At 73.0% G+C, this 57,671-nt stretch carries 46 protein-coding genes and 1 tRNA gene (2 of these 47 cut by a window edge); 20 read left to right on the top strand and 27 right to left on the bottom strand.

The annotated features are described in order from the left end of the window. From IO30_RS0135015 to IO30_RS0135005, 3 genes are all read right to left on the bottom strand, one after another. Positions 1–519, bottom strand: the 5' portion of a protein-coding gene (locus IO30_RS0135015) for a class I SAM-dependent methyltransferase (RefSeq protein WP_051902790.1). Its footprint begins 354 nt before the window's first position; 519 of the gene's 873 nt are visible here — the first part of the coding sequence; it begins with the start codon at positions 517–519; its stop codon lies beyond the left edge, outside the window. A gap of 105 nt (positions 520–624) precedes the next feature. After that, positions 625–1,905, bottom strand: a complete 1,281-nt coding sequence (locus IO30_RS0135010) for an aminotransferase class V-fold PLP-dependent enzyme (RefSeq protein ID WP_031149904.1) — start codon at positions 1,903–1,905, stop codon at positions 625–627. Further along, entirely contained in the window at positions 1,905–2,660 is a 756-nt protein-coding gene (locus IO30_RS0135005) for a hypothetical protein (RefSeq protein WP_051859790.1), read from the bottom strand. The genes IO30_RS0135010 and IO30_RS0135005 overlap by 1 nt, the downstream gene beginning before the upstream one ends. Before the next feature lie 361 nt (positions 2,661–3,021). On the opposite strand from IO30_RS0135005, the gene IO30_RS41395 reads away from it, so the two are divergent. Further along, positions 3,022–4,473 (top strand): MFS transporter, encoded by a 1,452-nt coding sequence (locus IO30_RS41395; protein WP_324617566.1) that lies wholly within the window; start codon positions 3,022–3,024, stop codon positions 4,471–4,473. Between the two features lie 67 nt (positions 4,474–4,540). Then, positions 4,541–5,812: an adenosylhomocysteinase gene (locus IO30_RS0134995; protein ID WP_031149898.1), complete on the top strand. Its 1,272-nt coding sequence runs from the start codon at positions 4,541–4,543 to the stop codon at positions 5,810–5,812. Positions 5,813–5,948: 136 nt separating this feature from the next. Here IO30_RS0134995 and IO30_RS0134990 read toward each other — a convergent pair whose 3' ends face one another. The 3 genes from IO30_RS0134990 to IO30_RS0134980 form a co-directional block, all read right to left on the bottom strand. Then, positions 5,949–6,635, bottom strand: coding sequence for a 4'-phosphopantetheinyl transferase family protein (locus tag IO30_RS0134990; RefSeq protein ID WP_031149896.1), 687 nt, complete (start codon positions 6,633–6,635; stop codon positions 5,949–5,951). Further along, entirely contained in the window at positions 6,632–7,486 is an 855-nt protein-coding gene (locus IO30_RS0134985; protein ID WP_031149894.1) for a metallophosphoesterase family protein, read from the bottom strand. The genes IO30_RS0134990 and IO30_RS0134985 overlap by 4 nt, the downstream gene beginning before the upstream one ends. Positions 7,487–7,690: 204 nt before the next feature. Beyond that, positions 7,691–7,763: transfer RNA gene (locus IO30_RS0134980), tRNA-Arg, on the bottom strand. A gap of 333 nt (positions 7,764–8,096) precedes the next feature. Between IO30_RS0134980 and IO30_RS0134975 the strand changes: the two genes are divergently transcribed. From IO30_RS0134975 to IO30_RS0134950, 6 genes are all read left to right on the top strand, one after another. Continuing rightward, positions 8,097–9,728, top strand: a complete 1,632-nt coding sequence (locus IO30_RS0134975; protein WP_031149892.1) for a dynamin family protein — start codon at positions 8,097–8,099, stop codon at positions 9,726–9,728. A 4-nt stretch (positions 9,729–9,732) separates the two neighbouring features. Beyond that, complete coding sequence (locus tag IO30_RS0134970; protein ID WP_031149890.1) at positions 9,733–11,577, top strand: GTPase; 1,845 nt, start codon at positions 9,733–9,735, stop codon at positions 11,575–11,577. 98 nt (positions 11,578–11,675) lie between these two features. Then, positions 11,676–12,083 carry a single-stranded DNA-binding protein gene (locus tag IO30_RS0134965; RefSeq protein ID WP_031149888.1) on the top strand — a complete coding sequence of 136 codons (408 nt, stop codon included), beginning with the start codon at positions 11,676–11,678 and terminating at the stop codon, positions 12,081–12,083. 365 nt (positions 12,084–12,448) lie between these two features. Beyond that, complete coding sequence (locus IO30_RS0134960) at positions 12,449–13,543, top strand: thioester domain-containing protein (RefSeq protein WP_234321913.1); 1,095 nt, start codon at positions 12,449–12,451, stop codon at positions 13,541–13,543. 124 nt (positions 13,544–13,667) lie between these two features. Next, on the top strand, positions 13,668–15,149 hold the full coding sequence (locus IO30_RS0134955) for a bifunctional phosphatase PAP2/diacylglycerol kinase family protein (RefSeq protein ID WP_031149884.1): 1,482 nt from the start codon (positions 13,668–13,670) through the stop codon (positions 15,147–15,149). 101 nt (positions 15,150–15,250) lie between these two features. Then, positions 15,251–16,519, top strand: coding sequence for an ALF repeat-containing protein (locus IO30_RS0134950; RefSeq protein ID WP_031149882.1), 1,269 nt, complete (start codon positions 15,251–15,253; stop codon positions 16,517–16,519). Positions 16,520–16,589: 70 nt separating this feature from the next. Here IO30_RS0134950 and IO30_RS0134945 read toward each other — a convergent pair whose 3' ends face one another. Then, positions 16,590–17,159: a hypothetical protein gene (locus IO30_RS0134945; RefSeq protein ID WP_031149880.1), complete on the bottom strand. Its 570-nt coding sequence runs from the start codon at positions 17,157–17,159 to the stop codon at positions 16,590–16,592. Between the two features lie 56 nt (positions 17,160–17,215). Then, the gene (locus tag IO30_RS42450; RefSeq protein ID WP_157853441.1) at positions 17,216–17,803 is read right to left on the bottom strand and encodes a hypothetical protein; all 588 of its coding nucleotides are present in this window, start codon (positions 17,801–17,803) and stop codon (positions 17,216–17,218) included. Positions 17,804–18,090: 287 nt separating this feature from the next. Here IO30_RS42450 and ettA point away from each other — a divergent pair, with 287 nt between their 5' ends. The 3 genes from ettA to IO30_RS0134925 are packed head-to-tail and all read left to right on the top strand — an operon-like array spanning position 18,091 to position 20,964. Further along, entirely contained in the window at positions 18,091–19,755 is a 1,665-nt protein-coding gene (gene ettA / locus IO30_RS0134935) for an energy-dependent translational throttle protein EttA (RefSeq protein ID WP_031149876.1), read from the top strand. 10 nt (positions 19,756–19,765) lie between these two features. Continuing rightward, positions 19,766–20,230: an acyl-CoA thioesterase gene (locus tag IO30_RS0134930; RefSeq protein ID WP_031149874.1), complete on the top strand. Its 465-nt coding sequence runs from the start codon at positions 19,766–19,768 to the stop codon at positions 20,228–20,230. Next, positions 20,227–20,964: a DUF8010 domain-containing protein gene (locus IO30_RS0134925; protein ID WP_031149872.1), complete on the top strand. Its 738-nt coding sequence runs from the start codon at positions 20,227–20,229 to the stop codon at positions 20,962–20,964. The genes IO30_RS0134930 and IO30_RS0134925 overlap by 4 nt, the downstream gene beginning before the upstream one ends. A 25-nt stretch (positions 20,965–20,989) precedes the next feature. On the opposite strand, the gene IO30_RS0134920 is transcribed toward IO30_RS0134925, so the two are convergent. Beyond that, positions 20,990–21,394, bottom strand: a complete 405-nt coding sequence (locus IO30_RS0134920; protein WP_031149870.1) for a globin — start codon at positions 21,392–21,394, stop codon at positions 20,990–20,992. Between the two features lie 91 nt (positions 21,395–21,485). On the opposite strand from IO30_RS0134920, the gene IO30_RS0134915 reads away from it, so the two are divergent. After that, positions 21,486–22,475 (top strand): methyltransferase domain-containing protein, encoded by a 990-nt coding sequence (locus IO30_RS0134915; protein WP_031149868.1) that lies wholly within the window; start codon positions 21,486–21,488, stop codon positions 22,473–22,475. Between the two features lies 1 nt (position 22,476). Here the strand turns inward: IO30_RS0134915 and IO30_RS0134910 are convergent, their stop codons facing one another. The 14 genes from IO30_RS0134910 to IO30_RS0134845 form a co-directional block, all read right to left on the bottom strand. Then, positions 22,477–23,442, bottom strand: coding sequence for an FHA domain-containing protein (locus IO30_RS0134910; RefSeq protein ID WP_031149866.1), 966 nt, complete (start codon positions 23,440–23,442; stop codon positions 22,477–22,479). A gap of 55 nt (positions 23,443–23,497) precedes the next feature. After that, positions 23,498–24,823 (bottom strand): VWA domain-containing protein, encoded by a 1,326-nt coding sequence (locus tag IO30_RS0134905; protein WP_031149865.1) that lies wholly within the window; start codon positions 24,821–24,823, stop codon positions 23,498–23,500. 113 nt (positions 24,824–24,936) lie between these two features. After that, the gene (locus IO30_RS0134900) at positions 24,937–26,484 is read right to left on the bottom strand and encodes a PP2C family protein-serine/threonine phosphatase (RefSeq protein ID WP_051902807.1); all 1,548 of its coding nucleotides are present in this window, start codon (positions 26,482–26,484) and stop codon (positions 24,937–24,939) included. 3 nt (positions 26,485–26,487) lie between these two features. Continuing rightward, positions 26,488–29,394 (bottom strand): serine/threonine-protein kinase, encoded by a 2,907-nt coding sequence (locus tag IO30_RS0134895; RefSeq protein ID WP_031149861.1) that lies wholly within the window; start codon positions 29,392–29,394, stop codon positions 26,488–26,490. A gap of 5 nt (positions 29,395–29,399) precedes the next feature. Beyond that, complete coding sequence (locus IO30_RS0134890) at positions 29,400–30,647, bottom strand: coiled-coil domain-containing protein (protein WP_031149859.1); 1,248 nt, start codon at positions 30,645–30,647, stop codon at positions 29,400–29,402. Positions 30,648–30,751: 104 nt separating this feature from the next. Next, entirely contained in the window at positions 30,752–31,693 is a 942-nt protein-coding gene (locus tag IO30_RS0134885) for a glutamate ABC transporter substrate-binding protein (protein WP_078904911.1), read from the bottom strand. 257 nt (positions 31,694–31,950) lie between these two features. Then, the gene (locus IO30_RS0134880; protein ID WP_373316500.1) at positions 31,951–33,360 is read right to left on the bottom strand and encodes a calponin homology domain-containing protein; all 1,410 of its coding nucleotides are present in this window, start codon (positions 33,358–33,360) and stop codon (positions 31,951–31,953) included. A 205-nt stretch (positions 33,361–33,565) separates the two neighbouring features. Further along, the gene (locus IO30_RS0134875; RefSeq protein ID WP_051859786.1) at positions 33,566–34,585 is read right to left on the bottom strand and encodes an N-acetylglucosamine kinase; all 1,020 of its coding nucleotides are present in this window, start codon (positions 34,583–34,585) and stop codon (positions 33,566–33,568) included. Further along, positions 34,576–35,850, bottom strand: a complete 1,275-nt coding sequence (locus tag IO30_RS0134870) for a 6-phospho-beta-glucosidase (protein ID WP_031149852.1) — start codon at positions 35,848–35,850, stop codon at positions 34,576–34,578. The genes IO30_RS0134875 and IO30_RS0134870 overlap by 10 nt, the downstream gene beginning before the upstream one ends. Positions 35,851–35,855: 5 nt before the next feature. Then, a complete protein-coding gene (locus IO30_RS0134865; protein WP_031149850.1) occupies positions 35,856–36,689 on the bottom strand; it encodes a carbohydrate ABC transporter permease in 834 nt (277 codons plus the stop codon). Between the two features lie 2 nt (positions 36,690–36,691). Then, positions 36,692–37,573 carry a carbohydrate ABC transporter permease gene (locus IO30_RS0134860; protein WP_051859816.1) on the bottom strand — a complete coding sequence of 294 codons (882 nt, stop codon included), beginning with the start codon at positions 37,571–37,573 and terminating at the stop codon, positions 36,692–36,694. A gap of 128 nt (positions 37,574–37,701) precedes the next feature. Beyond that, positions 37,702–39,036, bottom strand: a complete 1,335-nt coding sequence (locus tag IO30_RS0134855; RefSeq protein WP_031149847.1) for an ABC transporter substrate-binding protein — start codon at positions 39,034–39,036, stop codon at positions 37,702–37,704. Between the two features lie 119 nt (positions 39,037–39,155). Next, complete coding sequence (locus IO30_RS0134850; protein WP_031149846.1) at positions 39,156–40,436, bottom strand: ROK family transcriptional regulator; 1,281 nt, start codon at positions 40,434–40,436, stop codon at positions 39,156–39,158. Between the two features lie 160 nt (positions 40,437–40,596). Beyond that, entirely contained in the window at positions 40,597–41,685 is a 1,089-nt protein-coding gene (locus IO30_RS0134845; RefSeq protein WP_037896051.1) for a mechanosensitive ion channel family protein, read from the bottom strand. A gap of 299 nt (positions 41,686–41,984) precedes the next feature. Between IO30_RS0134845 and IO30_RS0134840 the strand changes: the two genes are divergently transcribed. Then, positions 41,985–42,521, top strand: a complete 537-nt coding sequence (locus IO30_RS0134840) for an HNH endonuclease (protein ID WP_030710765.1) — start codon at positions 41,985–41,987, stop codon at positions 42,519–42,521. 80 nt (positions 42,522–42,601) lie between these two features. On the opposite strand, the gene IO30_RS0134835 is transcribed toward IO30_RS0134840, so the two are convergent. Then, entirely contained in the window at positions 42,602–45,592 is a 2,991-nt protein-coding gene (locus IO30_RS0134835) for a glycoside hydrolase family 84 protein (protein WP_031149844.1), read from the bottom strand. Positions 45,593–45,845: 253 nt separating this feature from the next. On the opposite strand from IO30_RS0134835, the gene IO30_RS0134830 reads away from it, so the two are divergent. Together IO30_RS0134830 and IO30_RS0134825 are read left to right on the top strand one after the other, a co-directional pair. Further along, complete coding sequence (locus IO30_RS0134830; protein WP_031149843.1) at positions 45,846–47,867, top strand: 4-alpha-glucanotransferase; 2,022 nt, start codon at positions 45,846–45,848, stop codon at positions 47,865–47,867. Between the two features lie 20 nt (positions 47,868–47,887). Beyond that, entirely contained in the window at positions 47,888–48,127 is a 240-nt protein-coding gene (locus tag IO30_RS0134825; RefSeq protein ID WP_031149842.1) for a hypothetical protein, read from the top strand. A gap of 145 nt (positions 48,128–48,272) precedes the next feature. Here IO30_RS0134825 and IO30_RS0134820 read toward each other — a convergent pair whose 3' ends face one another. Then, complete coding sequence (locus IO30_RS0134820; protein ID WP_078904909.1) at positions 48,273–48,824, bottom strand: MarR family winged helix-turn-helix transcriptional regulator; 552 nt, start codon at positions 48,822–48,824, stop codon at positions 48,273–48,275. 166 nt (positions 48,825–48,990) lie between these two features. On the opposite strand from IO30_RS0134820, the gene IO30_RS0134815 reads away from it, so the two are divergent. Genes IO30_RS0134815 through IO30_RS0134805 form a run of 3 tightly spaced genes read left to right on the top strand, consistent with a single transcriptional unit; the run spans position 48,991 to position 51,824 of the window. Next, positions 48,991–49,932, top strand: coding sequence for an EamA family transporter (locus tag IO30_RS0134815; protein ID WP_031149840.1), 942 nt, complete (start codon positions 48,991–48,993; stop codon positions 49,930–49,932). A 49-nt stretch (positions 49,933–49,981) separates the two neighbouring features. Next, positions 49,982–50,902, top strand: coding sequence for a DMT family transporter (locus tag IO30_RS0134810; RefSeq protein WP_051902806.1), 921 nt, complete (start codon positions 49,982–49,984; stop codon positions 50,900–50,902). 10 nt (positions 50,903–50,912) lie between these two features. After that, positions 50,913–51,824, top strand: coding sequence for a LysR family transcriptional regulator (locus tag IO30_RS0134805; protein WP_031149838.1), 912 nt, complete (start codon positions 50,913–50,915; stop codon positions 51,822–51,824). A 109-nt stretch (positions 51,825–51,933) separates the two neighbouring features. Here IO30_RS0134805 and pepN read toward each other — a convergent pair whose 3' ends face one another. After that, entirely contained in the window at positions 51,934–54,519 is a 2,586-nt protein-coding gene (pepN, locus tag IO30_RS0134800; RefSeq protein ID WP_031149836.1) for an aminopeptidase N, read from the bottom strand. 214 nt (positions 54,520–54,733) lie between these two features. Further along, a complete protein-coding gene (locus IO30_RS0134795; RefSeq protein ID WP_051859785.1) occupies positions 54,734–55,363 on the bottom strand; it encodes an LmbU family transcriptional regulator in 630 nt (209 codons plus the stop codon). Positions 55,364–56,798: 1,435 nt separating this feature from the next. On the opposite strand from IO30_RS0134795, the gene IO30_RS0134790 reads away from it, so the two are divergent. Further along, a complete protein-coding gene (locus IO30_RS0134790; protein WP_031149833.1) occupies positions 56,799–57,515 on the top strand; it encodes a thioesterase II family protein in 717 nt (238 codons plus the stop codon). A 1-nt stretch (position 57,516) separates the two neighbouring features. Next, positions 57,517–57,671: the start of a mycofactocin-coupled SDR family oxidoreductase gene (locus IO30_RS0134785; RefSeq protein WP_031149831.1), read on the top strand. The gene runs 670 nt beyond the window's last position; 155 of the gene's 825 nt are visible here — the first part of the coding sequence; the start codon lies at positions 57,517–57,519; its stop codon lies off the right edge, out of view.

The following is a 57,671-nucleotide window of genomic DNA, read 5'->3' as shown; positions in this document are numbered from 1 at the left end:
CCCGAAGGCCAGGCTCAGCAGCGGCACCTGGGGTGCGCCGGCCCAGACGGCCGCGGTCAGCACCCCGCCGGGGCGCAGCAGCCGGTGGGCCGTGCGCAGCACCGCGTCGGCGTCGGGCAGGAACATCAGGCTGAAACGGCTGGTGACGGCGTCGAAGGAGGCGTCCTCGAAGTCGAGCTGCTCGGCGTCCACCTCAAGGAACTGCGTGTTGTCCAGGCCGAGCTCGCCGGCCCGGCGGCGGGCCGCGCCGAGCATGTCCCCGGCCTGGTCGGTGCCGACGACGGAGCCCTTCGCGCCGACGAGCAGGGCCGCGTCGAGGGCGGGCTGCCCGGTGCCGCTGCCGAGGTCGAGGACCCGGGACCCTTCGACGAGGGCGGCCCGGTCCAGCAGCCTGTGGGTGACGGGCGCCGCTCCCGACTCGAAGAGGCCGTACCAACGGTCCCAGCCGGAACTGAGGTTGTTCCAGTTGTCCTTCTGCTGCGCCTTGAAGACGACCGGGTCAAATCCTGCGGTGGTCACTTCCACACCCCTCGTTCTTGTTTGTCTGTACGTGCGCGGCCCGCCGGGCGCGGCGCGGCGCGTTGCGCCCGGCAGGGCCGGTGTGGCGGCCGGGCCGCCGGACCGTCAGCTGGCCAGGAAGCGGTCGTTGGGGTGCTCGTTCGACCAGAAGCCCTTCTCGACGGACTTCAGGGACTCGACCAGCAGGTCCACCTCGTCGCGGGTGTTGTAGACCCCGAAGGACGCACGGACGGTGCCCACGACGCCGAGGCCGTCGATGAAGGGGACCGCGCAGTGCACACCGGTGCGGGTGGCGATCCCGAAGCTGTTGAGGTGGTTGCCCACGTCGTACGGGTGGAGGCCGTCGACCGAGAAGGAGACGATGCCGCCCTGGGGCGCCTGGGCGCCGTAGACGGTGACGCCGTCCAGTGCCCGCATGCCCTCGGCGGCGCGGCCCGCGAGCTCCGCGTCGTGGGCGGCGATCCGGTCGAGGCCGATTTCCTCGATGTAGTCCATCGCGGCGGCCAGGCCCACGGCTCCGGCGATGTTCGGGGTGCCCGACTCGAAGAGGTGCGGCGTGGGGAAGACGGTCAGCGGGCCGTCGTACGTCACGTTGCGGACCATGCCGCCGCCGAGCAGCAGGGGCTGCATGCGGCTCAGGTGCTCGGCCTTGCCGTACAGCACCCCGATGCCGAGCGGCCCGTACATCTTGTGGGCCGAGAAGCAGTAGAAGTCGGCGTCCATCGCGGTCACGTCGACCGTGCGGTGGGCGACGGCCTGGGCGCCGTCGACGACCACGACGATGCCGCGTTCGTGGCAGAGGGAGATGATCTCCGCGACGGGGGTGAGGGTGCCCTGGACGTTGGACACGTGGGCCACGGAGACCAGCTTGGTGCGGTCGGTCAGCTGGGCGCGGAAGGCGTCGAGGGACACCTCGCCGTGCGCGTCGACCGCCGCGATCTTCAAGGTGGCGCCGGTCTGCTCGCACAGGTGGCGCCAGGGCAGCAGGTTGGAGTGGTGCTCCAGGCCGCTGATCAGCACCTCGTCGCCGGCGGAGACGATCTGCGGGCCGAAGCCCTGGGCCACGAGGTTCACCGATTCCGTGGTGCCCTTGGTGAAGACGATCTCTTCGCTGTCGCCGGCGTTGATGAACCGCTGCACGCGCTCGCGGGACTTCTGGTAGCGGCTGGTGGCGCGCATGCTCAGGGTGTGCACGCTGCGGCCCACGTTGCTGTTCTCGTGACAGTAGAAATGGTGCATCGCGTCGAGCACCTGAAGGGGCTTCTGCGTCGTGGCCGCATTGTCGAGGTAGACCGGCCGGATTCCGTCGAGATCGGCCTCCAGGATGGGGAAGTCTGCGCGGACGTCCCGGCTGAAGTCAATGGGGGAGTGAGTGGTGTCGGCCATCAGTTCACCTGCTTGAAGAGAGAGAAGAACCCGTCCATCAGCTCATGTGGCAGTGGCGTGGTCTTCTGTGGCGAGTAAGGCCGGTCCCGAGGCGGAACGTAATCCTCTGAACCGGGTGAAGGAATCCGTCCGCGGGAATCCCTGAGGTGCGGCCCGTAGTAGAACCAGCAGATTTGACTGACGGTCTCCGAGAGAAGAACCGGATGGCAGTCCGCCGGATACATGTGACTGTGGTCCCAGGCTGCCAAGTGTTCGCCATGTGCGGTGAAGGGGTTGCCTCGCGCAATGTGGCCGAAGAAGTCGTGCACGGCACGGAAGACGTCGTTGTGGGCGAACCGGACTCCGTCGATGACGTATTCGGAGGGTTCGACCATCGGATGGGTCACGGCGTCGGGAGTCGAACCGCTCTCCCCGTGACCCAGGCTGGTCAAGTACACATAGAGAGTGCCTGAGTTGACCACTTCGCGCCATAAATGCGCCGAACTTTTGTACGGCTGCCCGCCCTCTAACCACGGGCGGACGTGGACCCCTGCCCGGCGCATCGCCTCGAACTGCTGCCCCGTCTCCAGCTTGAGGATCTCGTACTGGCGCCGTGTCTCCGGGTCCTCGGCGGAGTCGGGGGCGCTCGCGTACCAGTCGGCAATGGTGAGGCAGAGGCTCTCGTCGAGTTCGAGCTCGACCAGAGTGGGGAGTCGATGTCCTGGAGCTCGGAATTCCACATATCGCCGGGCTATGGACATCGCGTCGACCCTCATCCTGTCCGCCTTCCCGGCGACAGGGTCCGCTTAGTCGAGCGGTGGAGCTGAGGATCCGCGGTCGGATCCGAGAGGAAGATCGTTAAAGGTAAATCGCAGCTGGAGGGCGCCTTAACGGCGCACCTACATCGCCCCCGTGCCTCACTCATAATCAAACCCCCTTTCGGCGCTAGAACTTAACGTTCGAAGTCCACCACCACAAGAGCTTTCGGCCAAGTCGATCAGTCGATGACCGGAGGTTCGTTCGATGTCTGAAAATCGACGGTCTGCACACCGGGCGCTCCCACTCCTGCACACGGCATGCATCTCGCCCCTACACTCACCGAATTGTGTGATCAATTCACCGAGGAGGTGACGACGCGTGAACCCCCGACCTGGCGTGACGACCGCGGCCGCCGGCGGAACAGCCACCCCATCCCCCTCTGCGGGACCATGGAGACTGGTCCTGCTCTGCGGTGTCCAACTGCTCATGCTGCTCGACTTCTCGATCGTCAACGTGGCCCTGCCTCGGATCGAGACCTCGTTAGGCTTCTCCCACAACGGCGTCCAGTGGGTCGTCAGTGCGTACGCGCTGACCTACGGCGGCCTGCTGCTCCTGGGCGGACGGCTCAGTGACCAGCTCGGCCGCCGCCGGATGCTGGTCCCCGGCCTCGCCCTCTTCGGCCTGGCCTCCCTGATCGGAGGCCTCGCCACCAGCCCCGGCCTGCTCGTGGCCATGCGCGCGCTCCAGGGCGTCGGGGCCGCCTTCATCGGGCCCGCCGTGCTGTCCCTGATCACCACCGGCACCGCCCCCGGGCCGGAGCGGAACAAGGCGCTGGGCTGGTTCAGCGCCGCCTCGGCCAGCGGTTTCGCCATCGGCGTCCTGGCGGGCGGGGTCCTCACCCAGCTCACCGGCTGGCGCTGGGTGTTCTTCGTCAACGTGCCGCTGACAGCCCTCGCGATCCTCGCCGCCTACCGGCTCATCCCGGCCGACGGCAGCCGGTCCGGCGAGAACCGCTACGACGTGCCGGGGGCGATCCTGTCCACCCTGGGCGTCAGCGGCGTCATCTACGGACTCACCACCCTCGGCGGGGACCGGGCCACCGGCCTCGCGGCCATCGCCGCCGGCCTCGTGATGCTGATCTGCTTCGTCGTCGTCGAGAGCCGGTCCTCGAACCCGCTGGTGCCGCTGAGCATCTTCCGTACGCGCAGCGTCTCGGTCGCCAACCTCGCCGCGCTCCTGGTCCCGGGCGTGATGGGGGCCGTGGCCCTGGCCCTGTCGCTCTTCCTCCAGCAGGTCCAGCAACGGGACGCCCTGGAGACCGGACTGGTCTTCCTGACCCTGGGCGTGGCCGTCGTCTTCGCCGGTCCCATCGCGGCCATGCTGGTGACCAAGATCGGCCCCAAGGCAGTGTGCGCGGGCGGCTCCGTGATCGTCGCCGCGGGCGTGTTCGTCCTCAGCCGCATCACCCCGGACTCCTCCTACGCCGCCGTCCTGCTGCCGGGTCTGGTGCTGACAGGCATCGGTTTCTCGTCCTTCTTCGCGGCCTCCACCATCACGGCCACGATGGACGTCCCCGCCGAGCAACAGGGCCTGGCGGGCGGCCTGCTGAACGCATCCGTGCAGTTCGGAACGGCCCTGTGCGTCGCGCTGCTGATGGCCGTCGCCGAGGGCGGTGCGGATGCGGACGACGTGGTCTCCGCCGCGACAAGGGCCGAAAACTACGGGAACGCCTTCGCCATCGGAGCGGCCGTCGCACTCGCGACCGCCGTACTCGTCCTGGTGGCGCTCCCGGGCCGGTCCCGCGCCGGTGCGAAGCAGCAAGAGAGCTGAACCCGGGCCGTCGCACCCAGTGCGCCGAGCCTGGTCAACTACCCATATATCTGCCTAGGGTTGAGACATGACTGATCTTCCTCAGCACGACATCGCCGACCCGTCGCTCAGGGCTCAGGGAGTCGCCCGCATCGAATGGGCGGAGCGCTCCATGCCCGTTCTGCGGCAAATCCGGGAGCGCTTCGCCAAGGAACGGCCCTTCGAAGGCCAACGGTTCGCGGCGTGTATGCACATGACCACGGAGACCGCCGTCCTGCTGCGGACGCTGAAGGCGGGCGGCGCGGAGCTCGCCGCCTGCGCCAGCAACCCGCTGTCCACGCAGGACGACACCATGGCGGCCCTGGTCCACGAGTACGGCATCAGCGTCTTCGCCCGCAACGGCGTCGACCGCGACGCGTACTACGCGCACATCAACGCGGCGCTCGACATCCGTCCCGACTTCGTCTTCGACGACGGCTGCGACCTGGTCAACACCCTCCACACCACCCGCAAGGAGCTGCTCGAAGCCATCAAGGCGGGCTGCGAGGAGACCACCACCGGTGTCGTGCGGCTGCGCCAGATGGCAGCGGACGACGCGCTGCGCTTCCCGGTGGTCGCGGTGAACGACACGGACACCAAGCACATGTTCGACAACCGCTACGGCACGGGACAGTCCTCCCTGGACGCGATCATGCGCGCCACGAATCTGCTGTTCGCGGGCAAGACCGTGGTCATCGGCGGGTTCGGCTACTGCGGCAAGGGCCTGGCCGAGCGGGCCGCGGGCCTGGGCGCGCACGTCGTCGTCACCGAGATCGACCCCACCAAGGCGCTCGACGCGACCATGCAGGGCTACCGGGTCATGCCGATGCTCGAAGCGGCCCGGATCGGCGACGTGTTCATCACGGTCACCAGCAACCGCGGTGCGCTGCGCCCCGAGCACTTCGAGGTCATGAAGGACGGGGCGATCCTCGCCAACGCCGGTCACTTCGACATCGAGGTGGACGTGGCCGGGCTGGGCGAGATGGCGGTGGAGAAGCGTTCGCGCATCCGCCACCAGACCGACGAGTACATCCTGGCCGACGGCCGCCGCCTGCTGCTGGTGGCGGAGGGCCGGCTGGTCAACCTCGGTGCGGCCGAGGGCCACCCCGCCTCGGTGATGGACATGTCCTTCGCCGACCAGGCCCTGACGGCGGAGTGGCTCACCAAGACGTACGCGTCGCTGGAGCCCGGTGTGGTCGACGTGCCGACCGAGATCGACAAGCACGTGGCCCGGGTGAAGCTGGAGACGATGGGCATCCAGATCGACACCCTGACCAGTGACCAGGAGACGTACATGAACTCCTGGGAGTTCGGGTCCTAGTCGCAGGACCTGCCGCAGGTGAGGTCCGCCGGGCCGGGAGTGCGCTCCCGGCCCGGCGGGCCGGTCCGTCCCGGGCCGGTCCGTCCCGGGCCGGTCCGTCCCGGGCCGGTCCGTCCTCCAGCGGCCGCCGGGTCCTTCAGCGGCCGGTCGGCGCCGCGACGGTCACCGCGGTCATGACCAGGCCGTCGCGGGCCAGCCAGCGGCCGGTGAACACCTCGATCCGCCGCCCGCCGACCACCGGTCCGGGGCGCAACAGGCGTGCCGAGAAGTCCCCCGTGGCCCCGTCGATCTCGATGTCAGCCTCCTCGAAGGCCAGTTCCTGCTCCGTGAGCGGGTACCAGGCCTTGAACACGCTCTCCTTCGCGCTGAAGAGGATCCGGTCCCACGGGATCGCGGGGGAGCGGTCCGTCAGCGCGCGCACCGACCGCTGTTCGCGGGGCAGCGCGATCGTGTCCAGGACGCCGGCGGGCAGCGGACGATGCGGTTCGGCGTCGATGCCGATCGCCGCGGCGTCCGCGGAGCGGGCCACGGCCGCCGCCCGGTAGCCCGCGCAGTGCGTCATGCTGCCGACCACGCCGGAGGGCCACTGGGGCGCCCCGCGCCGGTTGGTGACCAGGGCCACGGGAGGCTGCCCGAGCCGGCCCAGCGCGCGGCGCGCGCAGATCCGTACGGTGGTGAACTCGCGCTGCCGCGAGGGCACCGCCTTCGCGATGAGCGGTGCTTCCTCCGGGAGGATGCCTTCGCCGGGCTCCAGCAGGGCGCCGGTCAGGTCGCCCCGCGCCTCCACCGACACCACGCCGGTGGGCAGGATCTCCTGGATCACTGGGTGTCGCCCTCCGCCCGGGGCGGCAACGGCAGGATCTGGCGCAGGGGTTCGCGCGGGGGCCGCGGGCGCCACTCGCGCGGGTAGCCGAGGGAGACCTCCTCGAAGCGGACCCCGTCGCGCCAGATGACGCGGGGGATGTGCAGGTGTCCGTAGACGACGGAGACGGCGCGGAAACGCTTGTGCCAGTCGGCGGTGAGTTCGGTGCCGCACCACTGGGCGAAGTCGGGGTAGCGCAGGATCTGCGTCGGTTCGCGCGTCAGGGGGAAGTGGTTGACGAGGACGGTCCGTTGCCCCGGGTCGAGCGCGGACAGCCGCCGTTCGGTTTCGGCCACCCGGGCGCGGCACCAGTCGTCCGCGGCGGGGTAGGGGTCGGGGTGCAGCAGGTACTCGTCGGTGCAGACGACCCCGGCCGCGTGGGCCCGGCGCAGCGACTCCTCCTTGGTGTCGGCGCCGGGCACCCGGAACGAGTAGTCGTAGAGCACGAAGAGCGGGGCGACGGCGACGGGTCCGTCCGCCCCCTCCCACACCGGGTACGGGTCCTCGGGGCTGGCGATGCCCAGGCTGCGGCAGAGCTCGACGAGGTGCAGGTACCGCTTCTCGCCGCGCAGGTCGACCGGATCGTCCGGGTGCGTCCACAGCTCGTGGTTGCCGGGCGCCCAGATGACCTTCGCGAAGCGGTCGGCGAGCAGCTTCAGCGCCCATTCGACCTTGGCGTACTCCTCGGCGACGTCACCGGCGACGATCAGCCAGTCCTCGTCCGAACCGGGCCGCAAGGACTCGGTGACGGCGCGGTTCTCCTTGTGGACGATGTGCAGATCACTGACGGCGAGCAGCCTGCCGTTCCCCACGGTTCCCCCCTTTTCCGGTGCCGTCTCCGGCAGCCGTTCCGCACGGGTGCCCGATTTTAGGCGAAGGACCCCGGCGGGCCGGGGAAATGGCTGCGGTCCGGCGCGGAAGGTGTTTTGCGCCGCCGCTGCGAGGGGGCCGCAATTGTGCCGCTGACCTGCATGAAAGCCCTCCGCTGGGGAGGGCTTGAGGGTGTGAGGAAAGAGTGCCCCCGGCAGGACTCGAACCTGCGGCCAAGTGCTTAGAAGGCACCTGCTCTATCCACTGAGCTACGGGGGCCGGAAGGTGGCCGTGGTGGCCTGGAGCCCCTTTGGTGGGGGTGGGACTGGGGTCCGTGCCGGGTCAAGGATAGGGCTCCGGTTGCCTTGTCCCGGTTGCTTCACTCGCGTGCCACGATGTGGAGGTTCGGTGAAGCGGTCCCGATAATCGCAGGCAGGTGCGATTCTCGCACCGCTTTTGCGCCGTGGCGCCCTGGGTGTTGTGCACTCGTTATGCCTGCGCCCCACTCGTCTGGTTCATCCAGAATGTCCCTCTGGAGTCGCGGTCGGCGCGCAGAGGACGTATAAGCTTCAAAAATGGTCCTAAATTGGGCATTCTTCGCATGTGGTGACCTTGGATGTACGGCCTCAGCTGCTCGATGCCCTGTCCGCCCTGCGCGACCGGGTCGCGTCCGTGCGTCTGCCGCTGCCTCTGCCCGGCGCCCCGCGCGCCCGCCAGACCAGAGCAGAGCTGCTCGCGCAGCTCGACGACTATCTCGTACCCCGGCTGAAGGCGCCCGAGGCGCCGCTGCTCGCCGTCGTCGGCGGGTCCACCGGGGCCGGTAAGTCCACCCTCGTCAACTCCCTCGTCGGACGGCAGGTCAGCGAGGCAGGGGTGCTCCGCCCCACCACGCGTACCCCGGTGCTCGTCTGCCATCCGGATGACCACCACTGGTTCGCCGGAATGAGGGTGCTGCCCGACCTGATGCGCGTGTGGGTGCCGCACGGCGAGGACGAATCCCTCCCCGCCGCCCGGGCCCGCTCCCGCGACCGAGGCCCCGCCACCGGCAGCCACGGCTCCGGCCACGCCACCCGCGAGATGCGGATCGAGACCGTCTCCACCCTGCCCCGCGGCCTCGCCATCCTCGACGCCCCCGACATCGACTCCCTCGTCGTCGAGAACCGCACCCTCGCCGCCGAACTCATCTGCGCCGCCGACGTCTGGGTCATGGTCACCACCGCCTCGCGGTACGCCGACGCCGTGCCCTGGCACCTGCTGCGCACCGCCAAGCAGTACAAGGCCACCCTCATCACCGTCCTCGACCGGGTCCCGCACCAGGTGCTCGCCGAGGTCTCACGGCAGTACGGGGCCCTGCTCACCCGCGCCGGACTGGGCGAGGTGCCCCGGTTCACCGTGCCCGAACTCCCGGAGTCGGCGGGCGGCGGCGGCCTCCTGCCGGCCAGCGCCGTCGCCCCGCTGTACGCCTGGCTCGCCCACCACGCCCAGGACCCGGCGGCCCGCCAGTACGCCGTCGGGCGCACCGCACTCGGCGCACTGGACTCCCTAGGCCGCCGGATGCCCGAACTCGCCTCCGCCGTCGCCGCCCAGCACGCCGCCGCCGTACGGCTGACCTCGGCCGTCGAGGACGCGTACAAGCGGGAGGGCAGGCGGGTGCGCAACCGGCTGGACCGCGGGGCCGTCCTCGCCGGGGACGCCCTGACCCGGTGGCGCGGCTACCCCCTCGACACCAGCCACGACGAACTGCTGGACTCCCTCGCCGAATCCCTCGCCGCCCTGCTCCAGTGCGCCGTCGCCGCGGCCGACGAGCGGATCGCCGCCGCCTGGCGGCTGGAACCGGCCGCAGGTGCGGTGCGGCTGCCCGCACCCGACAAGGAGGCGGGCGAGCGCATCGGCATGGCCGTACGGCGCTGGCGGCGCGTCCTGGAGGAACTCGCCGAGGAGGAAGTGGCCCGGCTCGACAAGCAGCCCCCGCCCGACCCGGACGGCGTCGCCGCCCTGCTCGTCGCCGCCCTCCTCGGCGGCAAACGGGCCCGGCCCGCAGGCGAGAAGCTCGCCGAACGCATCGGCGCCCAGGCCGCCCTGCGGCTGCGCGACCGCGGCGCCGAGCTGGTCGGCGACCACCTCGACCAGGTGCTGCGCGCCGAACGGGACCGCCGGCTCGCCCCCCTGGAAGCACTCGAAGTGACCCCCGAACCACAGGCCGAGCTGATCGCCGCGCTGTCCGTACTACAGAAGGAGAGGTGACGCGGTGACCGCCCTGACCGACCGCACCGACGACCGCTGGGACGACGGACTCATCGCGCGCTCGCGCCACCGGGACGTCGACCAGGACCCGGACGACGGCAGCGAGGAGGGCGACGAGGGCGACGACGCGCTCGTACGGGCCCTCTCCGGCGCCGGCAGCGACGGGGGCAAGGTCCCCGCGCCCCCGCTCAGCCCCGAGGGCCAGGCCCTGCGCGCCCGCCTCGACGCACTGCGGCAGCTGGTGGGGCTGTCCCGGACCCGGCTCGACGGCAAGACCCTCGCCGAGGCGGGCCGCGTGCTCGACGAGGCCGCGGCGCGGCGCGGACTGTCACCGCAGCACACGGTCGTCGCGATCGCCGGAGCCACCGGAAGCGGCAAGTCCACGCTCTTCAATTCACTCGCCGGAGTGCAGATCTCCGAGACCGGCCTGCGCCGCCCCACGACCGCGGCGCCCATCGCGTGCAGCTGGTCGGACGGCGCCGCCGGGCTCCTGGACCGGCTGGAGATCCCGGGACGGCTGCGCCGCAGGCCCCGGGAGACCGCGGAGGCCGAGGCGCTGCGCGGGATGGTCCTCGTGGACCTGCCGGACCTCGACTCGGCGGTCGGGGCGCACCGCGACCACGTGGACCGGGTGCTGGCGCTGGTCGACGCGGTGGTGTGGGTGGTCGACCCGGAGAAGTACGCGGACGCGGTGCTGCACGAGCGGTACCTGCGGCCGCTGGCCGGACACGCGGAGATCACCTTCGTCGTGCTGAACCAGGTGGACCGGCTGCCCGGCGAGTCCGCCGACCTCGTCCTGGACGACCTGCGCCGCCTCCTCGACGAGGACGGCATCGCCCTCGGCGAGTACGACGAACCCGGCGCCACCGTGCTCGGACTGTCCGCGCTCACCGGTGAGGGCGTCGGGGAGCTGCGCGAACTCCTCGGACAGTTCACCCAGGAGAAGGGCGCCGCGACCCGGCGCATCTCCGCCGACGTGGACCGGGCCGCCCTGCGCCTGCGCCCCCTGTACGTGGCCGAAGGGCACTCCGGGCCGGAGATCGGGGAGTCGGCGCGCGCCGAGTTCGAGGACCGGCTCGCCGAGGCGGTCGGCGCGTACGCGGCCGGGCTCGCCGCCGAGCGGGCCTGGCGGCGCAACGCCGGGAAGGCCTGCGGGACGCCGTGGCTGCGGCTGTGGCGGTGGTACGAGGGCAGGCGCGCCCCGCGCACCCTGGCGGGCCTGGCCGCGCTGGCGACCATCGGCGGCCGCACTCCCGTGACGGAGCAGCCGCCGGTCGAGGAGGAGGTGACCGCGCGTCAGCGGGTGGAGCAGGCCGTACGGGTGGTGGCCGACGAGGCGGTCGCGGGCCTGCCCGAACCCTGGGCCCAGGCCGTACGGGAGACCGCGGTGCGCGGCGCCGAGCACCTGCCGGAGGCACTGGACGAGCTGGCCGTCACCCTCGGGGCGGCGGTCGCGGTACCGGCCGTGAAGCCGCCGAGGCCCACCTGGTGGCCGGCAGCGGTGCTGGGGCAGGCGGCCATGACGCTGCTCCAGATCTTCGGCGGGCTGTGGCTGGTCGGGCAGATCGCCGGGCTCCTGGAGCCGAAGCTGCTGCCGCCGGTCCTGCTGATGGTGGCCGGGATCATCGGTGGGCCACTGGTGGAATGGGCCTGCTCCATCGCGGCGCGCGGCCCGGCCCGCCGGTACGGGCAGGACGCCGAACGGCGGCTGCGGCAGGCGGCGGCGGGGTGCGGCCGGGCCAGGGTGCTGGAGCCGGTCGCGGCGGAGCTGCTGCGCTACCGGGAGGTGCGCGAGCAGTACGCGGCGGTGGCCGGAGGGGGGAGCAGGTTGTCCACAACCCGCCAGTAGTCCACAGGCCGGAGCGGGATCCGGGGGACGGCGCCAGCATGGTCGTACCTCGTGCGGATGGTCCGTACGGGTACGCATCGTGGGGGAGGGCGGCCGGGATGAACGACACCCAGGTGACGCTGGTGGGACACGTGGCGACGCAGGTGGACTACAAGGAGACGGCGCACGGCCCGTCGGCGAGGTTCCGTTTCGCGGTCACCCCGCGCTGGTTCGACCGGCGCAAAGAGGCCTGGACCGACGGGACGACCAGCTTCTACACGGTGTGGGCGCGGCGGGCGCTGGCCGTGAACCTGGCGGGGTCCGTGGCGGTCGGCGAACCGCTCGTGGTGCACGGGAGGCTGCGGGTGCGGGAGGACCCACCCGACGGGGAGGGCCCCCGGTGGGTGTCGGCGGAGATCGACGCCACGGCGGTGGGGCACGACCTCAGCCGCGGTACGGCCGCGTTCCGCCGGGTCATCAGGACGGACACCCCACTGATGGCCACTCAGAAGGCGGCGGTGGGCTGAGTGTTCGAGGCGGTTAGGATTTCCCGGTACTCACGGGCACCTGGGTCCCTGGCCCGAAGGGGAAGACTGTGTCGACTGCCGTTCCCGCATCCTCCGCTCCTCGTTCCGCTTCAAGTTCCGTCCCGCTTCCTGCTCCTGCTCCCGTTCCTGCGCTCGCTGCTCCGGCGCCCTCTGTTACTGCGTCCCCCGTTCCGCTCTCCGCTCCCCGGAGAGCGCCGGACGACGTCCCCGGTTCGCCGGCGGGTGGCGCTCCCCGGTCGGCCGCCGCCGTACGGGCCGCCGCCGGGCGGCCGTTCGCGGTCGCCCTGCTGGCTGCGGCCCTCACCGCCGCGCCCGGCGCCCGGGCCGCGGCCGACGCCGGGCCGGTGGCGCCCCGGACACCCGAGGGCGCGAGCGCCGTGCTGGACGGGCTGAAGACGTACGGGCAGGCGGTCCTGCACGCAGGGGACGGCTCCGTCCGGCAGATCCCGGCCGGGCTCTACGAGATGCGCGTCGACGGCGGCGGGATGCTCCAGACGTACGGGGTGGGCGTGGCCGGACAGGCCCAGCCCCAGGCCCGGTACACCGAGAGCGGCTGGAACGGCAGCCCGCTCGCGGGGAACGGGGAGGCGGGCCGGATCCGCTGGATCCTGGAGCACTCCTACCCGCAGCTCAACGATCTGGCCGGGCTCGCCAAGGCGGCCGGTGCCGGGGCGCTCACCGCGGAGAGCGCGGCCGCCGGTACCCAGGTGGCGATCTGGCGGCTGGCCGACGGGGTGCAGGTGGAGGCCGCGGACCCGGCGGCGGAGAAGCTCGCCGATTACCTCCAGCGGGCGGCGGGCCGGCTGCCCGAGCCTCCGGCCTCGCTGGGTCTGGACCCCGGCGACGTGTCGGGGCCCGTGGGGACCCGGCTCGGGCCGGTGACCGTACGGACCGGGGCGCAGAGCGTGTCCGTGGTCCCGGACGCAGCGGCCGTCGCGATGGGCGTACGGGTGGTGGATGCCGAAGGGCAGCCGCTGACCACCGCCCGGCACGGCAGCCGCCTGTACTTCGAGGTGCCCGCCGGCACCCCCGACGGGATCGCCTCGGTCACCGTCCAGGGCGCCACGAAGGTACCGGTCGGGCGGGTCTTCACCAGCGGGGTGCCCGCCCAGGCGCAGATCGTGGCGGGCTCCAGCGAATCCGCGGCCACCGCCACGGCGACCGCGCTCTGGCCCCAGGCCCCGGCGGAGCCCGTGGGCACGGCCGGGGGCGGCGCGGCCGCACCGGCGCCCACGACCAGCGGCTCGGGCACGGTCACCCTGGGCGTACCGGCGGGAGCCGTCACGCAGGAGTCCCCGGAGGAGGGACGCCTGGCGACCAGCGGCAGTTCGGCGGCGACCCCGGTCATCGCCTCGCTCGCGGTGGGCCTGGTGGTCCTGGGCGGCCTCGTGGTCCTGCTGCTGCGCAAGCGCCCGCTGGACGAAGAGGAGCACTTCTAGGAGGCGTAGGTGGGCGGCTAAGAGGGAGCGTTCAGGGTGCTGGGGCCACTGTGGCGGGTGGGCCGGCTGCGCCGGGTGGCGGCCGGGCTGATTCCGGATCCCTACCCCTGGGTAGGCGCTGGTGATGGCTGACCAGGAACTGACATGGCAGGGCGCGGTCGCCCGGTGGGACCGGGGACTGTTCGACTTCGTGGCCCGGCGGCACTGGCCCGGCGCCGACCGGGTGCTGCCGAGGCTGGGACGGGCCGCGAACCACGGCGTGCTGTGGGGCGGGGCCGCCGCCGGCATCGCCCTCTTCGGATCGGCCCGGGCCCGCAAGGCCGCCGTGCGCGGGGTCGCCTCGCTGGCGCTGGCCTCCGCGACGATCAACACCGTGGGCAAGTGGTCCGTACGCCGCCCCCGGCCGCTGCTGCACGGCGTACCGGCGGTGCGGCAGCTGGCGACCCAGCCACAGACCACCTCGTTCCCCTCCGGGCACTCGGCGTCGGCCTTCGCCTTCACCGCCGGGCTGGCGCTGGAGTCCCCGGGCTGGGGCGCCGCTCTGGCTCCGGTGGCCGCGTCCGTGGCCTTCTCCCGCGTGTACACCGGGGTGCACTACCCCTCCGACGTGGTCGCGGGTGCGGCGCTGGGCGTGGCCGCGGGGTTCGTCGTACGCAGGCTGGCGCGGGACGTCCAGCAGGCCCGCGTGGTGCCCGGTGACGAGCGGACGGCCGCCGGGGCTCCCGCGCTGCCCGACGGCGACGGGCTCACGGTGGTGGTCAACACCTGGTCGGGGACCGCGGCGCAGGCGGGGCTCGCGGCCCTGCGCACCCGGCTCCCCAAGGCCGAGGTGATCGAATGGAAGGACGGGGACCTGCCCGCCGAACTGGCGGCGGCGGCCTCCCGGGCCACCGTGCTCGGCGTGTGCGGAGGCGACGGCACCGTCAACGCGGCCGCGGTCGCCGCACTGCAGGCCGGGGTACCGCTGGCGGTGTTCCCCGGAGGCACCCTCAACCACTTCGCGCTGGACCTGGGCCTCGCCGGGGTCGAGGACACCTGCCGCGCCGTGCAGGCGGGCCACGCGGTCCACGTCGGCGTGGGCCGCTTCAGCCCGGGCCCGGACGGCGCCGCGGCCGGCTACTTCCTGAACAACTTCAGCATCGGCGCCTACCCGGAGCTGCTGCGCCACCGGCTGCACTGGGCCCCGCGCATCGGCGGCGGCCCGGCCGCGCTGCTGGCCGCCTGGAAGGTGCTGCGCGCCGAGCGGCCGGTGCGGCTGCGGCTGGCCGGGCGACCGCTGCATGCGTGGCTGCTCTTCGTGGGCAACGGCACCTACCAGGGCACCGGCCCCACCCCCCGCCGCCGGGACGACCTCGGCGAGGGGCTGCTGGACGTCCGGCTCGTCCGAGGCGGAGGCCGCCCGGGCCCCCGCCTCCTCGCCGCCGCGCTGGCGGGCCCGCTGACCCGGTCCCCGGTCCATGTGGCCACCCGGCTGCGGAGCCTGCGGATCGCGGAGATCCCGGCGGGCACCCCGATCGCCTACGACGGCGAGTACGCGAAGGCCCCGGCCGCCCTGGTCCTGGACGAGCTCCCCGACGCCCTGACCGTCTACCGCCCCCGGACGTGACGCTTCCATTTGAACTCGTTCGATTTGCCCGTCCGAACCGCCTACAGTGGCCCGGTACAAGATCGTGTGATCTTGTGAAAACCAAAACAGGGGTGCTGTCTGTGAAGTTGTCCCGGATCGCCGCGGTGGTCACCGCCGCTGCCATTGCTCCGGCCGTTCTGCTCGCCTCGCCGGCCCTCGCCGACGACCACGCCTCGGCCGTCGGCCGGCCCTCCTCGCCCACGGCTCCTGACCAGAGCCCGGCCGAGGCGGCCACCGGCACGGCGGCGAACCCGGCCCCGGCCGGGAACACCCCCGCTCAGCCCTCCGGCCCGACCGCGGCCGACCGGCAGGCCGAAGCCGACCGGATAGAGATCCTGCGGCTCATGCACGCGGCGCCGCGCGACTCCGTCTTCCGGGAGCGCGGCAGCAAGGCCCTCGACGCCGGTCCCGCGGCGATGCGCGTCTTCCTGGAGACGGGCCAGTTCGCGGCCCGCACCGAGGACGAGCGCATCGAGATCGCCCGCATCATCAGCGACCCGAAGGCGGGCCGCGGGGTGCGCGGGGCGGGCCGCCAGGCCCTGCGCGGCTCCGCGGCCGACGTCCACGCCTTCATCGTGACCGGCCAGCACGAGGCCCGCTTCGACGACGACCGGGTCGAGACGGCCCGGATCATCGGCAAGGCCGCGGCGGGATCGGGGCTGCGCGAGCAGGCCGTGAAGGTCCTGCGCCGGAGCGTCCCGGCCGAGCTGCGCGCCTTCGTCGAGACCGGCCAGTACCGGGCTCAGGCCGAGGACGACCTGGTCGAGCTGGCCCGGATCGACGAGGCCGAGGACGGCCCGATCCTGTCCGAGGAGATCAGCAAGCTGCTGAACGGCAGCCCGACCCCCGCCGAGCTGCGTCACTTCCTGGAGGTGACCCAGTACGAGCTGCGCGACGAGGACAACTACCTGCGCATCTCCAAGCTCATCAACGACGGCGGCGCCGAGGTGAAGGCCGCGGGCAAGGCGGCCCTCAAGGGCTCCGCCCAGGACCGCGTCGCCTTCCTCAAGACCGGCCAGCATGAGGCCCGCGCCAAGGACAAGGCCGCCGAGGGCACCGCCAAGCCCGACACGGGCACCGGCACCGGCACGGGCGTCCAGCCCGTCGTCGTCACCACGGGCACGGGCACGGGCTCGGGCACAGGCACCGGCACCACCGGCACGACCACCACGGTCACGACGGGCGCCGGTAACGGCAACCTGACGGTCACCGGCAGCGGCGGTTCCCTCGCCTCCACCGGCGCCGGTTCCGACACCGCGCTCGCCGCGGGCGGCGCCGGAGCCGCGCTCGTCGCGGGCGCGGGCCTGATCCTGGCCGCACGTACGCGCCGGGCGGCCTCCAAGGCCTGAGGCCCACCGCGCAGGACACCGTGAGGGGGCGCCGCCGCAAGGGCGGCGCCCCCTCCGCGCTCCCGCCGTCTCACTCCTGCGGGAGCGCCACGACCTCCGCGCCGACGCCGAGGTCGGCCCGCATCGCACCGCGCATGACCACCCACTGTTCGTTGGCCCGCAACAGACCGGTCTGTATCTCCTCGAACGAGCTGCCGGGTGCGGAGGTGCCCTCCTCCAGGCGCATCACCCGGTCGTACATCCGCGCAAGGTTCTGCGTCATGGAGTCCAGCTCCGCCAGGACCGCGTCCGAAGCGGCCATCTGGGCCTCCGCGAAGGCGTTGTGCATGGAGTGGCGGGCGTCCTCCATGACCGTCCGGGCCTCCGGGGTGGCCTCTGCCTTGTGGACGAGCCACAGGTACCGCATGAGCTCGATGCGGTAGCGGCGGTACCCGGCGTTCGCGCTCACGTAGCAGTCACGGCGCCGCGCCAGCTCGGCGACCTGCTGTTCACGGACCCACTGGGTGTCGGCCACCTGCTCCTCACGCGCGAAGCGGTCCGACTCGGCGCGTGCGAGCAGCCGCTGCGACAGGACGGGGGCGAGCAGGGTGCCCGCCACGGCGATCGTCGTGCCGGCGAGCGCCAGCAAGGTGTTGTCCACGTTTCCTCCGAGATGAAGCTGCGGTCCGTGAGGGCGGAGAGCGAGGGGGCCGGCCGTCAGGGGCTGAGCGCGGCCCGCTCGGCGCCGCCGCCCTCCACGTCGCCCTCCACGCCGAGATCGGCCCGCATCGCGCCGAGCATCCGCTCCCACTGCTCCCACAGCCGGGCGAAGTCCGTGCGGATCTCGTCGAACGATCCGTCCGGGTCGGGAGTGCCCTCCTCCAGGCACATGATCCGGCGGTAGGTCTCCGACAGTGACTTCGTCATGTCGTTCAGCTCGGCAAGGACCTCGGCGGACGCGACCATCTGCGTCTCGGCCAGGACGGAGTGGTGATCGCGCCGGGCCTCTTCGACCGCTTCCCGCGCCTGCGCGGTCACGGCGCCCTTGTGCACGGTCCACAGGAAGTTCATCAGCTGCGTCCGGTAGCGGCGGAAGGCCGCGTTGACGTTCGTGTAGCCCTCGCGGCGCCGGCCCGTCTCGACGACGTGCTGCTCGCGCAGCCACTGGGCCTCGGCTTCCTGCTGCTGGTGCGCGAACTGCTGCGACTGCACGCGGGCCATCAGGCGCTGCGACAGCACGGTGGCTATGAGCGTGCCGGTGACGCCCACCACCGCGGCCGCCAATCCGATGAGTGCGCTCCCCACTGACCCCCCTGAACCCGCTGCCCCCGGCCCGCCCGATTCCCCGGACCGCCGTCACGTCACCGGCATTCTGCCGTGGGGAGAGGCACGGCCGAGCCCCTTTTCCGGCCCGCACACACCGGCTGCGAGCCTGGTGAGCACGACTTCGGCTACCCTCCGTGTCCGCCCGGCCACGGCCTCCTGCGCCGTCCCAGCTCAGGGGCGCCGGCCATACGCGTTTCCCCCGGGGGATGGACGTACGGCAAGATGGGGTGTATCTGCCCACCCATCGATCTGCCGGACGGTTTCTCTTGGCTGAGTTCATCTACACCATGCGCAAGACGCGCAAGGCGCACGGCGACAAGGTGATTCTTGATGACGTCACCCTGAACTTCCTGCCCGGCGCGAAGATCGGTGTGGTCGGCCCGAACGGCGCCGGTAAGTCCACCGTTCTGAAGATCATGGCGGGCCTGGAGCAGCCGTCCAACGGCGACGCGTTCCTGTCGCCCGGCTTCACCGTCGGCATCCTCATGCAGGAGCCCAAGCTCGACGACTCGAAGACCGTGCTGGAGAACGTCCAGGACGGCGCCGCCGAGGTCATGGGCAAGCTCAAGCGCTTCAACGAGGTCGCCGAGCTGATGGCGACCGACTACACCGACGCGCTCATGGACGAGATGGGCAAGCTCCAGGAGGACCTGGACCACGCCAATGCCTGGGACCTCGACGCCCAGCTGGAGCAGGCCATGGACGCCCTGGGCTGCCCGCCCGGCGACTGGCCCGTCACCAACCTCTCCGGTGGCGAGAAGCGCCGCGTCGCGCTCTGCAAGCTGCTGATCGAGGCCCCGGACCTGCTGCTCCTCGACGAGCCCACCAACCACCTCGACGCCGAGTCGGTGAACTGGCTGGAGCAGCACCTCTCGCAGTACAAGGGCGCCGTCGTGGCCGTCACCCACGACCGGTACTTCCTGAACAACGTCGCCGAGTGGATCCTCGAACTCGACCGCGGCCGCGCGCACCCGTACGAGGGCAACTACTCCACCTACCTGGAGAAGAAGGCCACCCGTCTCAAGGTCGAGGGCCGCAAGGACGAGAAGCGCCAGAAGCGCCTCAAGGAAGAGCTTGAGTGGGTGCGGTCCAACGCCAAGGGGCGCCAGACCAAGTCCAAGGCCCGTCTGGCCCGCTACGAGGAGATGGCGGCCGAGGCGGACAAGATGCGGAAGCTGGACTTCGAGGAGATCCAGATCCCGCCGGGCCCGCGTCTGGGCTCCATCGTCGTCGAGGTCAACAACCTCTCGAAGGCCTTCGGTGACAAGGTCCTCATCGACGACCTGTCGTTCACGCTGCCGCGCAACGGCATCGTCGGCATCATCGGCCCCAACGGTGCCGGCAAGACCACGCTCTTCAAGATGATCCAGGGCCTGGAGACGCCGGACTCCGGCGCCATCAAGGTCGGCGAGACCGTCAAGATCAGCTACGTCGACCAGTCCCGCGCCAACATCGACCCCAAGAAGACCCTCTGGGCGGTCGTGTCGGACGAGCTGGACTACATCAACGTCGGCCAGGTCGAGATGCCGTCCCGCGCGTACGTCAGCGCCTTCGGCTTCAAGGGTCCGGACCAGCAGAAGCCGGCCGGCGTCCTGTCCGGCGGTGAGCGCAACCGCCTGAACCTGGCCCTGACGCTCAAGGAGGGCGGCAACCTGCTGCTCCTCGACGAGCCCACCAACGACCTCGACGTCGAGACGCTCTCCTCCCTGGAGAACGCCCTGCTCGAGTTCCCCGGTGCGGCCGTGGTCATCTCCCACGACCGTTGGTTCCTCGACCGGGTCGCCACCCACATCCTCGCGTACGAGGGTGACTCCAAGTGGTACTGGTTCGAGGGCAACTTCGAGTCCTACGAGAAGAACAAGGTCGAGCGCCTCGGTGCGGACGCCACCCGCCCGCACCGTGCCACCTACAAGAAGCTCACCCGAGGCTGAGGCCGCGAAGATGGCCAGACACCAGTACCGGTGCCCCCTGCGCTGGGCGGACATGGACGCCTTCGGGCACGTCAACAACGTCGTCTTCCTCCGTTACCTGGAGGAGGCGCGGATCGACTTCATGTTCCGCCTCGCGCCGGGGGAGGGCAGCGAGTCCTTCACGGGCGGATCCGTCGTGGCCCGCCACGAGATCGACTACAAGCTGCCCCTCGTGCACCGTCACGAGCCGGTCCTCATCGAGTCCTGGGTGACCCGGATCGGTGCGGCGTCCCTGACCATCCGCTACGAGGTCAAGGACGAGGCGACCGACAGCGCGCCCGAGACGGTGTACGTGCGCGCCGAGACCGTGGTCGTCCCGTACAACCTCGCCGAGGGGCGGCCCCGCCGCATCACGGCCGAGGAGAAGCAGTTCCTCCAGGAGTACCTCGACGGGCCCGAGGCCCCCAAGGGTTCCGAAGGGCGCCTCGCGGCATGAGCGGACCGTTGCATTTCGCCGACTCCGGGGAGGCGGCGGACCTCGCCGCCTTCCTGGGGCGGCTGGTGCACTACGACCGCGCGGCCGCCGTCCGCCTCCAGGCCGGCGGCCGCGCGCTCGCCGTCTTCGGGCGGCCGCCGTCCTTCGAGGTCCTCGCCATCCGTACGGTGCGGCTCGCCGCGCCCGTCGGCACCCCGCTGGACGTCACCGTCTCGGCGGGGGAGCTGCTGGAGTCCGTCGACGAGGCCGCGGCCTCGGCCCTCGTACCCGGCTCGGTCACCGGACCGCCCTGGGCGGGCCTGCTCCCGCCCCGCGGCGGCTGGCAGCAGCTGCCCGGACTGCCCGGCCCCGAGCAGATGCGGGACGCCGTCGCGGCAGCCGTGGCCGAGTTCCGGACCCGCGACGAGGCCCTGCCCGTGCAGCACCGGACCCGCTCGGAGCGCGACCGCATCGGCCGCGAGATATGGTCCCGGACGCTGGGCGACACCGAGCTCCCGCTGCGGGTCGTGCACGCCGCGCAGTCCCTCGGCTTCCTGCGGCCGGTCCGCTCGGCCGTCCCTGCGGCCCCCGCCGGCCTCCAGGCCCCTGCGGTCCCCGCCACCGGCGCCCCGGCTCCCGTGGCCCTGCTGGCCTCCGGCAGCTGGCTGCGCCTGCGCACCCCGTACGGCTCCGTCGCCACCCGCCGCCCCGGCAGCAGCTCCGGCCTGGGCGCCCTCCAGGTCCGCCCCGTCTGAGCGGTCCGATCGGGCCGCTCCGGACCTAGCCCGCGGTGTTGATCATCGACGCGGCGGCGTACGTCAGGTACTTCCACAGCTGCGCCTCGTGCTCCGGCGCCAGCCCCAGCTCGTCCAGGGCCACCCGCATGTGCGCGAGCCAGGCGTCGTGCGCCGCGGCATCCACCTGGAACGGGGCGTGCCGCATCCGCAGGCGCGGGTGCCCGCGGTGCTGGCTGTAGGTGGTGGGGCCGCCCCAGTACTGGATCAGGAACAGCGTGAAGCGCTCCTCGGCGGGACCGAGGTCCTCTTCCGGGTACATCGGGCGCAGCAGCGGGTCCTGTGCGACCCCCTCGTAGAACCGCCGCACGAGGCGGCGGAAGGTCTCCTCGCCGCCGACCTGCTCGTAGAAGGTCTGCTCCTGAAGTGCGCCCCGCGGAATCTCATTCACCCGACCATCGTCTCAGACACCCGGACGGAGTACTCCGGACCTAGGACCGCCCGCGGTCGCCTGCGGAGGCCACCCGCAGGACAGTGGAGACATGGGCGCTGAAACCCCAGGCACCGAGGTACGGGACCTGCGCGAGACCGCGCACGCCGCCCAGGTGCGGGAACTGACGGCCGCCGGGGCACTGGACGACCCCGCATGGCGGGCCGCCTTCGCGGCCGTGCCCCGGCACGTCTTCGTCCCCTACTTCTGGACCGGGCGCGGCGCCGGCCACGAACGCCTGTGGGGCGACGACCCAGACCCCGTGCAGCGCGCCCGCTGGCTGCGCGGTGTGTACACCGACGCCCCCCTCGCCACCCGGCTGCGCGACGGCGAGCTGCTCTCCTCCAGCAGCCAGCCGTCGCTGATGGCGAAGATGCTGGCGGCCCTCGACGTGCGCGACGGCGACAACGTGCTGGAGATCGGCGCGGGCACCGGCTACAACGCCGCCCTGCTCTGCCACCGGCTCGGCGAGGACCTGGTCACCACCGTGGACCTCGACGAGGAGATCACCGAGTCGGCGCGGACCCACCTGGCCCAGCTCGGCTACCACCCGGCCGTGGTCACCGGCGACGGCGCCCGCGGCTGCCCCTCACGGGCCCCCTTCGACCGGATCATGGTGACCTGCACTCTGCCCCTGATCCCGCCCGCCTGGCCCGGCCAGTGCCGCCCGGGCGCCCGCATCCTGGCCCCCCTGTCGACGGGCCTGATCGCCCTCACGGTCCGGGACCCGGCCTTCGCGGAGGGCCGCTTCCTGCACACCTCGGCGTACTTCGTCCCGCTGCGCGGGGCCACGGCGGGGGCGCCCTCCGCCGAGACCGCGGCGCTGCAGTCCCTCCCGTACGAGCTGGTGGAGAACGAGCGCTTCCAGTTCATGCTCGTCCTGACCGCGGGCGTCCTCCACCCCCGCGAGGCCCTGGACCTCTGGCGCCGCGAGGGCCGCCCGCCCCGCGAACGCTTCGGCGTCACGGTCACCCCGCAAGGCCAGTGGTCCTGGCTGGACGACCCCCAGGGCCCTTACGTATGGCCGCTGGGGGAGGTCTGAATCAGCTGCGGCGGATCGTGATCGTGGTCCAGGCGCCCACGTGGACGCGGTCGCCGTCGGAGAGGGGGATCGGGACGTAGGGCTGGATGGGGTCCTCGCCGCCGTTGATCGTGGTGCCGTTGGTGGAGTTCTGGTCCACCACCGCCCAGCTGAGGTCCGGCTGCTGGACCAGGACCGCGTGCTGGTGGGAGACGCCCGGGTCCTCCGGGGGGACCGACAGGTCGATGTCCGGGGACTCGCCCGTGGAGGCGCGGCGGCGGCCGATGGTGATCTGGCCGCCGGACAGCGGGAGGTGCTGCTCCGGGGAGTACGCGGGCAGGTTGAGCCCGGCCGCCTCCGGGCCGCTGCGCTGCATCATCGCCATGAAGTACGAGCGGTCGGGGCCGATCGTCGCCGTCCAGCCGCCGCCCTGGGACGGGAAGGGCTGGTACTGCTGCTGGTGCTGGTACTCCGGCTGCTGCTGCGGCGGGGGCTGCTGCTGGTACTGGGGCTGCGGAGGCTGCTGGTACTCCTGCTGCTGCTCGTGGACCGGCGGGGGCAGCAGCCAGTCGTCCTCGCGCTGGAGCGGCTCGGCCGGCCGGTTGACCCGGGACGGCCGCGAGCCCTGGTACTCGAAGTGGTCCTGGGAGTACGTCCCGGGAGCCGGTACGGGCGGCGCCGGAGGGGGCGGCGGGGGCGTGGCGCCGGATCCCTGGGGGCCCGTCTCCGGGGTGAGCGGGGCGTACGAGGTCGCCGTACGCGTCAGGAAGTTGTAGCGGCACTCCTCGCAGAACGGAGCCATGGCCTCGCGCGGGGTCCGGCACTGCGGGCAGAGTTCGGCCTGGGCGGTGGCGTCACCGGGGGTCGGGGGGAAGCCGTAGCCGTACGAGGGCGCCGCGGAGGTGCTCTCGGATGCGGCCATGCGGTGGCCGCAGACCTCGCACCAGTCGTCGGACGCGGACTGGTGCCCGTTCGGGCAGGTCGGCATGGCGGCGCTTCCCCCTTCTTCTCCCTGCGTCATCACGTCAGGTCTTGTGGTCTTCTCAGGTCTTCTTCACTCGGACGGTCTGCGTCGATCGCGTTTCAAGAGTCATCTCGTCGGCATCGGCGACCCTCGCCTTCAGCCGCACAGTACCGTTCACCGCGTCCACGACATCCACCACCTTCGCGAGCAGTTTCGCAGTGTCGGCGTTCCCCGAAGCGCTCGCCAGCTGTACCGCTCGTCCGAGTTTGGCGGTGGCACCATCGACATCGCCCATTTTGCGGGCTTCCAGGCCCTGCTGGATAGCCTGCGCGAGCTCCGCCTGGCCGGTGTAGTGGGCGACCTGCGGGTTGATGGCGGTGGAGGCGACCAGATCGTTCGTCCACACCGCGCGCACCAGGCCCTGGGCCAGGGTCGTCGGCGGCTCTCCGGCCGGCCCCGGCAGGACGAGGGTGGCACGGGCCGCGAGCATCTCCTGGCCGACGTTCGCGTCGGGGACGCGCACGCACACGTGGTACTCGCGGGACTCGTCGCCCCAGGACCCCGTCGGGTAGTCGCCCGCGCGCGGGCCCGCCTCGACGCGGCGGTCGGTGAGGTCCTGGACCGTGGGCGCGACCTGCTTGACGTACTGGATCTCCACGCCGACCGGGGTCCACAGGCGCAGTGCGACGTCCGCGACCTCCTTGCCCATGACGTTCTCCATCATGCGCGTGAAGTCCTCGGCCAGGTGCGCCGGGTCGGCCACGATGTCGGCGGAGCCGAGCAGGGCCCCGGCGATGCCCGTCACCTCCTTGACCTCCCAGTCGGTGCCCACCCCGCGGGCGTCGCAGGTGAAGCGGCCCGCGCACGCGTCGAGGGTGGCGCGCAGCACGGCCGGTTCCTCGTGCTCGTTGCGGCCGTCGGTGAGCAGGATGCCGTGCCGGATGGCGGCCGGGGACTGGCGCAGCAGCCCGTCGGCGAGGCGCAGCCAGGTCCCGATGGCGGTGCCGCCGCCGGAGGTCAGGCCGCGCAGGGCCTCCTTGGCCTGGGCCCGCGTGGCGGGATCGGCGACGGCGAGGCGGCCCTGACCCGGGTAGACCTCCTTGGCCACGTGCGTGCCGGCGATCACGGCGAAGGAGGTGCCGTCGCGCAGGGTGTCGACGGCGGCGGCCGTGGCCTCGCGGGCGCCGCGCATCTTGTCGGGCGGGTACTCCATGGAACCGGAGCAGTCGACCATGATCACGACCGCGGCCGAGCCCTGGGCCGCCGCCGCGCGGGTGGCGGTCGCGCCGCCCGTGGAGGTGACCGTGACGATCGCGTGGACGTCCCGCCCGCCCTCGGGGAGGAACTCGTTCTGGTACACCTCCACGCTGAAGCGCGGGGCGCTCGGCTTGGCGAAGTTCGCCATCGGTTGGACTCCTCGGTGGTGTCTCGTCGGACGGACTGGGTCAGGGAGCGGTTGCCGGGCGCCACGAGTCCAGCCCGGTCGGCGGGACACCGCCCGGGGCCCGGGCAGGAGGGTCAGGCCCGGGGGTGCGCGTCCGGACCGGCCGCCGGTCCTGCTTCCGCTTCCGCTGCCCCGGCCGGTTCCGTTTGCGGGGCGGGGCGGGGGTCGGGGAGCGCGGCGAACGGGACGACGGCCACCGTCACGTTGTCGTGGCCGCCGCCGTCGAGGGCGTGGCCCACGAGGACCTGCGCACTGTGCAGGGGCCGGGTGGCGGCGTCGGCGGGCAGCACCTGGGCCATCTCCCGGGCGGACTCGGCGTAGTTCCACAGGCCGTCGGTGCAGACCACGACCACACCGGCGTGGTCCGGCTTGAAGGTGGCCGTGTGCGGTTCGAGGTCGTAGGCGTCGGCGCCCAGCCAGCCGGTGATCGCGTGCGCGCGGACGTCGGCGTAGGCCTCGGCCTCGCCCATCAGTCCGGCCGCGACCATCTGGGCCGCCCAGGAGTCGTCCTCGGTGAGCCGGCGCGGCAGGGCGGCGCGGTCGTCGGGGACCCAGTAGGCCCGGCTGTCGCCCACCCAGCCGATGGTCAGCAGGCCGCCGCTGACGACGGCTCCGACCAGGGTGCACGCGGGGGCGTTCTGTGCGCCGGGGACTTCGGGGGCCAGGGCGTTCACGGCGGCCGCGGCCGCCAGGATCGCCTCGTGCATGGCCTCCTGGGGGTGGGCGCCGCGCGGGAGCGCGTCGAGCAGCGCCTCGTTGGCGGCGCCCGCCGCCGCGGCCGAGGCCTCGTCGGGGCGGCTCGCGGACGAGACGCCGTCGCAGACGATGGCCACGGTGGCGGCGGACCCGTCGGGCAGGGCGGTGGCGGCCACGGCGAAGGAGTCCTCGTTGCGGTGGTGGCGCAGTCCGCGGTCGCTGACGGCGGCGACGCTGCCGAGCTCCTCCTCCAGGTGGTCGCGCTCGCGGGGCTGGGCGTGGCCGCAGTGCTCGCAGTACCCGTCGGTGTCGACCCGGCCGGCCCGGCAGGCCACGCAGGTCTTCCCGCCCTCGGCCGCGGCGCCCTGCGGTTCGGCTTCCGCACCGTCCGCCTCGGCGGCCTCCGGTACTGCGGCGTACGGGCTCTCGGGCGCGGGGCCCCCTGCGTACGGGGCGCCCTCCGGTGCGGCGGCGTACGGGGCTTCGGGCGCGGGCCCCGCTGCGTACGGCTCGGCGGGCGGGGTCGCGGCCGCGGGCGCAGGCGCCGCGTACGGTTCCTCGGCCGGGCCCCACGGGACGCCCTCCGGCGGTGTGCCGGAGCCCGCCCGCAGGTCGTAGCGGGGCTCGGCCACCGGCCAGGGCGCGCCGCCCTGCGGCGGGGTCGCGGCCGCCGCCGCGCCCTGTTCCGTCGGGCTCGCGGACCAGCCGCCGCCCGCGTCACCGACCAGCGTGGGCGCCGCGCCGGAGACACTGCCCCACCCGGGCGCGGGTTCCGCCGCGGGCGCCTCGGCGGGACGGCCCGCGGAGACGGCCGGGCGGGCCGGCGGGGCGGCGGAGACTGCGTAGCCGCAGACACCGCAGAAACGGTCCCCCTCTTCGAGGGGTTCCGCGCAGCTGGGGCAGCCAGACGGCCGATGCATCGACATCAATCACACCCACGTCCGGGGACGGAAACGGTTTGCCCGCTCCACCAGTTCGATCCTCTCCTCGCCCCGCTGTGCCAGCCGAGCGAGAAGGCGGTACGAGCGCTCCAGGCCGAAGCGCAGGCCCCGCTCGTCCAGTTGACTGCCGAGCAGCGTGGTCCGGCCGGGGTCGGAACCCCGGCTACCCGACAGTACCCAGTCCAGGGCCGAGCCCAGAACCTCGGCTGCCAGCCGCTCCTGCCGCTCCGGGTCCAGCCCGAACCGCCGCAGCGCCTCCACCTGGTCGGAGGCGGCCGCCAGATCGGGCAGCAGCGCCTCCTCGGGAGACCGGTCGCGCAGACGTGCGCGTACGGAGGCCACCCGTGCGGCCGTGTAGTGGATCGAAGCCTCCGGTACGGATTCCAGCGTCCGCACGGCCGCGGCCCGGTCACCGGCGGCCAGCTGGACCCGGGCCAGCCCGAAGGCCGCGCTCACGAATCCAGGGTCCGTGATCCAGACGAGCCGGTAGTACTCGGCGGCGTTGTCGAGCTGGCCGAGCACCTCCGCGCACAGGGCGAGGGCCAGCTTCGGTGCGGGCTCGCCCGGGAAGGCGTCGTAGATCGCGTCGAACGACAGGGCCGCGATCTCGTTCTCGCCGGTGGCCAGCGAGGCGATCCCGCGGGCCCACACCACCCGCCAGTCGTCCGGATGCCGGGCTTCGAGCCCCGCCAGGGTCGCCCCGGCGGCGGGCAGTTCGCCCAGCTCCAGCCGGGCCCGCAGCTCCCGCAGGCGCAGTTCGGCCGAGTCGGCGGGGGCCGAACCCAGTGCGCCGAGCAGGTCCGCCGGGGCGGAGGCCAGCAGGCCGGTCAGGAACCCGGCGTTGGGATCGCCCGCGTCCACCAGGGGGACGGGCAGCGCCAGCGCGGTGTCCCGCGGGTCGAGCGTGCTCGCCCCCGCGGGGGGCGGCGACAGGAGTACGGGTACGGCCCCCGCGGGTCTGGCCGGGACCGGCGGCGCGCCCGGGGGCGCGGGGGCCGGTCTGGGGCCGGGGACCTGCGCGGCGGCCACGTGCGTGGCCGTGGTCCCGAGCGCGGGCAGCGGAGCACCCCCGAACGCACCGCCGGGCGAAGGCGCACCGCCGGGCGAAGGCGTGCCGCCCGGCGGGGTGCCGGCCCCGGAGGGGTGCGTCGACGGGTGCGTCGCGTAGGGCGCGCCGACCGCGGGCACGGGCGTCCCGGCCCCGGAAACGACAGCCCCGACGGCCCCGACGGCAGGACCCGTACCGCCCGCACCGCCAGTACCAACCGCCCCGGCCCGTGCTGACCTGCCGCGGCCCAGGGCCCCGAAGAGCCCGCGCCCGGCGGAGGTCTGCGGACCGGTCCGGTAGCCGAGCCGGGAGACCAGCGGCCCGCCGGGCCCCGCGGCGTCCGGGCCCTCCGCGAACAGCCGGGTGTCCGGAACCCGCAGCTCCGGCCCGAAGAGCGTCGACAGCTGCGGCCTCGGGCGGCCCGTCTGCAGGGCGACCACTTCCCGCAGCACGCCCGTCAGCTGGTCCGCCATCTCCTGCGCGGAGGCGAAGCGCCGCCCCGGGTCCGGATCCGTCGCCCGGACCAGCAGCCGGTAGAAGGACTCGTAGCGCCCGAACACCTCGATGTGCTCCGGGTCGGGCAGCGAGTCCACGAAGACATTGGTGTAGCCCTGGAAGTCGAAGGTCAGCACGGCCAGCGTCCGCGCCACCGTGTACAGGTCGGAGGCGACCGACGGACCCAGCTCCGCGACCTCCGGGGCCTGGTAGCCCACCGTGCCGTAGATGGCCGACTCCTCGTCGTCCATCCGCCGCACCGCGCCCATGTCGATCAACTTCAGCTGGTCCTGCTGCTGGATCGCGTTGTCGACCTTGAAGTCGCAGTACAGGAGGTTGCGGCTGTGCAGGTGGCCGAGGGCCTCCAGGGCCTCGATGCCGTAGGCGCAGGCCTGTTCCACCGGCAGCGGGTCGCGGCGGCCGTCGGGCCGGCGCCGCTCGTTCGCGATCTCCTTGAGGGACTTGCCGCCCACGTACTCCATGACGATGTACCCGTCCAGCGAACCGGTCCGCTGGTCCAGGTGCTCCACGAAGTTGTAGATCCGCACGATGTTGGAGTGCTCGATCTCCGCGAGGAAGCGGCGTTCCGATATCGCCGCCTCCATGGCGTCCTGGTCGCCGGTGTCCAGGAGGCCCTTGAGCACCACCCACCGGTCCGAGACGGCCCGGTCCACCGCCAGGTAGACCCAGCCGAGCCCGCCGTGCGCCAGGCAGCCCGCCACCTCGTACTGGCCGTGCACCACGTCACCCGCGCGCAGCTTGGGCACGAAGGAGTACGGGTGCCCGCACTTCGTGCAGAAGCCCTCGGTGCGGCCCGGCCGGTCCCCGCGGGCCCGGCCCACCGGGGCACCGCAGTCCGAGCGCGAGCAGAACCGCTTGCGCTCCGGCACCTCCGGATTCTCCAGCACCGCCGCCGAAGGATCGGGACGCGGCACCTCCGGTACGTTGACCAGCCCGGCGCCCAGCCTGCTGCGCCCCGAGGACGCGGCCGCCGAGCCCGAACTGCGCACCGACACCGACCGGGTGGAGGCGGCCCCCGACAGCGAGCGGGAGAGCCGCCCCGACACCGAGCGCCGCGACGAGGACGACCGCGAGGACCGCGCGGAGGCCGAGGACCGCGCGGAGCCGTGCGAGCCCCGGGAGCCCTGGGAGCTCTCGGACCCCCGCGAACCGCCGGAGCCCAGGCCCCCGCGGGCCGCGCTCGTCATCCCCGTCGGCGGGGACACCAGCTCCTCGGCACCCGCCGCGACCGCGCCGATCGGCGCCAGTCCGCAGGTGTCGCAGTACAGCTCGCCGCCGCCCATGTCCTCGTACGCCCCCGGGCAGCCGGGGCGCACACACGCCGTTCCGATCAGGCTCATGCGCCCTCCTTTCCGGGAGTTCCCGTGCCCTGCAATGCTTCTGCCGCCGCCTGCTGGTAGCGCAGGACGGCCTGCTCCGCGACGCGCAGGTCGCAGGGTGCGCTCCACAGCATCCGACGGGCCGTGTCGTACCGCTCGACCAGCAGCGGGTCCTCCGCCATTCCGTGCCGGGCCACCTTCGCCTTGTACGCGTCCAGCCGCCCGCGCAGTTCGGCCCGTACCGCCAGGGGCGCCGTCACCGCCGTCAACGATTCACGGGCCCTGCGCAGTTCCTCCTCCGCCCGCTCCTCCAGGGAATCGAGGAGCGGAGAGAGCCGGTGCCAGCGGGCCTGGCGCCGGTGCTCGGCCGCCGCCGCGAGCTGTTCCTGGAGCGCCGTGGGCGGGCCGCTGACCGCCGGTACCTCGGACGCGGCGATCTTCGCCAGCACCTCGACGCGCGCCGTACGGGCCTCCGCGAGGGTCCGGTCGGCCCGCGAGAGCACGTCCCGCAGGCTGATCAGCCGCTGTTCGGCGTCCTGCCGCACGGCCAGCACCGCCTCGACCTCCCGGCGTACGTCCTCCAGCGCGAGCGCGGCCCGGTCGTAGCGCGCCGTGTCGGGACGGCCGCCACCGGGCGCCGAACTGCCCGTCACCGGCAGCCAGAACGCCAGCGGGTCCGCGATCACCCGGGCCCGCAGCTCCGTCAGCTCGGCCGTGATCTCCTCCAGGTCGTCGCCCGAGGGGTGCTCGCCCGGGCGGACCCCCACCGAGTGGGCGAGGCTCCTGGTGCGGTGCAGCTCCGCGGCGAGCAGGTCGATCCGGGCGGGCAGGGCCGTCCACACCGCGTCGGCGGCGACCACCACGTCCAGCGAACGCGCGTACAGCTCGTTCATCCGGGCCACCAGCTCGGCGAGCGAGAAGCGCTCCGCCAGGGCCGCGCCCTCCACGCCCGCCCCGGCGATCAGCACGCCGGGCCCGCGCAGCCGGTCGGTCAGCTCGACCAGGTCCTCGCGGTTCGGCCAGCGGCGCCGCTCGCGGATCTTCCGGGCAGCGCTCAGGGCCCCGCTGTAGGCGTCGAAGTACGTCCACAGCCGGGTGACGGCCGCGTCGGCGACCGCCCAGCGCTCCTGGGTGACCCCGGTCAGGGCGGCCCCCTCCAGCAGCCGGCGTCCGGCGTGGTCCTGGAGGGCGAGCAGCGAGGTCTCGACCGCCTCGTGTTCGGCGGCCAGCCGGGCCAGCGCGCGGTCGACGTCGTCCCGGTCCATCACTGCCGACCACGCCTCCAACGAGTGAGCCTCCGCCCGCTTCACCGCGCCCGGTCCTGCCTTTGCGTCCGCGTCCGTGTCCGCGTCCCGTTCCGCCACCGGCCTCAGCCGTCCCGGTACTTGGGCGCGGGCGGCGCGGTCACTCCGGGCAGCACCGGCTCCAGGTGCTTGCGGTACGCCTTCATCCACGGGCTGTCATTGCCGCCCGCGCGGTAGTTGTCCAGGACCTTGTTGACCCGGCGGACCAGGTCGCCCGCGTCCTTGTTCATCGCGACCCCGTAGAACTCCTTGGTGAACGGGGAGCCCACCAGCCGCACCGAGGGGTCCTGGGCGGCCTGACCGGCGGCGAGCGCGTTGTCCGTGATGATGCCGTCGACCTCGCCCAGCTGGAGCCGGACCAGGCAGTCCAGCTGGTTGGGCACGCTGACCGGCACCGCACCGTAGGACTTCGCCTTGAGGGCCGCCTCCGCCGTGGAGCCGGCCGCCGTGCAGACCTTGCGGTCCTTGAGCGAGTCGTCGTAGCCGGTGATCGGCGACATCTTGGGGACCAGCACCTGCTGCCCCGCCTCGAAGTAGGCCGTGGAGAAGGCGACGTCCTCCAGCCGCTTGCAGTTGATCGTCATGGTCCGCACGACGATGTCGACCCGGCCGTCCTGGAGCGCCGGGACGCGCTGGCTGGTGGGGATGGCACGGTAGATGACCGCGTTCTCGTCGCCCAGGATGTCCTTGGCTATGGCCTTGACCAGGTCGATGTCGAAGCCGTCGAGGCGGCCTTCGGCGGCCTGGTTGCGGTAGCCCCAGCGGAAGCTGTTCTGGTCGACGCCCGCGACGAGCTTGCCCGCCGACTTGATCCGGGCGATGGTCGCGCCGTCGACCTCGGACGGGCGCAGGCTGGCCTCCGGGTCCTGGCAGGTGTCCGCCGGGGCGGCCGGGGCGACGGCCGGGGCGAGCGGTTCGCGCACCGCGCCCGCACGGCCGGATTCCGGGGCAGCGTGGGCCAGCGGCAGCAGGACCGCCGCGGCCGTCACGGCGCAGGCCGCGGCCATGGCGCTGACCCCGCCCCAGCCGCGCAGCCGGCCCTTCAGCCGTCGTAGCCCGGTGCCGGAAGCCGCCGGCGCCGGGCCGGCCGGCAGGCCCGCGCCACCCGTAGCCGTGGCCGTCGCCGAAGCCGTCGCCGTCGGGGACCCGGACGCAGCCGCAGCCGGGCCTTCGGCTCCGGGACCCCGGCCCGGGACGCCCTGCCCCGCGCCGCGGGCGTAGCCCTCGTACCCCTCGGAGACCCTCACTCGTTTCCGCATCGCCGTCACCTGTACTCCGAAAGCCTGCGCCCGATGCCGAGCAGGGCCGCTGCCGCGCCGACGACCGCCAGGGCCGCCGCGCCCGTCACCAGACCGCCCAGCGCCCCGAGCCCGCCCCGGGCGGCCCGGGTGAACTCCTGCTGCTCGTGGGCCACCGCCCGCTCCAGGGAGGCGTCGACCGTGTCGAAGGCGGCGCCGCTGCTCTCCTTGTGCTGCTCGTTCCCGATGACCTGGGTCAGCGCGGCCTCGTAGTCGCCCTTCAGGTCGGACTCCCTGGCGGCCGCGTGCCGCTGCTTCCACTGCTTCACGCCGTCCACGGCCTGGTTCACGGGCGTCTTGCCCGCCTCGTCGTCGGCCAGCCGCAGGGCCGTGGACAGCCCGGTCTCCAACTGCGCCAGGTTGGTCGTGAAGTCCTGGTCGTACTTGTCGGACTTGGAGTCCTCGGCCAGGACGGCGCCCCGCGCGACCAGCGTCAGGTTCTCCCCGGCCCGGGCCTGGAGGGAGGCGATCCGCGCGTCGTTGAGCACCTTCAGGGACTCCTGCCCGTCGGAGCGGGCCTCGCTCAGCCCCGAGCGCGCGACCGTGTGCCCCACGGCAAGCCACAGCAGCACCACCACGGAGGCGGCCGTCGCGGCCAGCAGCCCGTGGTTGAGGACCCGGTTCGTGCGCAGGTAGTTGCGCCGCTGCGCCCAGGCCAGGCCGGCGAGCGCGAGCAGGCCCGTACCGACCGAGGCCAGCGGCCAGGACCGGGCGTCGTCGTAGTCCGTGTAGAGCCGGCCGGTCTCCGCCTCGTACAGCCGCTGGGCGGCGGGCAGCAGCTGCGTGGTCATCTGCTCGTTGGCGTAGCGCAGATACGCGCCGCCCAGCGGCAGGCCCTGCCGGTTGGTGGCGCGGGCCTGCTCGATCAGCCCGGTGTAGCGCGGCAGTCCCTCGCTCAGCAGGGCTATCTGCTTGCGGGAGTCCTCATCGGCCCGGGTGTTGGCCGCCGCGTTCACCAGCAGCTTGGAGGCGTTGGCGATGTCGGTCTCGTAGCGCCGGCGGACCTCGCGCGACTCCTGTGCGCCCGCCAGGAACCCGCTGGAGGAGGCGGTGTCGGCGTCCGCGAGCGAGCGGTAGATGCTCGCGGCGTCCGCACTGAGCGGCTGGCTGCGGCCCACGACGTCGTCCGCGGCCGTGACCCGGCCGGAGATCTCCCAGACGCTCGCCGCCCCGAACAGCACGATCAGGGCGGCCAGTACGGCACCGATGATCCGCAGCCGTCCGGGCTCGGTCGTCGCCGCCTCGCGCAGCCGCTCCACGCCCTCGGCCCAGGCGGTGCCCCGTCCGGGCAGCCCGTCGGGCGGCGGTGCCTGCGGCCCCGCGGACGGCACGGGAGCGCCGCCGCCGGGCGCGGGCGCGCGTGATGTGATCGCCACCGTGACCTCCCCCTCGGTCTCACTTCCCCCCAGCTACCGCTGGGTGGTATCCCCTGCGCAGCAGTATGGCCGCATTGCCGGTCGACCACAGCACCTTGGCCCGATCATGGGTGATCCACCACGGCGGGCGCCCCCGTCACCCCTTCACGGTCAATACGCCGCTACGGCCCCCGCGGTTCCCGACGCGCCCTCCCCGGGGCCCGGTTCATCCGAAATGGGCACGGAGTTTCCCGTGCGATGCGGGCGGGGCCCCGAGCGCGTCCAGACCCAGCAGCCCGGCGCCGAGCACCGGGGGCGCCGAGACCACCTCGGCCCGGGCGTGCGGCGCCCGTCCGCCCAGGAGCTCCTCGATCCGCCCGTTGAGCTGCGGGTGCCGGGCCGTGAGCACGCTCCCGCCGAGCAGTACGGGTGCCTCCTCCTCCAGCAGGTCCAGGCGGCGCAGGGCCACCACGGCCAGCGCCACCACCTCCTCGGCCTGCCGTTCCACGATGGCCGAGGCCACCGGATCGCCCGCCGCGGCCACCGCGAACAGCACCGGCACCAGCTCGTGGGTCCGTACCTGCGCGAGGGCGCCCAGGTGCAGCGCCTCGATCAGCCGGTACATGGAACCGAGCCCGAAGTGTCCCGGCAGCGCGGCCGCCAGCTCCGTCGGCCCGCCGCGGCCGTCCTCGGCCCGCGCCGCCCACCACAGGGCCTCGGCGGCCAGACCGCCCCCGCCGCCCCAGTCGCCGGAGATCTTCCCGAGCGCCGGGAAGCGGGCCGTGCGACCGTCGGGCACCATGCCCACGCAGTTGATGCCCGCCCCGCACACCACGGCGACCCCGCGCGGCTCGTTCACCCCGGCCCGCAGGATCGCGAAGGTGTCGTTGCGGACCTCGGTGGCTTCGCCCCAGCCGCGCGCCCCCATCGCCTCCGTCAGCTGCCGCTCCTCCACCGGCAGATCGGCATTGGCCAGGCAGGCCGAGACCCGTCGGGCGTACGGCGCCCCGGGCGCGAGCCCCGACAGGCCCGCCGCCTCCACGGCCTCCGCGACGGCCTGCCCGACGACGTCCAGGGCCCGCTCGATGCCGGTCAGCGGCGGCTGGAACCCCCCGGAGCGCCCGGTTCCCAGCACGCTGCCGTCCGCGGCGATCAGCGCCGCGTCCGTCTTGCTGTTGCCCGCGTCGACGGCGAGCACCGCCGCGGCGGCGGTGCCGACGGGGAGGGCCCTGTTCCTCACGCCCATGGCAGGTGCTCCTTGTTGTGGGCGAGGAGCCGGTCCGTCAGTCCTTCGGCGAGGTCGAACTGGCCGACCAGCGGGTGCGCGAGCAGGGCCTTGAAGACCCGGTCGCGGCCGCCGCGCAGCGCAGCGTCCAGGGCGAGGTCCTCGTACGCCGTCACGTGCGAGACCAGCCCGGCGTACAGCGGGTCCAGCCGCGGGACCGCCAGCGGCACCGGACCGGCGGCGCCGGTACCGCGGACCTGCGCCTGCACCTCGACGACCGCGTCGTCCGGGAGGAACGGCAGGGTGCCGTTGTTGTACGTGTTGACCACCTGCACGGGGGAGCCGCCGTCGCCCAGCAGCGCCGCGGCCAGGTCGACGGCCGCCTCCGAGTAGAAGGCCCCGCCGCGCTTGGCGAGCAGCGCGGGCTTCTCGGCCAGCGCGGGGTCCCCGTACAGGCCGAGCAGTTCCTTCTCCATCGCGGCGACCTCGGCGGCCCGCGAGGGCCTGGTCCCGAGTTCGCGCACCACCTCGTCGTGCGCGTAGAAGTAGCGCAGGTAGTAGGAGGGGACCACGCCGAGGCGGTCCAGTACCGCCCGCGGCAGGTGCAGGTCCCCGGCGATCGCGTCGGCGTGCTCGGCCAGCAGGCGCGGGAGCAGGTCCTCGCCGTCCGGGCCGCCCCGGCGCACGCCCAGTTCCCAGGTGAGGTGGTTGAGCCCCACGTGGTCCAGGTGGATGTCGGCCGGGGCGAGGTCCAGCAGCGCGGCGAACTTCCGCTGGAAGCCGATGGCCACGTTGCACAGACCGACCGCCTTGTGCCCGGCCTGGAGCAGGGCCCGGGTGACGATCCCGACCGGGTTGGTGAAGTCGATGATCCAGGCCTGCGGGCTGGCCCGGCGGACCCGTTCGGCGATGTCGAGGACCACCGGTACGGTGCGCAGCGCCTTGGCGAGCCCGCCCGCGCCCGTGGTCTCCTGGCCGACGCAGCCGCACTCCAGCGGCCAGGTCTCGTCCTGGAGCCGGGCGGCCTGGCCGCCGATCCGCAGCTGGATCAGGACGGCGTCGGCGCCGGCGACTCCCGCGTCGAGGTCGCCGGTGGTGGTGACGACCCCCGGGTGCCCCTGCCGGGCGAAGATCCGTCGGGCGAGTGCGCCGATCAGCTCCAGCCGGTCGGTGGCGGGGTCGATGAGCACCAGCTCGCCGATCGGGAGGGTGTCGCGCAGCCGCGCGAAGCCGTCGATCAGTTCGGGGGTGTAGGTGGAACCGCCGCCCACCACTGCGAGTTTCATGGTCACTAGCCTTTCACTCCGGTCAGGGTGACTCCCTCGACGAACGCCTTCTGGGCGAAGAAGAAGAGGACGATCACCGGCGCCATGACCAGTACGGTCGCGGCCATGGTCAGGTTCCAGTTGGTGTGGTGGGCCCCCTTGAAGGACTCCAGTCCGTAGCTGAGGGTCCAGGCGGCCGGATTGTCGGAGGCGTAGATCTGCGGGCCGAAGTAGTCGTTCCAGGCGCTGAAGAACTGGAACAGCGCGACGGCGGCCAGACCGGGCTTCGCCATCGGCAGGACGACGCGCAGCAGGGTGCGGACCTCGCCGCAGCCGTCGACCCGGGCCGCGTCCAGGTACTCGTCGGGGATGGTCAGCAGGAACTGGCGGAGCAGGAAGATGGAGAAGGCGTCGCCGAAGGCCATGGAGATGATCAGCGGCCAGAGGGTTCCCGACAGGTCGAGCTGTTTGGCCCAGAAGAGGTACATCGGGATGACCACGACCTGGGGCGGCAGCATCATCATGGCGATGACGAGCAGCAGCGACAGCCGCCTGCCGCGGAAGCGGAACTTGGCGAGGGCGTAGGCCACGGGCAGTGAGGACACCACGGTCAGCAGGGTGCCGAGGCCGGCGTAGAGCAGGGTGTTGCGCCACCAGGTGAGGAAGCCGGGGGTGTTCCACACGGTGAGGTAGTTGTCCCACTGCCAGGTGTCCGGCCACAGGTCACGGGTCAGTGCCTGACGGTCGGACATCAGGGAGGTCAGGAAGAGGAAGACGAAGGGGAGGACGAAGAAGAGGGCGGCGGCCACGCCGAGCGAGTGCACGCCGACCCAGTGCAGTACGGCCTTGCGGCTGCGCATGCTCACTCACCTGATCCGATCAGTCCGCCACGGCGGCGCATCAGGAGCGCGGTGCAGGCCATGGAGAGGGCGAAGAGGACCAGCGCGACGACGCAGGCGGTGCCGTAGTCGAAGCGCTGGAAGCCGAGGTTGTAGACGAGCTGGGGCAGGGTCAGGGTGGACCTGTCGGGGTAGCCCGGTTCGAGCTGCTGCCCGGAGCCGCCGATCACCCCGGCCGCGACCTTCCCCGCCACCAGCGGCTGCGTGTAGTACTGCATGGCCTGGATGACCCCGGTGACCACCGCGAACAGGATGATCGGGGAGATGTTCGGCAGGGTGATGTGCCGCAAGCGTGCCCAGGCCCCGGCCCCGTCCAGCTCGGCGGCCTCGTACTGCTCCTTCGGTACGTCGAGCAGTGCGGCCATGAAGATGACCATCAGGTCGCCCACCCCCCACAGGGCGAGGGCGGTCAGGGCGGGCTTGGACCAGGCGGCGTCGGTGAACCAGCCGGGGGTGGGCAGGCCGACCGCGTCCAGCCCGGTGTTGACGGGGCCGGTGCCGGGGTTGAGGAGGAAGACGAAGGCCAGCGTCGCGGCGACCGGCGGGGCCAGGTAGGGCAGGTAGAACAGGGTCCGGAAGAGCCCCGCACCCGTTTTGATCTTCGTGATGAGCAGGCCGGTGCCGAGGCCGAAGACGACGCGGCAGCCGACCATGACCACGACCAGCCACAGGGTGTTGCGCAGGGCGGGCCAGAAGAGGGGGTAGTCGGTGAAGACGTAGATCCAGTTGTCGGCGCCGTTGAAGACGGGCTCGCGGAACCCGTCGTACTTGGTGAAGGAGAAGTAGACGGAGGACAGCAGCGGGTAGGCGAAGAAGACCGCGAACCCGATCAGCCAGGGGGACATGAAGGCCGCGGTCCGCAGGGCGGAGCGCCGGTGCTTGGCCCGCAGGGCCTTCGCACCGCCGCCGGGGCCGCTCGCCGTGCTCGTGAGGGTCGTGCTCGTGAGGGTCGTGCTCGTGCGGGTCATCGGGGCTACTTCGCCTTCGCGATGTCCGTGTCGATCTGCTGGTCGGCCTTGGCGAGGGCGGCCGGGACGTCCGTGACGTCACCCTTCTCGACGGCGTAGGCGAGGTCGGTGAAGGTCAGCTGGTAGGTGCCGCCGTCGGCCTGGGCCGGGGTGGTGCTCGACTTGGGGTGGCGGGCGATGTCCAGGAAGGTCTTGAACTCCGGGCTCACCTGGAGGTCCGGGGACTCCAGGGCCGCGAGCGTGGAGGGCACGTTGTGGATCGCGTTGGCGAAGGCGACGACGGCCTCGGTGTCGGTCGTCATGTACTTCACCAGCTCCCAGGCGGCGTTCTGCTTCGTGCTGCCCGAGGCGATGCCCATGATCGTGCCGGAGAGGTAGCCCTTGCCGTAGTCGGCGGCCTGGTCGTCGGGGACGGGCAGCGGCGCGGTGCCGATCTCGAAGCCGACGCCGGCGTCCTTGGCCATCGGGGCCCGCCACTCGCCGTCGATCTGCATGGCGACCTGGCCGGTGTGGAAGGGGTGCTCGGCGCTCCACTCGTCGCCGAAGCCGGTGCGGAACCGCTCCAGCTTCTCGTAGCCGCCGAGCGCCGCGACGAGGTCCTTCTGCGCGGCCAGCATCTTGGCGAAGGCCGGGTCCCCGGCCAGGTTGGAGCTGCCGTCGGCGCCGAAGTACGTGGGGCTCCACTGCGCGGCCAGCCGCATGGGGGTGGTCTCGTAGCCGTGGAAGGTGGGCATCAGGCCGACCTGCTCGTACGAATCGCCCTTGGGCTTGGTGAGCTTCTTGGCGGCTTCGGTGAACTGGCTCCAGGTCCGCGGGGGTTCGGTGATGCCGGCGGCCGCGAAGGCGGTCTTGTTGTAGACGAGCCCGTACGCGTCGTGCAGCAGCGGCAGGGTGCACTGGTTGCCGTTGAACTGGGTGTACTCCAGCAGGGTCTTGGGGAAGACCTTGGTCTTGTCGATCCCGGACTTCTGGAGGAAGGGGTTCAGGTCGGCGAAGGCGCGGGAGTTGCAGAACTTGCCGACGCTGTCGGTGGTGAAGGAGGACACGACGTCGGGTGCCTTGCCCCCGCCCGCCCGCAGCGCCTGGTTGACCTTGTCGTCGGTCATGTTGCCGGTGACCTGGACCTTGATGTTCGGGTGGGCCTTCTCGAAGCGGGCGATGTTCTCCTCGATCGCCTTCGCCTCGCTCGGGGCGGACCAGCCGTGCCAGAAGTTGAGGGTGACCTCCTTGCCCGGGTCGTCGGCGGCGGCCCCGCCGCTCTGGCCGGTACACGCGGTGGAGAGCACGGATATCGCGGCGAGGACGCCTGCTGCGGCGGTGAGACGACGGTTTCTGGGCATGGCGGTGTCACTCTCTGCGCGGGGGAGTTCCGGGACATGAGGGGGTGCAGAAGGAGGTGCGGTCGAGCGGGGACACGGATGCGGGGGCGGGGGACCGGGAGGTGGTCAGCGGGAGGGGGTCAGCGGGAGGTGTCGAAGACTTCGTCGCGGGTGGCGGCCAGGGCGCTCTCCAGCGCACCGCGCAGCACGGGCCGTTCGCGCACCTCGCCGGTGACCAGCCGGGGCCGGGAGGGGGCCAGCTCGCCGAGCTCGTCCTCCAGCAGGGTGCGCAGCGGGTCGCCGCCCGCGGTGACGGCGGCGCCGGACAGGACCACGATCTCCGGGTCGAGTACGGCGACCAGCGAGGCGAGACCGGTGGCGAGCGCGGTGGCGTACGACTGGAGGAACCGCAGGTACGGCCCTTCGGGCGCGGCGGCGGCCCGTTCCAGCAGGGCGACGGCGGCGGCCACCTGCGGCCCGTGCCCGACCCGGGGCGCGTCCGGGGCGTCGGGGGCGTCCGGGGCGTCCTGTGCGTCCGGGCCGCCGGGCGCGGGCCGCTGCTCTGCGGCTGCGATGCCCAGCTCGGCGGCGAGCCGCGGCAGCACCTGCACGCCGGCCAGTTCCTGGTAGCCGCCGGTGTTGGCGCGCTCGACCTGACGGACCAGGGGATGGCCGGGTACGGGGAGGAAGCCGACCTCGCCCGCGCCGCCGGTCCAGCCGCGGTGCAGCCGGCCGCCGAGCACCAGGGCGGCGCCGAGGCCGTCCTCGTTCCACAGCAGGACGAAGTCCTGGTGTCCGCGGGCCGCGCCGAGCCGCTGCTCGGCGACGGCGGCGAGGTTGACGTCGTTCTCGTACTCCACCGGCATCGGCAGGGCCGCGGCCAGGTCGTCGAGGAGGGTGGGGGACTGCCAGCCCGGGAGGTGGCCGGCGTAGCGCAGCCGGCCGGTCTGCGGGTCGAAGGCGCCGGGGGTGGCGATGACGAGGCGGTGCAGGTCGTCCCGGTGGAGCCCGGCGGCCTTGACGGCTCCGGCGAGGGCCTCGGTGACCTGGTCGACGGCGGGGGCGCCCGCGGCGGCGGGCAGCTCGAAGCGGCCGACCACCCGGCCCGTCAGGTCGGCGACGGCCGCAATGATCCCCTGCGGGGTGACGTCGAGCCCGCCGACGTGCGCGGCGCGGGCGTTGACCGCGTACAGCTGGGCGCTGGGGCCCGGGCGGCCCTCGTCGGTACCGGTGGCGACGACGAGCCCGGCGGACTCCAGGCGGGCGAGCAGCTGGGAGGCGGTGGGCTTGCTGAGCCCGGTGAGACGGCCGATGGTCGTCCGGGACAGCGGTCCGTGCTCCAGCAGCAGGTCCAGGGCGGCGCGGTCGTTCATGACGCGCAGCAGGCTGGGCGTGCCGGGGGCGGGCGGGGTGCCGGGCATGGGGTGCTTCTCCCTCGTCGCGTCGGCTGCTCTTCAGCAACTGTTAAGTAAGTTTCCTATCGGCCTTCCTGCCCTGTCAATGGCGCTGCCCCCGCAGAAAGGCCTGCGGGGGCAGTGGTGTCCGGCTGGGTGGGCGGTCGTGGGTTGCCCGGCTGCTCGGCTACTTGGTGATCCGCGGGCCGCCGGGCGCCGCCTGCGGCGGTATGGGGGCGGTGGCCAGGGACTGCGGGGAGGCCGGGTTCGCCAGCGCCGAGGGCGCGGCGACGGCCGCCGAGGGGTCGGCGGCTTCCTCGGCCTCGTCGGCGGCCGGCAGACCGCCGATGATCTGGATGCCCGCGGCGTCGAACGCCTCCTTGATGCGCCAGCGCAGCTCCCGCTCCACCGCGAACTGCTGGCCCGGCATCGTCTTCGCCGACACCTTCACCGTCATCGAGGCCAGCAGCACCTCGTCCAGCCCCAGCACCTCCACCGGGCCCCACAGGCGCTCGTCCCACGGGGACTCCTTGGCCAGGGTGTCGGCCACCGACTGGACCACCTCGCGGATGCGCGGCAGGCTCTCCGACGGCTTGACCTGGACGTCCACGCCCGCCGTCGCCCAGCCCTGGCTGAGGTTCCCGATCCGCTTGATCTCGCCGTTGCGCACGTACCAGATCTCGCCGTTGTCCCCGCGCAGCTTGGTCACCCGCAGGCCGACCTCGACGACCTCGCCGGAGGCCACCCCGGCGTCGATCTTGTCGCCGACCCCGTACTGGTCCTCCATGATCATGAAGACGCCGGACAGGAAGTCCGTCACCAGGTTCCGCGCACCGAAACCGATGGCCACACCGGCCACACCGGCGCTCGCCAGCAGCGGGGCCAGATCGATCTTCAGCGCGGCCAGGACCATCAGCGCGGCCGTGCCGAGGATGACGAAGGACGCGACCGAACGGAGCACCGAGCCGATCGCCTCCGAGCGCTGGCGGCGCCGCTCGGCATTGACCAGCAGCCCGCCGAGCGCGGTGCCCTCGACCGCCTCGGCGCTGGAGTTCATCCGGTTTATGAGCTTGGTCAGCGCCTTGCGGACCACCGAGCGCATCGCCGCCGCTATCACGACGATCAGCAGGATGCGCAGGCCGATGCCCAGCCAGGCGGCCCAGTTCTCCTCGATGAAGCTCGCGGCGTTGGTGACGCTCTCGTGGGTGTCCTTGAGGGTGGTGGACACGTCCGGGTCGGCAGCTGCGAGGGGCAGTCGGGCGGCGGGCCAGGGCACGGCGGGAACCTCCAGGTGTAGCGGTCTGCCCGCGGAACCGGGGGTGCCCCCGGACGAGTCCGGGGTAGTGCGGGCAGGCCCAACCACACTAACGGGGCAATCCCGCCCTCGTCGTGCGCCGTTCGGTGCGCGGCCCGCCGACCTGCGCACGGCCTCCGCCCCGCTGCGCAAGGTGTGGGCGAAAACACCCCGGACCCGTTACGGGCGCGTGGTGGCGCTTCGACCAGCCGTAAGGGGAGACTGGAGGACAGATCGTCCCGGCGCGAGCCACGCGCCGCCGGCGTACAAGGAGGCAGTCCGTGCCGCACGTCCTGGTCCTCAACGCGTCGTACGAGCCCCTCGGCGTCGTACCGCTCCGCCGCGCGCTCGTCCTCGTCCTGGAGAACAAAGCGGTCTCCCTCGAGGAATCCGGCGCCTACCTGCACAGCGCGACGAGAGCCGTCCCCGCTCCCAGCGTGGTCCGGCTCAAGCGCTTCGTACGGGTCCCCTACCGGGGGCCCGTTCCACTCACCCGGCGCGCCCTCTTCGCCCGGGACGGCGGCCGCTGCATGTACTGCGGCGCGGTCGCCACGAGCGTCGACCACGTCATCCCGCGCAGCCGGGGCGGCCAGCACGCCTGGGACAACGTCGTCGCCGCGTGCCGCCGCTGCAACCACGTCAAGGCCGACCGGCACCTGCTGGAACTGGGCTGGCGGCTGCGCCACCAGCCGGCCCCGCCTTCGGGCCTGGCCTGGCGGATCATCGGCACGGGCCACCGGGACCCCCGGTGGATGCCCTACCTCCAGCCCTACGGGGCCGAGGACGCACTGGAACGGATCGGGGTCGCCGCCTCCTGACCCCGCGGGTCCGCCGCCGCTCCCGGCCGCGGGCCCGCACCGGACCACCCTGCCCAGCCGCCCGCCACCGGCCCCCGCGGCTACGGCGCGACCGCGTACGCCTGCGCCGACCAGAGGGAGCAGCCGTAGCGCGTCGCCCGCTCCTCGCAGGTCACGCGGACGAACCGGGTCCCCGGGGCGTCCATGCGCAGGGACGCGCGCCCGCCGCGCGAGGCCGTGACGCCGACGGCGCTGCGCCAGGTCACCCCGTCCGCCGAGGTCTCCACCCGGTACGCCGAGGGGTACGCGTCCTGCCAGTGCAGCTCCAGCAGCCCGATGCGGGCCGGGGCCGCCAGTTCCGCCCGCCACCACGCCCCGTCCACGGGAGGCGAGGACCAGCGGGTGGCCGGGGAGCCGTCCACGGCGGCCGAGGCCGGGAAGGCCGGGGTCTCGTCCGCGGAGGAGGAGGCCCGCGCGGTGCGCAGGAGGTCGGGGCCGCCCGTACGGACCACCGCCCGCACCGTCAGCGAGCGCGACTCCCCGTTGAAGCTGACCGGCACCTGGTAGCTGCCCGGCGCGGTGCCCGCCGCGACCGAGACCTCCACCGGGATCGACACGTTCCCCCCGCGCGGGGCCACGGCGCTCGGCGGCAGCCGCACCTCGATGCCCGCCGGGGGCTGCGCCGACAGCGGGCCGCGGACCTCGCCGGCCCCCAGTGCCGACAGCCTCGCCGACACCCGCAGGGGGGCGCCGCCGATCTCGGCGTCGGCCCCGGCTCCGTCCGCCAGCTCGAAGCGGGTGTGCGGGCCGTCGCCGAGCCAGGGCACCACGTGCCGCACCGCCGGGGCGTCCCCCGTCCAGGACAGCCGGACCGCGTCCGCGTGCAGCCCGGCCGTGTCCACCTGGGTCCAGCCGGAGGCCGCCGCCCCGGCGAGCCTGCGCCAGCCCTCGCCGGGCACGTGGGCCTCCACCACCGCACCGGCCGCCCCCGCGGGGAGCGGGTCCGTCATCACCGTCACCGCGGCCAGCGGGTGCGCGGTGTCCAGCCGTACCGTCCAGGCCTGCGGTTCCCGGGCCACCGCGCCGGTGCGGCGCCCGGCCCCCGTCCAGGCGTCCGCCTCGGCCGCCGCCTGCTCCAGGAAGGGGTCCAGGACGGCCCGGTCCACCCGCGCGGTGCCCGGCTGCGTCAGGGCCGCGCGGGCGGCGGCCAGCTCCCGGGCCGACTGCCAGGCCGCCGTGCCGTCGCCGCGGGCCTGGGCCTGCAGGACGTCCAGCGCCAGCAGGCCCGCCGTGCCGTGCCGGGCGAGGTGCTCCAGCCAGGGACCCGCCTCCTCGGCCAGGCCCGGCAGGCGGGCCGGGGCCTCGCGCAGCACCGTCAGCGCCCTGCGCAGCCCCGCCCCGGCGTCCGGGTCACCCGCGGCGCGGGCCCGCCAGAACTCCTCGACCAGCGGTCTCAGGTACGCCGACTCCTCCTGCTTCAGGCCCGAGGAGGCGGTGTTCCCGGCCAGGGCCGCCACCGCTTCGCGGGTCCGAGGGTCGGGGCCGGCGAGCTCGCGCACCGCCGCGGCCCAGGACTCGCCGGCCCGGTAGCCGCGCGGGTTCCAGGCGTAGTCCGCTGCCGTGAACAGCGGGATGCGCGACAGCGTGCCCTGCGGCATCGCATTGGCCAGCAGTGCGGCCGAGCCGCCCGCGACGGCCGGGTCGCGGCCCGTGTAGGGGCCCAGGAAGATCCGGCCGGGATCCCAGTCGTTGACCGGGTAGTTGTCCATGGTGACCAGCGGATGGCCCAGCGCCGAGCGCGCCCCGGCCAGTTCCTTCCCGGTGATCGTGCGCGGGACCACACCCACGCCCGTCCAGGCGACCTCCACCCGCCGGTCCAGCGCTCCCGCCAGGGCCGTGCGGTAGTCCGTCGCGCCCTCCTGGAAGTACTCGGTCGGCAGCAGCGACAGCGGGGCCGCCCCCGGATACCGGGCGGTCAGGTGCGCCGCCAGTTCCCCCGCCACCTCCGCGTGCGCCTTCGCGGCGGCCGCGGCCCCCTTCCCGTACCGCTCCCGGTCCGCCCGGCAGCCCCACTCCGAGTAGCTGACGTCCTGGAACTGCACCTGGAACGCCCGGAAGCCCAGCTCCCACATCGCGTCCAGCTTGCGCGCCAGCGCCGTCCGGTCGGCCGCCGAGGACAGGCACATCGACTGCCCCGGGGTGACCGCCCAGCCCAGCACGACCCGGTTGGCGCGGGCCCGTTCGGCCAGCGCGCGGAACTCCGCCTGCTGCTCTGCGGGGTAGTCCTCGCGCCACCGCGTCGTGCGGTACGGGTCGTCGCCGGGGGCGAGCAGCAGCCGGTTCTGCTTGGTGCGGCCCATGAAGTCCAGCTGCCCCAGCCGCTGCCGAAGGCTCCACGGCTGCCCGTAGAAGCCCTCGGCGATCCCGCGCACGGGCGCCGTGGGCCAGTCCCGCACCAGCACCCCGGCCAGCTTCACCCCGCCCGCGGCCAGCAGCTGACGCAGGGTCTGCGCCCCGTGGAACAGCCCGTCCTCGCCGACTCCGGACAGGGCCACCGTGTCCCGGCCGCCGTACGGACCCACGGCCAGCCGGTAGCCCCCGCCCGGCAGGTCACCGGCCGCGGCCGCGCCCAGCGCCCGCAGCGCCTCCTCGGCGCCCGGCCCCTGGAGCCTTACGACGGCCCCGCGCGCGGGCAGCGGCTCCCCGGGGGCCGGTTCGTGCAGGGTCCGCACGCCCGCCCCGCGCAGGGCGTCCCGGACCACCTGGACGGCGTACGGATCGGCGTCGGACGGCGCCACCAGAGCGGCCTCGGCGCCCAGCGGCACCTCGCGCGCCGGATCGGCGGTCATCGACTGCGGCCGGGGCCAGACGGCGGGCCCCTCGGCGGGGCCGCGCGGGGTGTCCGCACCGGGGTCCAACAGGGGCCCGGCGGCGGTGGCGCCGGCCGGGTCGCCGTCCGCGCCGGCCGTCCCGGCCGGTGCGGACGGCGCGGCGAGGGCGCCGGGCGGAGCGGCGGCCACGGCACCGCCCAGAAGCGACCCGATCACGGCCACGGCCGCGGCCGTGGTCCGCTGCCTGCCCCTGAGCTGCACAGAGCCTCCCGGTGCCGAGACGTACCCCGCTCGTACGAATGCGCCAGAGCCCACCACCCGTGCGGTGGGGGTGTCAACGCACTTGGGTGATCTGACCGGGATACGCCAGGAATGCGGTCCCTCCCAGTGGGTAAGGCTGCGGTGTCCCACCGGCGGTGCCGGCCACGGTGTCCCACCCCTGCGCACCCGTTCGCGCACTCCCGTTCGCGCCCCGCTTCCCGACCCGCCCTCACGCACGGAGGAGTGCCCGCACATGGACGACCTGGACCGGCTCGCGGCCCTGCACGGCATCGCCACCGCCTACCAGCCCGCGGCGGACGTCACCGTCCGGGTGCCGCAGGCCACGGTCACCGCCGTGCTCGGGCTGATCGGCGTACCCGCCGGCTCCCCCGAGGAAGTGCGGGCGCGCCGCCGGGCCGCCGAGGAGGAGGCGGCCGCCCGGCTCCTGCCGCCCGTACTGGTGCACTGGGCGGGCGGGCCGCCGCCGCCCGCGCTGGCCGGACTGCCGCCCGGCACCCGGATCCGCCTCGAACCGGAGGGGGCGCCGCAGGAGGCCTCCGCCTGGCTGACGGGTCCGGACGGACCGCTGCCCGGGGAACTGCCGCTGGGCATCCACCGGATCACCGCCGACCTCCCCGACGGCCGCACCGCCGAGGCCACCCTGGTCGCCGCACCGGACCGGGCCCCGGCCGCGCCCGAACGGGCCCACGGGCTGCTCGTCCAGCTCTACTCCCTGCTCTCCGAGCGCTCCTGGGGCATGGGCGACCTCGGGGACCTCGCGGCGCTCGCCCGCTGGGCGGGCCGGACCCACGGCGCGGGCTTCATCCAGGTCAACCCGCTGCACGCGGCCGTGCCCGGGACCCCGACCGACCCGTCCCCGTACCGGCCCTCCTCGCGCCGCTTCCCCGATCCGGTCCACCTGCGGATCGAGGACCTCCCCGAGTACGCCGACTGCCCCGCCCAGGAGGCCCTCGCCGCCCTCGCGGTGCGCGGCGGCGAACTGAGCCGCCGGGTCCTCCACGAGGGCGCGCTGATCGACCGGGACGCCGTCTGGGACCTCAAGCGCCAGGCCCTGGAACTGCTGTACGAGGTCCCGCGCACCCCGCAGCGCGCCGCCGCCTACGCACGGTTCCGGGAGGAGCAGGGCCCGGCACTGGACCGGCACGCCGCCTGGTGCGCGTCCGCGGCGGGACAGGAGCCGCGCGAGCGGGGCGACTTCCACCGCTGGCTGGTCTGGCTGACGGACACCCAGCTCGCCGCGGCCCAGCGGGAGGCCCGGGAGGCGGGCATGTCCGTGGGCATCGTGCACGACCTCGCCGTCGGGGTGCACCCGGACGGATCCGACTCCCTGACAGGGCCCTTCCACGCCCGGCACGTCTCCGTGGGCGCCCCGCCCGACGCCTTCAACGCCCGCGGCCAGGACTGGGGGCTGCCCCCGTGGCGCCCGGACCGGCTGGCCGAAACCGGGTACGCCCCCTTCCAGGCCCTGCTGCGCGGGGTGTTCCGGTACGCGGGGGCCCTGCGCATCGACCACGTCATGGGCCTGTTCCGGCTCTGGTGGATCCCGGAGGGGACCCCGCCCGCCGAGGGCACCTACGTGGGCTACGACGGCGAGGCGATGCTGGCGGTCCTGGTGCTGGAGGCCCACCGGGCCGGGGCCCTGGTGATCGGCGAGGACCTCGGGACGGTGGAGCCGGGGGTCCGCCAGGCGCTGGCCCGGCGCGGGGTGCTCGGCACCTCGGTGCTCTGGTTCGAGCGGGACTGGGCGGGCGGCGGCAAGCCGCTCGCCCCGCAGGACTGGCGGGCCGACTGCCTGGCCACCACGACCACCCACGACCTGCCGCCCACGGCCGCCAAACTGGCCGGGGGCCACGTCGAACTGCGGGACGAGCTCGGCCTGCTGACGCGCCCGCTGGAGCTGGAGCGGGAGCAGGACGCCGCCGACACCTCCGAGTGGCTGGAGGTGCTGGAGGGACTCGGCCTGGACACCAAGGGCGAGGAGGCCGCCGTCCTGGCCCTGTACGGGTTCCTGCTGCGCACCCCCGCCCGGCTGGTCGGCGTGTGGCTGCCGGACGCGGTCGGGGACCGGCGGCCGCAGAACCTGCCGGGGACCTGGGACCAGTACCCCAATTGGCGGCTGCCGGTCGCCGACGCCCAGGGACGGCCGCTGACCCTGGAGGCGCTGGCGGCCTCGCCCCGGGCGAACGCCCTGCTGAGCGCGGTGCGCGCCGGAGCGCGGCCCCGTACGGCACCCCCGGGCGCGCGCTCCGATTAGGTGTTCGCTACGTTTGCACCGTGGACAAGAAGAACGCTCTGCGCGCCGGCGCCGTTACGGCCGGAACGACGCTGATGATGCTGCTGATGACGTCTCCCGCCCTCGCGCTGACCCGCGACGACGGTGACGACCCGGGTCCGGGCCTGAGCATCGGCGAGACGCTCGGCCTGTTCGTGGCCGCGCCGATCGTGCTGTTCCTGGTCATCGCGGGCCTCGTGATGGTCCTCGACAAGTCGGACAAGGTGCAGAAGCAGGCCTGACCGGTCCGGCCCCAGGGCCGACCACAGACTTCCCGGGCGCCGGGGGTCCGCACCGCCGTGGGTACGGCGGTGTGACGACCCCCGGCGCCTCGTCATGCCCGCTGTACGGCGGCCCGGCTCCCCCCGCCGGGCCCCGCGGTCAGACTCAGATCCCGGCCAGCAGCTTGCGGAGCAGGCCGGTGAGGAGCTCGACCTCCTCCTCGTCGAGCCCGGTGAGCGCGGCGCGCTGCACCTCGACGCCGGCGGTGACGGCCTCGTCGATGAGCGCGAGGCCGCGGTCGGTGATCGTCACCTGGAGCGCGCGCCGGTCGTGCGGATCGGGCTTGCGGCAGAGCAGCCCGGCCTTCTCCAGCTTGTCCAGACGCCCCGTCATGCCGCCCGTGGTGAGCATCAGCGTGGCCGACAGCTGGCGGGGCGAGAGCGTGTACGGGGCGCCGGAGCGGCGCAGCGTGGCGACGACGTCGAACTCGCCGCGGGAGATGCCGTAGCGCCCGTACGTCTCCTCCATGGCGTCGCCCATGGTCCGTGAGATCCGGTAGATGCGCCCGAAGACGGCCATGGGCGCGGTCTCCAGGTCGGGGCGTACGGCGTACCACTGCGCGGTGATGGCGTCGACGGCGTCGGTCTCGTTCGCGGCGGGGGTGGCAGGGGTGCCAGGGGTGCCAGGGGTGGCGGGGCTGTCGGGGGCGTCGCTCATGGCTGCAAGTATCCGGTTCCCACTCGATCGTTCGCAAGAAAGCTGCTTGACGGTAAGTAGCTTAGCGGTAAGCTACTTTCGAGCAAGCTACTTCGGGGGGAAGCGTCGCGATCGCCACCCGCCGCCTTCCGCCCGTCTTCCTCATCTGCCCGAGGAGTCACCCGTCATGAAGCGCCTCGCCACCGTCGCCCTGACCGCGCTCGCCCCCATCTCCTGGGGTTCGACCTACGCCGTCGCCACCGAACTGCTGCCGCCCGACCGGCCGCTGTTCACCGGGGCGATGCGCGCCCTGCCCGCCGGGCTGCTGCTGATCTCCCTCTCCCGCACGCTGCCCAAGGGCTCCTGGTGGTGGAAGTCCGCCGTCCTCGGCACCCTCAACATCGGCGCCTTCTTCCCGCTGCTCTTCCTCTCCGCCTACCGCCTGCCCGGCGGCGTCGCGGCCGTACTGGGCGCCGCCGGACCGCTGTTCGTCGTCGGCCTCGCCGCCCTGCTCCTGGGGGAGCGGGCGAGCCTGCGCACCGTGCTCGCCGCCGTCGTCGGGGCCTTCGGCGTCAGCATGGTGGTCCTCACCGCCGAGGCGCAGCTCGACCTGGTCGGCGTCATCGCCGGAGTGGTCTCCTCGGCCTCCATGGCGGCCGGTACGGTCATGACCAAGCGCTGGGGCCGCCCCGAGGGAGTCGGACCGCTGGCCGTGACCGGCTGGCAGCTGACCGCGGGCGGGCTGGTCATCATCCCGATCGCCGCCCTGGTCGAAGGGGCGCCGCCCGCCCTCGACGGCAAGGCCTTCCTCGGCTACGGCTACATGATGCTGATCAACACCGGGATCGCGTACTGGCTGTGGTTCCGCGGCATCGGGCAGCTCACCGCCACCTCGGTCACCCTGCTGGGCCCGCTCTCCCCGCTGACCGCGGCCGTCATCGGCTGGGCGGCCCTCGGGCAGGGGCTGTCCCCGGTGCAGCTGGCGGGCATGGCGATCGCCTTCGGTGCCACCGTCGTCGGCCAGCTGTTCGCGGCCAGGACCGCGAAGGCGGCACAACCGTTCAGTTCTACTGAAGAGAATGATCGAAACATTTCGATGGACCTGAGCGATAGCCGGGTGCGACGGTAGATCCCACGCCGATCGAACAGACCCGAGGGGGAAACACACAGTGGCCGTCATGGACCGCGTCCGTACCGTTTCGCACGACAGGGCCACGGCCCGGGGCACGAAGGGGGCCGCCGGACTCGGCGTCCTCCTCGCCCTCCTCGCGACGGTCGTGTGGTCCGGCAGCTTCGTCGCCACCCGGGGCATGGCCGACCACGTGCCCCCCGTCCAGGCCGTCTTCTGGCGCTGGATCATCGCCACCCTCGCGGTCGCCCCCTTCGCCGCCCGCCGGGCCTGGCGGCAGCGGGCACTGATCCGCCGCCACCTGGGCTACATCTCCCTCGCCACGCTGTTCGGCGTCACCCTCTACAACACCCTCGTCCACCAGGCCGGTCTGACCACCTCCGCCTCCAACATGGGCATGATCATGGCTGCTTCGCCGGTCGTCATGGCCCTCTACGCCCGCCTCGGCGGTGAACGCCTCGGCGCACGCCGCACCTTCGGGCTGCTGCTCGCCGCCCTCGGCGTGCTGCTGCTGGTCGGCGACGGCTCCCTCGGCTTCGACTTCGGCGCGGGCGACCTGTGGATGTTCGGCGCGGCCCTCTCCTTCGCCACGTACAGCGCCCTGCTCAAGCGCAAGCCCGCCGAACTCGGCGGACCGGCCTTCCTGATCACCACGTTCGTGCTCGGAGCGCTGATGCTGGCACCCGCCTACGCGGTCTCCGTCGCCGTCCAGGGCGGCTTCGAGGTCACCACGGGGACCGTCGGGCCGCTGCTCTACGTCGGGGTGTTCTCCTCGGCCGTCGCCTTCTTCGCCTGGAACAAGGCGGTCTCGGTCATCGGGGCGGCCCGCGCCGGAGTCGTCTACTACCTCCAGCCGGTCTGCGTGGCGGGGCTCGGCCTGCTGCTCCTCGGCGAGCGGACGGGACCGGCGCAGCTGCTGTGCATGGCGCTGATCCTCGGCGGGGTCGGGCTGGGAAGTGCCCGGCGGTAGGTTCGGTCCCATGACCGAGTGGGACATCAAGAAGCTGCGGATCCTGCGGACCCTCGCCGAACAGGGCACCGTGACCGCGACGGCCGAGGCGCTGCACATGACGCCCTCGGCCGTTTCGCAGCAGCTGACGAACCTCGCCCGGCAGCTCGGCGTGGTCCTGCTGGAGGCACAGGGCCGCCGGGTCCGCCTCACCGACGCCGCCCACCTCGTCCTGCGGCACGCGGAGGCGGTCTTCGCGCAGCTGGAACGGGCCGACGCGGAGCTGGCCGGATACCTGGCCGGGGACGCGGGCGAGGTCCGCATCGGCGCCTTCTCCACCGCGGTGCCGGCCCTCGTGGTCCCGGCGGTCGCGGCCCTGCGCCGGACCCACCCCCGGGTGGAGGTCCGGGTCCGCGAGACGGAGGCCGCCGAGTCCTACGAGCTGCTGTCCGCCGGGGTCGTCGACCTCGCCCTGTCGCTGGCCGCCCACGCGCCGACCGCGCGGGACGGCCGCTTCACCCGGATCACCCTGCTGGAGGACCCCCTGGACGTGGCGCTGCCGCCGGACCACCCCCGGGCGGGCGCGCGGACCCTGCGGCTCGCCGACCTCTCCGGGGACCCGTGGATCTACGGGGGCAGCGGCCCCTGGTCGCAGATCGCCCGCGGCGCCTGCGAGGCGGCGGGCTTCGTGCCGGAACAGGCGCACTCGGCCTCCGGCTGGACCGCGATCCTGGCCATGGTCGAGGCGGGCATGGGAGTTGCCCTCGTCCCCCGCATGGTGTCGAGCCGGGCCTCGGGCGTGGCGGTCCGGGTCCTCACGCACGACCGCCCCACCCGCCACGTCGTCGCCGCGGTCCGCAGGGGCGCGGAGACCGGCCCGGCGGTGGCCCATGTCCTGGCAGCGCTGCGGGACGCGGCCGCCGCCCGGCGGCAGGGACCGTAGGCCGCGCGGGCACGGAACGGCGAAGGCCCCCGCCGGAAGGACAGTCCTTCCGGCGGGGGCCTTCGGCGCAGCCTCGAAGCCTCAGCCTCGAAGCCTCAGCCCCGGAGCCTCAGCCGCGGGCCGCGGCGGCGTCCGCTGCCTGGGCCTTCAGCGCACGCTCGACGCCCGAACGCGACTCCAGCACCAGGCGGCGCAGGGCCGCGTTGGGCTCGGCCTCGGCCAGCCAGGCGTCGGTCGCCTCCAGCGTCTGCGGGGAGACCTGGAGGGAGGGGTAGAGCCCCACCGCGATCTGCTGGGCGATCTCGTGGCTGCGGGTCTCCCACACGCCCTTGACCGCCTCGAAGTACTTCGCGGTGTACGGGGCCAGCAGCTCGCGCTGGCCGGTCTGCACGAAGCCGCCGATGACGGCCTCCTGCACGGCGTTCGGCAGGTCGGCGGACTCCACCACCGAGGCCCACGCCTCGGCCTTGGCCTCGGCCGTCGGGCGCGCGGCCCGCGCCGTCGCCGCGTGGCGCTCACCGGCCGCGGTGGCGTCCAGCTCCAGCTCCGCCGCGATCTCCGGCTCGCCCGCGACGCCCGTGGCGACGAGGCGCTCCAGGAGCGCCCACCGCAGCTCGGTGTCGACGGCCAGGCCCTCGATCTGCTCCGTGCCGTCCAGCAGCGCCGTCAGCAGGGCCAGCTGCTCCGGGGTGCGGGCGGTGGCCGCGAAGGCACGGGCCCACGCCAGCTGGTGGTCGCCGGAAGGCTCGGCCGCCCGCAGGTGCTCCAGGGAGGCCTCGGTCCAGATCGCGAGGCCCTCCTCGCGCCAGGCCGGGTCGGCGTACAGCTCGACGGCCGTCTTGACCTGCCGCTGGAGCGACTGGACGACGCCGATGTCGGATTCCTTGCCGATGCCGGAGAGGACCAGCGCGAGGTAGTCGCGGGTGGCGAGCTCGCCGTCGCGCGTCATGTCCCAGGCCGAGGCCCAGCACAGCGCCCGCGGCAGCGACTCGGTGAAGTCGCCCAGGTGCGCGGTGACCGTGGCCAGGGACTCCTCGTCCAGGCGGACCTTGGCGTAGGACAGGTCGTCGTCGTTGAGCAGGACGACGGCCGGCCGGGTGCGGCCCACGAGCTGGGGCACGGCCGTCAGCTCGCCGTCGATGTCCAGCTCGATGCGCTCGGTGCGGACCAGGGCGCCGCCCTGGAGCTCGTACAGGCCCACCGCGATGCGGTGCGGCCGCAGCGTCGGCTCGCCCTTGGCGCCGGCCGGCAGGGCCGGAGCCTCCTGGCGCACCGCGAAGGCGGTGACGACGCCCTGGGCGTCGGTCTCGATCTCCGGGCGCAGCACGTTGATGCCGGCCGTCTCCAGCCACGCCTTCGACCAGGCGGTCAGGTCGCGGCCGGAGGTCTCCTCCAGGGCGCCGAGCAGGTCGGACAGACGGGTGTTCCCGAAGGCGTGCGCCTTGAAGTAGGCCTGCACGCCCTTGAAGAAGGCGTCCGTGCCGACGTAGGCGACGAGCTGCTTGAGCACCGAGGCGCCCTTGGCGTACGTGATGCCGTCGAAGTTGACCAGGACGTCGTCCAGGTCACGGATGTCCGCCATGATCGGGTGCGTGGACGGCAGCTGGTCCTGCCGGTACGCCCAGGTCTTCATCGAGTTGGCGAAGGTGGTCCACGCGTGCGGCCACCTGGAGCCCTCGGCGTCCGCCTGGCAGGCGATCGAGGTGTAGGTGGCGAAGGACTCGTTCAGCCACAGGTCGTTCCACCACTCCATGGTGACCAGGTCGCCGAACCACATGTGCGCGAGCTCGTGCAGGATCGTCTCGGCGCGCATCTCGTACGCCGCGTCCGTCACCTTCGAGCGGAAGACGTACTGGTCGCGGAGGGTGACCGCGCCCGCGTTCTCCATCGCGCCCGCGTTGAACTCCGGGACGAAGAGCTGGTCGTACTTGGCGAAGGGGTAGTCGCAGGCGAACTTCTCCTGGAACCAGTCGAAGCCCTGCCGCGTGACCTCGAAGATCGCGTCCGCGTCCAGGAACTCGGCCAGCGAGGGACGGCAGTAGATGCCGAGCGGCACGGACTGGCCGCCCGGACCCTCGTAGGTGCTGTGCACCGCGTGGTACGGGCCCACGATCAGCGCGGTGATGTAGCTGGAGATGCGCGGGGTCGGCGCGAAGCGCCAGACGTTGTCCTTGACCTCGTCCGCCGAGGGCGTCGGGGAGTTCGAGATGACCGTCCAGCCCGCCGGGGCGGTCACGGTGAACTGGAAGGTGGCCTTCAGGTCGGGCTGCTCGAAGCTGGCGAAGACCCGCCGCGCGTCCGGAACCTCGAACTGGGTGTAGAGGTAGGCCTGCTGGTCGACCGGGTCGACGAAGCGGTGGAGGCCCTCACCGGTGTTGGTGTACGCGCAGTCCGCGACGACCCGGAGCTCGTTGGCCCCGGCGGCCAGGTGGTTCAGGGCGATCCGCGAGTCCCGGAAGACGGCCGCCACGTCCAGCGCCTTGCCGTTCAGGACGACCTCGTGCACGGCCGGGGCGACCAGGTCGATGAAGGTCTCGGCACCGGCCTCGGCCGACTGGAAGCGCACGGTGGTCACGGACGGGTAGGTGCCGCCGTCCTGCGCGCCGCTGAGATCGAGTTCTACCTCGTACGCGTCGACGGTGAGCAGCTTTGCCCGCTGCTGAGCCTCTTCACGGGTGAGATTCGTGCCTGGCACGCGGTCATCTCCTTCGATGGTGACGTTCCGGCCCATCCTTCCATGGGGGCGGAGCTGCCACGCCGGGGTGATCCGCACGGCCCGGGCGCAGACAGGCCGCCCGCCCATGTTCCCCCCGTGGCGGGCCGACCGTGCTGATCCGGTGCTGCTGTGCCGACAGACGTGCTGACTGCTGGTGCTGCTGACTGCTACTGCTGACTGCTACTGCTGAGAGCTAATTGCTGAGCGCGGCCGTCTCGCGCTGTGCGGCGCGGTCCAGGCTGATGATGATCCAGTCGGCCAGTTCCCGGCCGGAGCGCTCGGCGGCGCCCGCCCAGAGGGTCTCCCGCTCCGCCGTCGTACGGAGCTGGAGCTGGACCTCGGCTTCCTTGCGGTCGGCCCCCTCGCCCGCCGCGGCCGCCGATCCGGCCAGCGCCGCCTGCCGCAGGTGCTGGCGCAGCGCGTTGCGGGACCAGCCCTCCTGGGCGGCGCGCTCCAGCCACATCGCGCGCTTCGCGGGTTCGAGCGAGGCGACCTCGGCGTGGTGCTGGAAGCTGACCTTGGGATGCCGCTCCGAGGCCGGGAACCGCCGGGCGATCCATGCGTAGTTCCGCAGGGTCTTGTAGTCCAGGCAGGTCTCCTCCATGGCCTGCCGGTAACGGCCGGGGTAGGTCTCCTGGCCGAAGATCAGCCAGTCGCCGAGCCACCAGCACGAGGAGTCCGCTATCAGGAAGAGGTGTCTGCCGAACCGCTTCCACTCCGACAGGGGGAAGTCCGGTGGCAGGGACAGGCCGGTGCGGCGCGTGAGGGGCGGTACACCGGGGGCGGGTCTGGGCGTGCGCAGGGCGGTCGTACTCGTCTCCATGCTGCTCACTTCTCTGGTCAAGTTCGGTCGGTTGACGTCAGGTCGATCAAGGCAGGAAGCGGTCTGTCGGTCGGTGTTCCGCCTTGTGACGTGACGTCAAATGTGCTTTTGTGCCGTGCTGTTGAGCGCGGAGCTGTCGTGCTGCGGGCACGTGGGCCTGGCGCGGGAAGGTGGTACTGCGGTCGGACCGCAGCACCTGACCACCGTCCCGGCGGAAGCTGGTGAACCGTGCCGTGCGATGCACGCGGGCGCGAAGGCGCCGCCGGCTCAACGAGCGATGGCCGGTGGCCGGACCGGGCTATGTGCCCCGGTCGGCCTGTATGTACAGTTTCGCGTCAATTTACCGCTCCCCATGCGGCGGGCAACAAGCGCTGGTCAACAAGGAGTTTGACATCGCGCTGTGGCCTGGTCCAGATCAATCGACCGGCATTAATCGTGCCTGGCAGAAGAATGCCAAGCCCGGGACGGGTGTGCCCACTTCCGTGGTGGAACCGTGGTTCTTCCGGTGGATCGGGCGTCCGGCAGGAGGATCTGCTGCCCTTGCCCGGCCGGCGTCGGTCAGGGGCGGCCGGCCGCCCCCCTCTCCCGGCTCCGGGCCGGGTGCCGGGGAGCGGGCCGAAGGGGGCGGTGGGCGGGGCGGTGGGCGGGGTGGCGGACGGGGCGGTGAAGGGGCCGGAAATGCCGGTCCGTGTATTCCGGAATCCATTCGGCGCTCTTGTGTGGACCTGCGCGGAGGGCTCATTCCGTATGGACATCGAGCGTTCATAAAGGACCGCCCCCGGGATCTCTTGTTCTCGGGTTAATTACTCGGAGTTCATGGCCCGCCGGAGGTCCGGTGGAACCGGAATGGCCACTTTCAATTACCTTCCGGGCCGCCCTGCGATCCGCAGCGATTTCGGCTGAAAGGATTCGGCCGGCCCTCGCGGCGGGCACCCGCGTGTCCCGCCAGCGGGACACGCGGGCCGGTCGAAGCGCGAGGCCCCGCACCGTTACCGGGAGTTCGGTGGCTGATACCCGCTTACTGCCGGAAGCCGGGCGCCGAGCCGCGCCGGAGGTCATCGGAGGTACGGGCTCCAGGGCGACGGACTTTCTCCGTCCGTCGCCGGATTCGGCCCTCGAAGAGCTTTTCATCGCTGCCCCTTTGCGCTATAGGGCCATCGTGCCCCGAAGGCACTCGAATCACGCTCGACAACGCTTGCGACCTGTTGCATGATCCATTCGTCGATCGGCGCGGGGGGCTGGATGATGACGCCGACGTCATTTCCGTGTTTGGCGAAATCGGACTCTGTCGATTTCCGGACCCGTGCGGTTCGAGCCTCCTGCGGCCCTCGGCACCGACCACTGCCGACGGGTTCCGCCGACAGCTCGGCGCGCGATCCCCCGTGACGGACCGACCAGTCTTTGTTCGAACTTCCTTTACGGAGCCATGAGCGCCATGTCCCATGCCCTGCCTCTGCTGTGTCTGCCCTTCGCCGGCGCCGGTGCCAGCTTCTACAAGCCCTGGTGTTCCCTCGGGGTCGAGGGCGTCGAAGTCCGGCCGCTCCAGTTGCCCGGCCGTGAGCGCCTGCTCGACCAGGACCCGTACACCGACGTGCACGCCGCCGCCGACGGGCTGCTGGCCGATGCCCTCGAAGCCGCGGGGGACGGGCCGGTGGCCGTGTTCGGGCACAGCCTCGGCGCGATCCTCGCGTACGAGCTGGCCCACCGGATCGCCGACCACGGCGCGGGCGAGCTGGTCCACCTGTTCGTGAGCGGATCGCAGGGGCCGTGGAACGGCCGTACCGAGCGGGCGACCGGTCTGGACGACGACGCCTTCCTCGCCCGGGTCCAGGAGTTCGCGGGCTACACGCACCCCGCCTTCGAGATCCCGGAGATGCGCGAGCTGCTGCTCCCCACCCTCCGGGCCGACGTGGAGATGCACGAGGCCTACGCGCCCGCCTCCGAGCGCAAGCTCACCGCGCCCATCACCTCGGTCCGCGGCGTCGACGACCACCTCGTCTCGGCCGAAGCGGCCGGCCACTGGCGCGACGCGACCAGTGCGGCCTTCACCGCCGTGGACGTACCCGGTGACCACATGTACCTCGACGCGGATGCCAAGTCGCTGCTCGAGCTGATCGCCTCGCGACTGCGGTCCGGGCGTACGGAGAACTGACGTGCGACTCTCCCAGAAGACCGTCCTCATCACCGGCGCCGCCCGCGGCCTCGGCCGTGCCTGCGCCCTGAGGTTCGCCGAGGAGGGCGCCGACCTCGCGCTCCTCGACGTGGCCGCCGACATCGACGACGTGCCCTACCCGCTCGGCACGTCCGC

It is taken from the genome of Streptomyces xanthophaeus (genome assembly GCF_000725805.1).
GTDB classification, from domain to species: domain Bacteria; phylum Actinomycetota; class Actinomycetes; order Streptomycetales; family Streptomycetaceae; genus Streptomyces; species Streptomyces xanthophaeus.
This window is presented reverse-complemented; position numbering and strand designations above follow the sequence as displayed.

Coding starts and splice junctions, on each gene's coding strand:
- IO30_RS0134865 (WP_031149850.1), bottom strand. CDS start 36,689: ATGCGCAGCCGCAAGGCCGTACTGCACTGGGTCGGCGTGCACTCGCTC.
- IO30_RS0134885 (WP_078904911.1), bottom strand. CDS start 31,693: ATGGCCGCGGCCTGCGCCGTGACGGCCGCGGCGGTCCTGCTGCCGCTG.
- IO30_RS0134790 (WP_031149833.1), top strand. CDS start 56,799: ATGTCCCATGCCCTGCCTCTGCTGTGTCTGCCCTTCGCCGGCGCCGGT.
- IO30_RS0134810 (WP_051902806.1), top strand. CDS start 49,982: ATGGACCGCGTCCGTACCGTTTCGCACGACAGGGCCACGGCCCGGGGC.
- IO30_RS0134890 (WP_031149859.1), bottom strand. CDS start 30,647: ATGGACCGGGACGACGTCGACCGCGCGCTGGCCCGGCTGGCCGCCGAA.
- IO30_RS0134965 (WP_031149888.1), top strand. CDS start 11,676: ATGAACGACACCCAGGTGACGCTGGTGGGACACGTGGCGACGCAGGTG.
- IO30_RS0134855 (WP_031149847.1), bottom strand. CDS start 39,036: ATGCCCAGAAACCGTCGTCTCACCGCCGCAGCAGGCGTCCTCGCCGCG.
- IO30_RS0134875 (WP_051859786.1), bottom strand. CDS start 34,585: ATGGGCGTGAGGAACAGGGCCCTCCCCGTCGGCACCGCCGCCGCGGCG.
- IO30_RS0134915 (WP_031149868.1), top strand. CDS start 21,486: ATGGGCGCTGAAACCCCAGGCACCGAGGTACGGGACCTGCGCGAGACC.
- IO30_RS0134905 (WP_031149865.1), bottom strand. CDS start 24,823: ATGGCGAACTTCGCCAAGCCGAGCGCCCCGCGCTTCAGCGTGGAGGTG.
- IO30_RS0134870 (WP_031149852.1), bottom strand. CDS start 35,850: ATGAAACTCGCAGTGGTGGGCGGCGGTTCCACCTACACCCCCGAACTG.
- IO30_RS0134815 (WP_031149840.1), top strand. CDS start 48,991: ATGAAGCGCCTCGCCACCGTCGCCCTGACCGCGCTCGCCCCCATCTCC.
- IO30_RS0134925 (WP_031149872.1), top strand. CDS start 20,227: ATGAGCGGACCGTTGCATTTCGCCGACTCCGGGGAGGCGGCGGACCTC.
- IO30_RS0134830 (WP_031149843.1), top strand. CDS start 45,846: ATGGACGACCTGGACCGGCTCGCGGCCCTGCACGGCATCGCCACCGCC.
- IO30_RS0134850 (WP_031149846.1), bottom strand. CDS start 40,436: ATGCCCGGCACCCCGCCCGCCCCCGGCACGCCCAGCCTGCTGCGCGTC.
- IO30_RS0135005 (WP_051859790.1), bottom strand. CDS start 2,660: ATGAGGGTCGACGCGATGTCCATAGCCCGGCGATATGTGGAATTCCGA.
- IO30_RS0134860 (WP_051859816.1), bottom strand. CDS start 37,573: ATGTCCCCCTGGCTGATCGGGTTCGCGGTCTTCTTCGCCTACCCGCTG.
- IO30_RS0134955 (WP_031149884.1), top strand. CDS start 13,668: ATGGCTGACCAGGAACTGACATGGCAGGGCGCGGTCGCCCGGTGGGAC.
- IO30_RS0134805 (WP_031149838.1), top strand. CDS start 50,913: ATGACCGAGTGGGACATCAAGAAGCTGCGGATCCTGCGGACCCTCGCC.
- IO30_RS0134930 (WP_031149874.1), top strand. CDS start 19,766: ATGGCCAGACACCAGTACCGGTGCCCCCTGCGCTGGGCGGACATGGAC.
- IO30_RS0134910 (WP_031149866.1), bottom strand. CDS start 23,442: ATGCCGACCTGCCCGAACGGGCACCAGTCCGCGTCCGACGACTGGTGC.
- IO30_RS0135010 (WP_031149904.1), bottom strand. CDS start 1,905: ATGGCCGACACCACTCACTCCCCCATTGACTTCAGCCGGGACGTCCGC.
- IO30_RS0134795 (WP_051859785.1), bottom strand. CDS start 55,363: ATGGAGACGAGTACGACCGCCCTGCGCACGCCCAGACCCGCCCCCGGT.
- IO30_RS0134900 (WP_051902807.1), bottom strand. CDS start 26,484: ATGTCGATGCATCGGCCGTCTGGCTGCCCCAGCTGCGCGGAACCCCTC.
- IO30_RS0134820 (WP_078904909.1), bottom strand. CDS start 48,824: ATGAGCGACGCCCCCGACAGCCCCGCCACCCCTGGCACCCCTGGCACC.
- IO30_RS0134995 (WP_031149898.1), top strand. CDS start 4,541: ATGACTGATCTTCCTCAGCACGACATCGCCGACCCGTCGCTCAGGGCT.